Below are 57,671 nucleotides of genomic sequence, written 5' to 3' on the forward strand. Positions count from 1 at the left end.
CCTTCTACGATATCTCATTTCCAGCTAAGTAAATTCCGTATTGGCCTCCAGGCCATTGACCTCATCGCCTTGTCTGGTGAGAATGCGATTAAAAGTTTGAATCAGATCGCAAAATTAGGGCCCTGAGCCCATTGCAACACGGCTGCGAAAGCCATGTTGAATTAACGCCACTTGCCATTATCGAACGGCGAAAGACGCATCGAGATAATAAAATGGCAGGGCATACAGCAAAATCGTTAATGTCGTCACGTTCGTTGAGAAGGCCGTCTTTAGATGCACCTTTTCAATCCCGGTCGGCATTTCTTGTGGTGCAAAAAAATTCAGTAGGCTGCACCCGTTTTAATCATATGAATGGCATGTTGATAATTGGCGTTTCTTATTGATGTCACGGTGATTGCACTAAGCGTCATCTTGCTTTCAAAATAAGATTTCATATAACTGCATGATATTTAACTGAACTCGTCTGAGTGCAGTGCGGTTTCTTTGCGCCAAAAATAGCCCGTAGCAGGTAGTCAGTACACTGGTAGCTGTAAGCCAGGGGCGGTAGCCTGCGCTTTTCGTTAAATGAATGAATAATAAAATTGCACGATTTGGTTAGCGATAATCTTATTTAGCCCACCGTTTTATGAGCGTTTAAAGGCCGGTAATTCCTGCCTGAGGAAACTCCTAAATATATCAAAGTTAATGTTAAGCCGGACGAAAGGGACGTGAAGTTTGGCTTAGCCATGAATCTCACTGAGGTTGATCTGTGAAAGATAAATTAAAAAATTCGATGTGGATGATTGCTGAAAAACTCATCGCGGTGTTTGGTCTGATTTTTGTGACGTCCTATGTCGCGAAATATGTTGGACCGACCACCTTCGGCATTATCTCACTCTCCATGCTGGTGTTTCAGTTTATTCAGTCGATCGCCGTTATGGGCAGCGATGTGATTTTGCTGAAGCGTATTTCGCAAAATCGTCATTCAGGTATTCGCCTGATGATGGCGACTTTTCTGCTGGTGATGCTGATTTACTGCGGTTTAGCGCTCAGCGGCATGGTGATCATGGGAGAGGCGTGGAGCCGTGAAGCGCTGGTATTTATCTGCGCAGCGGCGATTGCCTGTCTGTTCTCGTCGATTGATCTGGTCAATATCTACAACGAGGCCATGCTCAACGCCCGACTCAATGTGATCGCCAATGTGATTGGCCTCGCAATCAGTCTGTCAGTGCGCTTCATTATTTCATATCTGCAGCTGGATCCTCAGTTTCTGGCGATCCCCATTGTGCTGGCCACATTGCTGCCGTTCAGCATCAAGCTGGCGATCTTCTGGCGCTATCATCGCCAGGGGCCGATCCCGGCGCTGCGCCACATCAAAAAGTATTCGCGCTACATGGTGGCATCCGGCATTTCGCTGGTGTTCTCGGTGATCGCCATCGCGATTTATACCCGCGTCAATCAACTCAGCGTTTCGTATTTCCTCGGCGTAAAAGAGGCGGGGATATTTGCTGTCGCCATGACGCTGGCAACCTCATGGGTGTTTTTACCTAATGCCTTGTTGGCCTCATTTTTTCCGGCGTTCTTTGCCGAGCGTGATGATGAGCAGTCAATTATCAAAGCGCAAAAACTGCATCTGCTGGTGCTGGGAGTATCCGCCATCGTGATCATGGCGATATGGCAACTCTCGGGCTGGTTTATCCGTGATTTTTACGGCGAGGCGTATCTCGATGCCATCGCGCCGACGCTGTTGCTCAGTGTGGGTGCGATGTGTGGTGTGCTCAGCAGCTTAATGGACCGTTTTATTATTAAGTACAACGGTTATCGCTTTTTAGTGAAAAAGACCTTTGCGGTATTAATTATCTGCCTGGCATCGTCCATTTTATTGGTGCCACTTTTGGGTTTAACCGGCGCTGCCCTCAGCGTGGTATTAACCGAATTCCTCTCTTTCTCGCTGCTTAATTATTTCTTCACTGCGCAACCGGTGATGCGTATTCATCAGATTTTTTTCAACCCCAGGAAACTATGGCAGTTATTTGTCAATTACAAAACCTCAGACAGTAAAGAGAGTTTATCATGAATGAAAAACCACTTTTCAGTATTATTATTCCCGTCTATAACTCACAAAAAACCATCAAGCGGACATTGCTGAGTGTGCTTAATCAGACATTCAGTAATTATGAAATTGTGGTGGTCAATGATGGTAGCACTGATTCAACCCTAAACGTACTGGAGGAGTTTTCACGTTATTCTCAGGTCACGGTGATCAACCAAAGGAACGCCGGTGTCAGCGCGGCTCGCAATAGCGGGTTGCAGCAGGCCAGTGGGGAATATGTTCTGTTCCTCGATGCAGATGATTGGGTGGATGATGATTTCCTGATGATCTTCAAACAGAATCTGGAGGCATGGCCAACGGAGTCGATAGATCTGATGGTAGGCAACCTCAACGACGGTCGCGTGGGCAAGGTCTCTCGGGCTGGCTTCTTCAGCAATGAGGATATTCCTTATGTGCTCGGTGAGCTGGAGATGAGCGATAACATCGGTTATTTGCATAACAAGTGTTATCGCCGCCAGATACTGAGTGAGCTGAATCTGCGCTTTATTGAGGGGATCTCGATGAGTGAGGACCTGTTATTTAACCTCAAATTCTTCAGCTGTATTAGCAATTTTCTGGTCACTCAGGGAACGCCCTACCATTATGAAGATGTTGCCGGTTCATTATCCAAGCAAAAGGTTCATTACAGCGAGCTTAAAGTCAGGAAACAGTTTCTGACCACGCTGTATGATTCTATCGTTGAGAAATATCAGGGAAGCAATCTCGATTACCTGTTAAAAGGCATTTCAAAACGCGTGCTGGCGTTAGACATGCAAATTGTCACAGCGATGTATCATTCGTCGTTTTCACCTGCGGATATCGCGCAGGAAATTAATGAAATAAAGCGGGGGAAATACTCGAAAGGGATTTTCATTCTGCTAAATAAAAATGAAAAACTGAAGTACATGATTATGAATTTGAATACTATCACAGCGTACTATTTCCTTTATGCACTCTACAGAATGCGCGCATTCTGATTTGAAATTCCCCCGGGATTATTCTCTGTCATTGTCTGCTGCGGATATTTCTCAGAATACCGAGTGGAACGATGGCTTCGCCAGAGAGCAGTTGCCGGGGGAGTTTCACCTTTCTCTACTGCAGTCCCTGTGGCAACGGTTCGCCGTTGCCACATTTTCCCTGCCAGCACGACCCGCCTTTCACTCCTCGCTGTCTCGCACATGATTCTCCTGTTAATACCCTGGGCAGTCGGCCATTCGAGCCCGACAAATCCTTGCACTCCAGCATGCTCTCAGGTCAAATAGCGCCCATGCAAACGTTTGCGTGCGTGAGTCATGCATTTCTGTTGATTTAATGACCTATTCACGCATTTATGACGGCTTTGTGATGCATGTCTTGCGTTCAGGCAACCTTAAGTCGTTAAAAACGCGTAGCATGTGCCCCGTCGCACCAATGGCATGTTTAGCCGCCGTGATTTCGGCTGCATTGTTTAAAAAGCTTTAAATTCTGGAGAGACAGATGGACAACTCACAAACCGTTGCGCAGGGCACGGTTGAGGCCCGTTCAACAGGCTGGCGTAAGAGTGATACCGTGTGGATGCTGGGCCTCTACGGTACAGCGATAGGCGCAGGCGTTTTGTTCCTGCCTATCAATGCAGGTGCAGGTGGTCTAATCCCCCTGATTATTATGACAATCCTCGCGTTCCCCATGACCTACTATGCACACCGTGCTCTGACACGCTTTGTGCTGTCGGGTAAAAATCCCGGTGAAGATATTACTGAAGTGGTGGAAGAGCATTTCGGGGTGGGCGCCGGCAAAATCATCACCTTGCTCTATTTCTTCGCTATTTTCCCGATCCTGCTGATGTACAGCGTGGCGATCACCAACACCGTCGACAGTTTCATCGTGCACCAACTCGGTATGGTGTCGCCGCCGCGCGTGGTGCTGTCATTGGTCCTGATCATTGGCATGATGACCGTGGTGCGCTTTGGCGAGCAGATGATCGTGAAAGCGATGAGCGTGCTGGTGTTCCCGTTTGTTGCGGTGCTGATGTTGCTGGCGGCTTATCTGGTACCACACTGGCACGGCGCAGCTCTGGAAACGCTGTCGTTCAGCCAGGGGTCGGGCGATAGCAGCATCTGGATGACGCTGTGGCTGGCGATTCCGGTGATGGTGTTCTCCTTCAACCACTCGCCGATTATCTCGTCGTTTGCGGTGGCGAAGCGCAATGAATATGGCGCAGGCGCGGAAAAGAAATGCTCACGCATTCTCGCCAGCGCACATCTGATGATGGTGGTGACGGTGATGTTCTTCGTCTTCAGCTGCGTGCTGAGCCTGTCACCCGCGGATTTGCAGGCGGCGAAAGATCAAAACATCACCATTCTTTCCTATCTGGCGAACCACTTTAATGTGCCGATGATTGCCTGGATGGGACCGATTGTGGCGATGGTCGCCATCACCAAATCGTTCCTTGGCCACTATCTGGGCGCGCGTGAAGGCTTCAATGGAATTGTGGTGAAATCGCTGCGCAGCCGGGGGAAAAACGTATCGCCTCAGCGTCTGAACCGCGTGACAACCGGCTTTATGCTGCTGACCACCTGGCTGGTTGCCACCTGGAATCCGAGCATTCTCGGGATGATTGAAACTCTGGGCGGACCGATCATTGCGATGATTCTGTTCCTGATGCCGATGTACGCGATTCAGAAAGTCCCGGCGATGCGTCAGTACAGTGGCAAAATCAGCAATGTGTTTGTGGTCATTGTTGGCCTGTTAGCGATTTCGTCGATTGCGTATTCGCTGATGAATTAATGCAAAAGGGCGGCGCGAGGAATCGCGCCGCTCTGTCTTACACTGCCGCTGTCTTGAAGACGCTCATTGACTGCGCCAGTCGATCGGCCTGCTCCTGCAACGCTTGTGAAGCGGCAGAGGCTTCCTGCACCAACGCGGCATTCTGCTGAGTGACCGCTTCCATCTGGGTAATGGCCAGATTGATCTCACTGATACCGCTGCTTTGTTCGCTGCTGGCAATGGTGATTTCACTCATGATATCCGCCACGCTCTTCACGCTGTTCACCACTTCACCAATGGTGGTTCCCGCATGTGTCACCAGACGGCTGCCTTCATCCACTTTCGAGACTGAATCTTCAATCAGGACTTTAATCTCTTTCGCGGCAGAGGCGGAGCGCTGTGCCAGATTGCGCACTTCTGTCGCCACCACGGCAAATCCACGGCCTTGTTCACCCGCGCGAGCGGCTTCAACCGCAGCGTTGAGTGAGAGAATGTTGGTCTGGAAGGCAATGGAATCGATCACGCTGATGATATCGACGATCTTCTTAGAAGAGAGGGTGATCGCTTCCATCTTCTCGATGACCTGTTCCATCACCACGCCACCCTCTTTGGCGACGGTTGAGGTGGTGGCCACCAGCTGATTAGCTTCACGCGCGTTATCCGCATTGTGCTTCACGGTCGCGGTCATCTGCTCCATGGCGGAGGCGGTCTCTTCCAGCGAGCTGGCCTGCTGCTCGGTACGGGATGAGAGATCGATGTTACCGCTGGAGATCTGATTCGACGCGACGGCAATGGTGTCAGAACCGGCGCGTACGTTCGACACAATCGTCAGCAGGTTATCGTTCATCGCCTGCAGTGCCTGCATCAGCACGGCGGTTTCGTCTTTACCGCTGACTTCAATGTTTGAACTGAGATCGCCCGCCGCGACTTTCTCGGCAATGCCCACCGCTTCATTCAGCGGACGCACAATTGAGCGCGTCAGCATAAAGCCAAGCAGCACGGAGGCGGCAATCGCGATCGCCGAGAAGATCAGCGTGATTTCGATGGCGGTAGAGCCGTCATCAATAATGCCAGAGCCCTCTTTGCGCAGTTGATCTGACTGAGAGTTGGCAAAAGCCACCGCGCTATCAAGGTAGGCGTTCTGGGTGCTGGTGATTTTCTTCAGCACATAAGTGCTGGCTTCCTCGAGCTTGCCTGCACGTACCAGATCCAGCACTTCATTCTTTTGCTGCTCAAACAGTTGACTGGCGGCCAGCAGGCCGGCGATTTTCTTTTTACCGATTTCGGTAACCTGAATGGCTTCAATCTTTTTCATGGCGCTGTTGGTGCGCTCGGTTGCCTCATCCAACTGCTTGTAACGTTGCACGTTAGATTCCGGGCGCAGCGTATCAATCACCATACCGCGCAGGTATTTGATCTGATCGTTCACGCCATCGCGCACGTCAAAACCCAAACGGACTTTGACATAGCGGTCTTCCACAATTGAGGTGATGCCGTTTTTGATGTTGTTAATTTTCATAATCGACGTCACACCGACTACGCCCAGTAGGGCCACGACAAGCGCGAAGGCTATCCCTAAACGGGCGCCCACTTTCATATTCTTTAAGCTCAACATTGGTTCTCCCCGTAATGCTAAATAGTGTTGTTTTCAAGACGGAAAAGCAGGCAGTTGGCCTGCATCAGGCTGATGTTTTATAAGGTAAAGATACTTACCGGGCGTAATTAATCTGGTATGGCAGCACCGGTTCAAGCGCTATCAGTTATCGGTTGTTAATGTTTTAACTTTAATTTTTTAGAGGTGCGTCACAAAATCGTTAACATGATTAATGAGTGGATCGATGTGTGTGGGTGCAGGCAGGGCGTAAAAAAGGCGCGAAAATCGCGCCTGATTGGAAAAGGGAGAAGATAAAAAGGATTAGCGTTTCTTCTGCAGTACGCGATGAATGACGCTGGACAGTTCGTTAATCTCAAATTTCGCCACATAGCCATCGGCGCCGACTTTACGCACATGGTCTTCGTTGGCACTGCCGGAGAGCGAGGAGTGGATCACCACCGGAATCTGGCGTAATGCGTCGTCGCGTTTGATATTGCGCGTGAGCGTAAAGCCATCCATCTCTGGCATTTCGAGATCGGTTAGCACCAGCGCGATTTTGTCGTGGATCGACTCGCCTGCCGCTGCGGCTTCTTTCTGCATCTCGTTAATTTTGATCCAGGCTTCCAGACCGGTGTTATGCATGATGGCTGGAATGCCCATGCTTTTCAGACCCTGCTCCAGTAGCTGGCGCGCGACTTTGGAGTCTTCCGCGACAATCGCCACCTGGCCGGGCTTGAGGTTGAAGTCTTTCGCCGTCTCGGCGCTCGGCTCAACGCCGCGCACGGAAGGGATGATGTCATACAGAATTTGCTCAACGTCCAGCACCATCGCCAGATTGTTACTCTGACCGTCGGTGTCGAGGCAGGCAATACTGGTGATATTGCGGCTACCAATGCCGGCTTCAGCGGTGTGCACCTGATTCCAGTCCAGGCGCACAATATTTTCCACCGACTCCACAGCAAAGGCCTGCGTGCTGCGCGCATATTCGGTGACCAGCAGCAGATTGAGGCCGGTTTCCGGTTTGCAACCGGTCACCGCGGGCAGGTCGATGACCGGGATAAACTGACCGCGAATACTGGCCATACCGAGCAGCGGTGACTGCATACCCGCCGCACGGGTAATGGTCGGCATTGGCACGATTTCACGCAGTTTGAAAACGTTGATGCCGTAGAGCTCAGATTTGCCTTTCAGCTGATCGGAACCCAGGCGGAACAGCAGCAGTTCGAATTTATTGGAAAGCGCAAGGTTAGCGCGTTCATCGATCTCTTTCTGAAAATTATCCATCATGGCCTCAAGCGGAATCTGGGCAGGTAAAGGGGCAATGATTAACTTATCGGCAGCGCGGGAAAAAAATGAAGGGGCGGGCAGAAATTTTAGCGCGAGAGCGGATGCCCTCGCGCAAAAGGGGATTACTTCAGCAGGATGGCGCGGACGCTTTTGCCTTTGATCTTGCCTTCTTTCAGCTTGATCAGCGCTTTCTTCGCCTGTGCCGCATCAATCGCGACATAAGCATGCGTCTGCGTCAGGTCGATCTTGCCGATCTGATCGCCGCTAAATCCGGCTTCACCGGTGAGAGCACCGAGAATATCGCCCGGGCGGATTTTGGCTTTGCGCCCACCATCAATGCACAGCGTCATTTTAGTGGCAGGCAGCGCTTGCGCCGCTTTGCCTTTCAAGGTGGCGGAGGAAACCCAGTTGAGTTTCTGGCTCAGATACTCTTCCAGTGCATTAGCACGCACCATTTCATCGGGCGCGACAAAGCTCACGGCTAACCCTTTCTCACCCGCGCGACCGGTGCGGCCGATGCGGTGGATATGTACCTCAGGATCCCAGGCCAGTTGGAAGTTCACCACTAACGCCAGCGATTTGATATCCAGCCCGCGCGCGGCCACATCGGTGGCAATCAACACGCGGATACTGCCATTGGCGAATCGGATCAGGACGCGCTCACGGTCGCGCTGTTCCAGATCGCCATGCAGCGCCAACGCGCTGATCTGACGATCGTTCAACGCGGCGGCGATATCATCACATTCACGTTTGGTATTACAGAACACCACGCAAGAGGCAGGCTGCTGCTGGCTGAGCAGAGCACTGAGCAGATTGCCACGCTCACTGGCGCTGGCTTCGATAAATTGCTGGTCAATCGCGGGTAATTCGGCTTTATCTTCTGTGGCAACGGCCAGAGCATCGCGCTGGAAACGCTGGCTGAGGCTGGCAATGGTGTCTGGCCAGGTGGCAGAAAACAGCAGTGTCTGACGTGCTTCCGGCGTGAACCCGATGATGGCTTCCATGTCGTCGCGGAACCCCATCTCCAGCATGCGATCGGCTTCATCTAGCACCAGCGTCTGCAGTGCGTTGAGGTCGAGGTTGTCACGCTTGAGATGATCAAGGATACGGCCCGGCGTGCCGACCACAATATGTGGCGCATGCACCAGCGAATCGCGCTGCGCGCTCATCGGCTGGCCGCCACACAACGTCAAAATTTTAATGTTGCGCGTGAAGCGCGCGAGTTGGCGCAGCACGTTACTCACCTGATCCGCCAATTCGCGGGTAGGGCATAACACCAAAGCCTGGGTCTGGAAGCGGCTGATATCGATGCGTTGCAGCAAGCCAATACCAAAGGCTGCCGTTTTACCGCTGCCGGTTTTCGCCTGCGCACGCACATCGCGCCCTTCAAGAATGGCGGGCAATGAAGCCGCCTGAATAGGTGTCATGGCGTCGAAGCCCATCTCGCGCAGGTTGTCGAGTTGGCTGGCAGGGAGTTGCGTCAGGGTAGAAAAAGCGGTCACGGGAATGTCTCAAATAGCGGTCAGGATTGCGGCGGTCAGTCTCGCAGAAAGGGCTGCTATCGGCAATGCAAATCGCGTCATTGATAACATAGTGAAATCGATTAGCGCGGCGATCATTTGGCTAATTATTCACCTTTTATAGATGTGAAATTCTAATCATTTTTGTCAGTATGGCCGGTTGTTTTAAACGGTGTGAAACGTCTTTTTTGAATGAAAAGGTGCAATTAGCGTTGATAAAGGGACTGTATAGCGTCTTTTTGACCTGTTTTTGTCTATGTTACGCTTATGTGTCACTTAAGATGGGTAAAATTCCGATTAAAATAACCTGCCGTTTTGCTTTATATTTGGCGCGCCATTTGGCAAACAATAATATATTCAGAGGTCCACTTTGAGTCTTTACGTCCAGGGACAAAACGAAGACATTCTGAAAATCGTCGGCCGCGCCGTGTTAACCCTGCATCTGCACGGAGAGACCTTATCTTCGGATAAAGTCAGCTCCATGATTGCCTGTTACGCGGAAGAAGAGCCAGTTAGCGACGATGAAAACCAGCGTTTGTATGCGCTGGCGATTCAGATGTTATCGTAAATCCAGCCATCTGCAGTGGGCGCATGCCGCCCCTGCATTTACCGTTCATCAAGCCTCCTCACGGAGGCTTTTTTAATCTCAGGCACTGAACACCGCGGTACCACGCTGAAAGGTGGCACGCAGCGGGGAAATTCGTGCCACCGCTTCGGCGGAGCAGCTCGCCTCAACCAGCATCATGCTGGCATCATCCTGCACTTTCGGCCACTGGCGCTCGCCCTGATTCGACAGCGGCAGGATGCCGCCGGTGGCAATGTGCAGTGCCCGGCTCAAACCAAACTCATCCGAACCGCGATAGAGTTGCGCATACAGGTTGGCTTTCTCCAGCATGCTGCCGGTGCCAAACGGTGACCAGTGATCGATCACGCTGTCGGTGCCGGTCATCACCGTGATGCCCGCGGCCTGCAATTGCGGTAACGGCATGGTGAGTTTGCCGATGGGGATAGTAGACGCCACGCTCATCTGTTGTTCAGCCATGCCTGCAATCATCTTATCGAGCGTTTTGCCTTCCAGCGTGGCCAGCGCAAAGCCATGGCTCAGCGTCACTCTGCCTTTGAGCGGCGGGTTCTTCGCGATGGTGTCCACCATATATTGAATGGCCGCCACGCCAGACGGCGCGGTTTCGTGCAGATGGATATCGACACCACGATCAAAATCCAGCGCAATCTGGAACATGGCATCCAGCGAGGCCTGCATAGCGCCATCCACATTGGTGGGATCCAGTCCACCAACGTACTGCACGCCCATCTGCATCGCTTCGCGCATCAGGCCATCCACTTTTGAATGCAGTAAACCGTGCTGCGGGAAGGCGACAATTTCACAGGGAAATTCGGGGTGGTTCGCCAGCGCCAGCTTCAGATGCTCCAGGCTTTTCAGGCCACTCACCGGATCGATGTTGCAATGGCTGCGTGCTTCTGTGGTGCCTTTACTGTGCAATAAGCCGATCAACGCTTCAGCACGCGCCTGCGATGTGGGGAGCAGCTGCGGGATCAGTACCTGCTCACGGGCAATCATATCCATGATGGTTTTGCCCTGGCGCGGACGCGGGGCTTGCCAGGGGCCGCTGTAAAATGTTTTGTCCAGGTGGATGTGCATGTCACGGGTGCGCGGCAACAGCAGCGAGCCTTGGGCATCCCACTGCGGAATGTCGGCGTTGCGCGCTGTACCGGCGGCTTCGATGGCGGCAAATTTGCCGTCTTTGACGGTGATATCGTAAAGCGCTGTCCGCGTCGCGATGATGTCGTTGCCGTCACGCTCAAAGCCCTCTTCGAGGCGTACGTTGAGCAATTGGTAATGGTCCACGCGCGGTGGCGGCGCAGAGATTGGCGATACGGCGGAAGAGGGCGAGGGAGCGGCGGCGCTCATACCGGCTGCCAGCAGGCTTCCGGCGGCGGTGAGGCGGACGCCCTGGCTAATGAAATCGCGACGGCTAGGTGAAGTGAGGTGCATCAGAGGCTCCAGTCAACAAGGAAAACGTTAATCTGGCAAAACCCGGGGCGCGGCGCTGCGATATTTCCCACTGCTGAGCAGTGGAAAAATCACTGCCACTTCAACTGGCAAAATTCGACTAACGCCTCGGCCAGCGCCTGCTGCAAATCGTCCTGTGGGGAACGGCAAAAGAGTGCCAGTTCGAAGTGGTTGATCGGCGGTAAACCCTGAGTTTCATCCAGCACGCGATGCCCCGGCAAGCGACAGCTGGCAGGCAGCAAGGTCAGGCCTAAACCCGCCGCGCTGGCACTGGCGAGCGCCACCAGACTGGCACTGCTATAACTGATGCGCCAGCTGCGGCCCAGCGCATCCAGCGTCTGACACATCTCCTCGCGATACAGTCCCTGCTGGGGAAATACCACCAGCGGCACTGGCGTCTGCTCAAAGCAGGGGTGTTCGGCGCTGTCCAGCCACAGCAGGGGTTCCGGTCGCGCTGCCAATGGGCGTTCACCGCCGGGTTGCTTGATCAGCATGATATCCAGCTCTTCTCGCTGCCACGCACGATGCAAGTCGACATACATACCGCTCATCACGTCGAGGCGCAACTGAGGATGTTCGCGACTAAACTGTGCCAGCAGTGCTGCGGTGGGGGCTGCAAAATCCTCTGGCACGCCAAGGCGCAGGACGCCATCGCGCCACTTGTCGCTCAGTACATCGTGAGCCTCGCCGTTGAGCGCAATGATCCGGCGGGCATAGCCAAGTAATTTCTCTCCCTCCTCAGTTAACACCACCTGATGCGAGGTGCGTTCCAGCAGCGCTTTACCAATCATCTCTTCCAGGCGGCGAACCTGCTGGCTGACGGTGGATTGCGAGAGGTGCACGCGCTCAGCGGCGCGTGTGAAGCTGGCGGTTTCACATACCGCGACAAAACTGAGTAACTGCTGCGGCGTAAACATCGGCTGACGATTCATTTATCCACTGATCGCTATGGCGTTATTTCATTTCCAAATAGTAACCATTGCTGCGACCCTGACAACCTTTCTACTGCAGGATTGTGTATGAACCGACATTCCAACGGATTGACGCTCGCCGCTTTGGTGCTGGCCGGGCTCAATATGCGTCCGTTACTGACCTCTGTTAGCCCCTTGCTGGGCGAACTTCGCCAGGCCATGAGCCTCTCTTCGATTGCCGCTTCGTTGTTACCCGCCGTGCCGATGGTGATGATGGGCGCGGTGGCGCTACTCAGTGCCTCCCTGATGCAACGTGTTCCGCTGCAACGTTTGTTGATCGCTGGGCTGATCCTGCTGCTGCTGGCGCTGGCCGCACGCGGTGTGATTCACGACGGGCAATGGCTGGTGGTCAGCGCGCTTTTTGCCGGGCTGGGGGTTGGCGTGGTGCAGATGGCGATGCCGGGGTTGATTCGCCAGCGTTTTGCCCAGCGCAGCGCCCCCGTTACCGGGTTGTGGGCGGGGGCGTTAATGGGCGGCGGCGGATTGGGGGCAGCACTCTCGCCGTGGCTCAGCGCGCATTTCGGCTGGTCACTGGCGCTCACCGGTTGGGCACTGCCCGTATTACTGGCGATTGTGTTGTGGTGGATCGTGCGTGTGCCGGTGATGCAAAGCGCAGAGTCGGTCTCTATGCCCTCGCTTTGGCGCAAACCGCGCGCCTGGTCGCTGGCACTCAGTTTTGGCCTGGTCAATGGCGGCTATGCGACCTGCGTCGCCTGGCTTCCGGATGCTTATCACCATCTTGGCTGGTCAGCACAGGCGGGCGGCTCATTGCTGGGCGTGATGATCCTTTGCCAGGTGGCAGGCGCGTTGTTGATGCCCTTGCTGGCGCGCAAGGCGGATCGTCGTCCACAGCTGATCATCAGTCTGGTTTGCCAGCTGGTCGGTATGTGCGGTTTCCTGTTTGCCCCCCTGTTGGCGCCATGGTTGTGGGCGGCGATTGCCGGATTTGGTTTAGGGGCTGCGTTCCCGCTGGCGATGGTGCTGGCGCTCGATCACCTGCCACATCCGCAGGCGGGTGCACGCCTGGTGGCGTTTATGCAGGGCGCAGGTTTCATCATCGCCGGGTGTATGCCGTTTATCGCCGGTCAGTTGCAGGCGCTGACGCACAGTTTTACCAACGTATGGATGATGCAGGGCGCCGTGACGGTGGGATTGATCGTGCTGAATCTTCGCTTTCATCCCCACAGTTATCGTCGGGCCTTTGGTCAGACAGAGTGAGTATTGGTCCTACCAAAACGATTTAAATGTTGCCACATCGTCACATAACACGAAAAATCACCCCAGCGTCGTTGCTTTAGGTTAACAATGCATTAACTATCTGGAGCCAGAAAGCCCCGCACTGCATTTTGGTCCTACCAATTTCAGTGAGCAGAAGGGCAAGACCTGCGGCGCAAACCTGCATTGCCGTTGCGCTGCACTCATCTGGTAACCTCTGGAGATAACGGCATGCCGGTGTGGCAACAAAACTACGATCCTCTCAACAATCTGTGGCTCTCCAGCCTGGTGGCGGTGATTCCGATTGTGTTCTTCTTCTTCGCGCTGCTGAAGCTCAAGCTGAAAGGCTATCAGGCGGGCACCGCCACGGTGGTGATTGCACTGCTGGTGGCGCTGTTCCTGTATGGTATGCCGTTGGGCCAGGCGCTGGCTTCCGTGATATATGGCTTCCTGTACGGCCTGTGGCCAATCGCCTGGATCATCGTCGCGGCGGTATTTGTGTATAAAATCTCGGTGAAAACCGGGCAATTCGACATTATCCGCGCTTCGATCCTCTCGATTACTCCCGATCAGCGCTTGCAGATGCTGATCGTCGGTTTCTCCTTCGGCGCGTTTCTCGAAGGGGCGGCGGGTTTTGGCGCACCGGTGGCGATCACCGCAGCCCTGCTGGTGGGATTAGGCTTTAATCCGCTGTACGCGGCTGGCTTATGCTTGATCGTCAACACCGCGCCAGTGGCCTTTGGTGCGATGGGGATTCCGATTATTGTCGCCGGGCAAGTCACCGGACTCGACAGCTTCCAGATCGGGCAGATGGCCGGGCGTCAATTGCCGTTCCTGACCATCATTGTACTGTTCTGGATCATGGCGATTATGGATGGCTGGCGCGGTATCAAGGAAACATGGCCAGCGGTGATCGTGGCGGGCGGATCGTTCGCCATTGCCCAGTTCCTCAGCTCCAACTTCCTCGGCCCTGAACTGCCGGACATCATTTCCTCGCTGGCCTCACTCATCTGCCTCACGCTGTTCCTGCGCCGCTGGAAGCCGGTGCGTATTTTCCGCTTCGATGAGAAAACCGCTGTCGATCCCACACAAACGAACAAGCGCTATACGTTGGGCCAGATTGTGCGCGCGTGGATGCCATTCCTGTTCCTCACTGCCACCGTCACCCTGTGGAGCATTCCGCCGTTCAAAGCGCTGTTTGCTAAAGGTGGCGTGATGTACGACTGGGTGTTTAGCGTTCCGGTGCCGCTGCTGCATGAGCTGGTGGCACGTATGCCACCGGTGGTGAGTGCGGCAACGCCTTATGCGGCCATCTTCAAGTTTGATGTGCTGTCAGCCACCGGCACAGCGATTATCGTGGCGGCGGTGCTGTCAGTGATTTGGCTGCGTATGAAGCCCGCAGCGGCGATCCAGACCTTCGGTGAGACGCTGAAAGAGTTGGCATTGCCCATCTACTCAATCGGTATGGTGCTGGCCTTCGCCTTTATCTCCAACTACTCCGGATTGTCTGCCACACTGGCCTTAGCGCTGGCGCACACCGGCAATGCCTTTACTTTCTTCTCGCCGTTCCTTGGCTGGCTTGGTGTGTTTCTGACAGGATCCGATACCTCTTCTAATGCGCTGTTCGCGGCGTTGCAGGCCACCACCGCGCAGCAGATTGGTGTGTCGGATGTGCTGCTGGTGGCCGCCAACACCACGGGGGGCGTGACGGGTAAGATGATTTCACCTCAGTCGATAGCCATCGCCTGCGCCGCCGTGGGGCTGGTGGGTAAAGAGTCGGATCTGTTCCGCTTTACCGTTAAACACAGTCTGATCTTCACCTGTATGGTGGGGGTGATCACGACGCTGCAAGCTTATGTCTTAACCTGGATGATTCCATGACAGAAAACACGCCGCGATTAGCGGAAACGCTACGGGCGCGATTGCTCGCCTGGATTGAGAAACATCAGCTGGAGCCGGGTATGCGCTTACCGGCCGAGCGCCAGCTGGCCGCTGAGTTCGGTGTGTCACGCTCATCATTGCGTGAGGCGATTCAGCAGCTGATCAGTAGCGGCGTGTTAATCAGTAAACGCGGCGGCGGTACCTGGCTATGTGAGCCGCAGGAACCCTGGTCGGAACAGCGGATTGTCGAGCCGATTCGCCAACTGCTGGCGGACGACCCGGATTATCGCTGGGATATCCTGGAAGCGCGCCACGCCATCGAAGCCAGTACCGCCTGGCACGCCGCCTTGCGTGCCACGGAAGCGGATAAAGAGAAGCTGCGTCTTGCCTTTGATGCGCTGCTGAAGATGCACGACTGTGACGATCCCGATATCGCGGCGCAGGCCGATCTGCGCTTCCATCTCGCCATTGCTGAGGCCTCGCACAATGTGGTGCTACTGCAAACCATGCGCGGTTTCTTCGATTTGCTGCAGTCTTCGGTACTGCACAGCCGCCAGCGCATGTACACCCAGCCGGTGATTTTTAATCGCCTGAATGAACAGCACCAGGCGATGTTCGATGCGGTGATGGCCGGTGATGCCGAGTCGGCACGCCAGGCGGCGATGGATCACCCCGGCTTTGTGCATACCACCTTGAAATCGCTCCATGAAGATGAAGCCCGGCAGGCGCGGATTACCCGCTTGCCAGGCGAGTCTCTGGATAATCGTAAGGAAAAAAACTGATGATCATCTCTGCAGCCAGTGACTATCGCGCCGCGGCGCAACGCATCCTGCCCCCGTTCCTGTTCCACTACCTTGACGGCGGCGCGTATGCCGAACACACCCTGAAGCGCAATGTGTCCGATCTGTCGGACGTGGCACTGCGTCAGCGTGTGTTGAAGAACATGTCCGATCTCAGTCTGGAAACCAAACTGTTCAACGAAACGCTGTCGATGCCGGTCGCGTTAGCGCCTGTGGGTTTGTGCGGCATGTACGCGCGACGCGGGGAAGTGCAGGCCGCGCGTGCAGCGGCACTAAAAGGCATTCCGTTCACGCTCTCCACCGTATCGCTGTGTCCGATTGAAGAGGTGGCGCCTGCCATTAATCGTCCGATGTGGTTCCAGCTGTATGTGCTGCGCGATCGTGGCTTTATGCGTAACGCACTGGAACGCGCGAAAGCGGCGGGCTGTTCAACGCTGGTCTTCACCGTGGATATGCCGACGCCGGGCGCGCGTTACCGCGACGCGCATTCGGGCATGAGCGGGCCAAACGCGGCGATGCGTCGCTACTGGCAAGCGGTGACGCATCCGCAGTGGGCGTGGGATGTGGGGCTGAATGGCCGTCCGCACGATCTCGGTAATATCTCTGCTTATCTAGGTAAGCCCACCGGACTGGAAGATTACATTGGCTGGCTGGCCAATAACTTCGACCCGTCGATCTCATGGAAAGACCTGGAGTGGATTCGCGAGTTCTGGGATGGCCCTATGGTGATCAAAGGCATTCTGGATCCCGAAGATGCGCGTGATGCGGTGCGCTTTGGCGCGGACGGCATTGTGGTCTCTAACCATGGCGGACGCCAGCTGGATGGCGTGCTGTCATCGGCACGTGCACTGCCCGCGATTGCAGACGCCGTGAAAGGCGATATTGCCATTCTGGCTGACAGTGGTATCCGCAATGGTCTGGATGTGGTGCGCATGATCGCGCTCGGTGCAGACACCGTGCTGCTAGGCCGTGCCTTTATCTATGCGCTGGCGACTCATGGCCAGCGTGGCGTTGAGAATTTGCTGAATTTGATCGAAAAAGAGATGAAAGTGGCGATGACGCTGACCGGGGCAAAAACCATTGCCGAGATCACCCAAGACTCGCTGGTGCAGGCGAATGCGCTGCTGAGCGAAGCGGGTTTACATCCGGCTCGTCCACGTGCCGTGAGCTGAGGCGCGGAAAGCAAAATGAGTGGCGTTGTCTATACTGACTGCTGTCTGACTAACAGGAGGAATGACATGACCATTCATAAGAAAGGATCGGCCCATTGGGAAGGCGACATCAAAGGCAAAGGTACTGTGAGCACCGAAAGCGGCGTGCTGAACAACCAGCCTTACGGTTTTAATACCCGTTTTGAGGGTGAGAAGGGCACCAATCCGGAAGAGCTGATTGGTGCTGCACATGCGGCGTGCTTCTCCATGGCGTTGTCGCTGATGCTGGGTCAGGCTGGCCATCCGCCAAAAAGCATCGACACCACGGCGGATGTGTCACTGGACAAAAAAGGTGAAGGTTTTGCCATTACCAAAATCGCACTGACCAGCACCATTGCGTTGCCAGGCATCGACAGTGCCAAATTTGATGAGATTATTCAGAAAGCCAAAGCGGGCTGCCCGGTCTCTCAGGTGCTGAATGCCGAGATCAGCCTGGACTACACGCTGAATAATTAATCGCCCTTACGGTTTACCAGCGGTAGAATAGCGATGCGCCTTTGGGCGCATCGTTGCTTTCTGCCGTCTGGAGGATGCGTGGGGAAAAAACTGGCTGCAACTAAACACTGGAAAATGATTGTGGTGCTGCTGTGCATTTGCGGCGCGCTGATGCTGATTCGTTGGGCTGCCATGATATGGGGCTGAAAGATTGGATCTGCCGCCATAAGCTCGGCGTGCTAGTGATGGTGATTCTGGTGCTGGAAGGGGTGCACTATCTGCTGACCGCCTCCTGGTTACCGTGGTAACTCGGTTGATTCAGGCGTATTCGCTGTCTGGCTGACGAACGTTACGCACACTGCTGCGCGCAATGCGATAGGCCTTGCGTGGGTCGCCCGCCACAAACTCAAAGGTGGGTGAGTAGTAGAATGGCAACCAGCCTTCAAAGCTGCTCTCCCACTCCCAACGTACCGGGCAGGGCCAGAGAATGCCATCATACAAAATGTAATAAACCCAGCGTCCGTTTGGACGACGGGGGCGATGATTCTTCATGGGATTCACAACGGTAATAGTGTAAAGCAGCTTATATTTTGGACGCTGCGCGCCGATCTTGCAATGCCGTCTGGCTTATTTTTTGTACAATGAATATAAAATGGCACCGAATTAACGGTGCACTTCCCCGCACAGCAGGACCACATTCGGCCGGACTTTATGGATGCGGTCGGCCATTTGCTCACAGGCCACTTTGGTCGGGTAGATACGTTCTGACACGGGTAAGGCGTCACAGGCATCATGTCCACACGCGCTCACTAACAACACAAAACCAATCAGCATGATTGGACTCCTTTAACACGTTCCTGATGATACGGAAGCAGTGGCTATTTGTTCCTTTTTTTAATCCAGTATAGCCAAACGGCACGAGAGTCAATGATCACCCTGAGCGGCCTGGTGGTGCGAACGGTGAGATTATAACCAGCCGGACGCACATCAGCAGTACAATCTGGGCTAAACTGTGCGGCCCTGACAAGAATGATGAGTGAGTGACCAATGTTGAACGAAATTGCCCATCCGGCCAGCAGCCCAAAACAAGCCGCGCTGCAACTGGTGATTGAACTGGTGCGTGCAGGCAAACTCAGCCCAATGCAAGGCGATGCTTCAAACATGATTTCTATCTACGAGCAGTTCAAAGCCCATTTTGAGGCGGACAAACACAAAGACTCGGCCATTTCCTGATGCTTTTATCCTAAAAACAGCGCAAGAGATTGCGCTGTTTTTTTTATGCGTAGAACCAGGCGGGCAGAATCGCGATCAAGTTATTCAACGTATGCAGGAAGATGGGCAGCGCGAGGCTATTGCTGCGCAGACGGGCGTAACACAGCAACAGTGAAAACAGCGTCAGGGCCACTATGGTTTCCCAATGCACGTACTGCGTGTGCATCGCGGCGAACAGCAGTGAGGTGAGCAGCATGCAGGCGAAGCGACTCTTCGGCGCCCACAACAGAAACCCCTGTAACAGAAAACCGCGGAACAACACCTCTTCAAACACTGGCGCCAGCAGCACGGCGGTTAGCAGCAGGATCAACATCGAACTGCGACCCTGTTGGCTCTGGGCAATCAACCAGCCTTCCGGTTGCAGGAATTGCGTTTGCGCCACCATCAGTGCCACCAGCGCACCCACAAACAGTAACGCCTGACCAGGGCGGAGATATCCCAGCGGAATGTCAGTGCGGCGTTGGCAGTAAAAACGATACAGCGGATAAATGACCGCGAATTCGAACAAGCAGAGCACAGGCACCAGTAAACCGTTATTACGCAGCGCCCCGTAGTTGGGAAACAGCGTAATCAGCATGGTCACGACGTAATACACCACAAAGCTCGCGGCATAGAACAGCGTCAGCGTCACTTTGTCGGATTGGGTGTCCATAGTCAGCTCAATGGGCAGAGGAAAACGCATAGTAGCAATGGCGATCATCGCTGTCGAGATGGCCCCACACAGAATCGCACTGCTCAAAAATTCCGCCGCGAGGACTAAATCTGCGGCGGCCTGCGCCGATAACCGAAAAAACCATTACAGGACAGAGGCGTCTTGAACGCGCACCCTGTCTTCTCTTTTGCTGCCTCTGTTTTGCGAGCATATTGCATGAATTCTGAGTATCACCGGCACGCGACCTTGCCTGCCAGGGCTAATATGGAAGCGCACACCGTTCGGGTGACGCGACGCAGTTTGCGCACCTTGACGTCGCTGCTGTTTGGCGTGCTGCTGCTTTCAGTCGTGATGGTGCTGGTGATAGCCCACCGACAAAACAGCGACTCGATCCAGCAGGATGTCAACCTGATGCGCCAGGCCTGGCAGCAGCAGCAGCAAAATATGATTATTGATGTGCGTGATTACGCGAACTGGGGCGAAGGCTGGAAAAACCTGCATCTGACGGTGAATAAAGTCTGGGCGTGGGACGAGGAGAACTTAGGGCCGGGTCTGTACAAGGAGTATCACTACGACGGCGTGTTTGTGATCGATGGTGCAGGCAAAACGCGCTATGCGGTGGTGGATGGCAAATTGTCAGAGGCTTCGCTGGAGAGTTGGTTAGGCGGGCAAAGTGCATTGTTACTGGCCGCCGCACGTCACCAGGCTGAGGAGGGCATCACGCGCAATGCGATGATTAATCAGCAGCCGGCATTGGTGGTGGCTGCGCCGATCACCCCAGGAAAGGTGCCCAATCTCCCCAATATCCCTGGCCCGCCTTCGGTGATGGTTTTCGTGAAAATCATGACACCGGAAAAAATGCAGGCACTTGGCAAGTCGCTTAACGTGATTGCCCCACGAATTGCCAATGGCTTAAACGATGCGTTGTATGAACCGCGGCTGGTTGAGCCGGTGATCCAGGGGGAACCGTTGGTGTTGCGCTGGAAGGCCAAAAATCCCGGTTTTGGCGTGATCTGGCTGATGATGCCGCTTTTGCTGTTTACGGCGCTGGCGGTTGCGCTGGTGACACGCCGGGTGGTGCGCCATGCACTGCATAATGCGGTCATTTCCGATCGTCGCTTTGAAATGCTAGCCATCAGCCAGCGTGAGCTGGCCAACAGTGAAGAGCGTTTTCGCGATCTGGCAGAAGCCGCCTCGGACTGGATTTGGGAAGTCGACGATCAGGGCCGTCTTTGCTATCTCTCCTCGCGCTTTGCGGCAGTCACCGGTCACGATATCAAAAGCTGGATTGGACGCCCGCTGGATCAGCTCCTTAGCCATCCTAGCCATTCGCTGGTGGCCTGGCTGCTGCGTCAGGGCGATGAAATGCAGCATGTGCCGCTGCGCTGTCAGTTTATGGCCGCCAATGGTGAGCGTCGTATCGGTGAGTTGATGGCAAAGACCATTCGCCGCAACGGCTTGCGTACCGGCTTTCGCGGTGCAGTGTCTGATATCACCCATGAAGTGGATGCGGAAGCACGCATCCAGTTCCTGTCACGCCACGATCTGCTCACTGGCCTCGCCAACCGCATGCAACTGCAGGAATTTCTGACCACGCATCTGGAACACGCCACGCAAGCGACACCGCTGTTTGTCATCAGCTTCGATCTGGATCAGTTCAAACCGATCAACGATTCGTGGGGCCACGCGGTGGGCGATGTGGTGCTGAATGAGATCTCTCAGCGGCTGAAAAATCTGATTGGTCCTGATGAGCTGGCGGCACGGTTGGGCGGGGATGAGTTTATTCTGCTGCTGCGCGAAAGCTCGCGTGCCGGTCTGGAGTATCGTTGCCGAGCGCTGCAACGCGCCGTCCATCAGCCCATTATCACCGGCTCGCACCAACTGAGCCTGACCGCCAGCATGGGTATTGTCAGCGCACCGCAGGATGCCAGCCAACCGGAAGCCTTGCTGCGACTGGCGGACATTGCACTCGGTCAGGCACGCACGGCTGGACGCGATCGCTGGGTGTGGTACTCCAACGATATGGCCAACCATATTCAATCGAAACGCGATATGGTGCAGGCGATTGAAGAGGCGCTGCGCAACAACACGTTTTCACTGCACTATCAGCCGCGTTACCAGCTGCAAAGTGGACAGCTGGCTGGCGCGGAAGCGCTGATTCGCTGGCAAGTGGCTGAGGAACAATGGATTACCCCTGACCGCTTTATTCCGCTGGCGGAAGAGAATGGGCTGATCGCTGCCATCAGTGACTGGGTACTCATGCGCGCCTGCCATGATGCCAGCGATTGGGGCGACCAGCGCTACGTATCCGTGAACATCTCTCCGGTGGAATTTCGTAACAGCGATCTGGTGGATCGTGTCGCACACGCGCTGGCGGTTAGCGGTTTACCGGCCACACGGCTGGAACTGGAGATCACTGAAAACGTGACCTTCGAGCATCCCGATCGTGCGCTGGAAATCATGCAGGGGTTGCGTGCGCTGGGTGTGCGGCTGACGGTGGATGATTTTGGTACCGGCTATGCTGCCTTAGGCTATCTCAAAACCTTCCCGTTCAATGGCTTGAAAATCGATCGATCGTGGATGAAAGAGTTCCCGGAATCCAGACAGGCACAATCAGTGGTGGCGGGGATTGTCGGATTGGCGCGGGCATTTGCACTCACCATCACGGCAGAAGGGATTGAAACCGAAGCGCAGCTCAATGAGCTTAAGGCGCTTTCTTGTGAAGAGGGGCAGGGCTATTTTCTCGGCAAGCCAATGCCACTTGCGGCGTTTAAAGTGCGCTTGCAGAATGAAAAAGAAGCCGCTCAATAAGTGCGGCTTCTCGGTTATGGCGGCGGTTTAGCCGCCCATCTCATCAGGGCTTAACGCACCCGCACCGCAACCACGGTCATCAGGATGGCAAAGCCGATAAAAATGGCAAGTTCCATCATCGTCTCCTCAGATAATTCTTAGTTAATTATAGTGACTGAGTGCGTAATTTTTAGACTGGGCGTGCGATTAATCCTGGAAATTGAGAGGAAGATCGCGCGTTAGAGCACAATTATTCGACTCATCCTCTGTCATTGTTTTCACAATAAGGGCTTGCTTTGTTACTCTCGGGAACGGTTCGTTTACTATCCAGGAGGAGAAACTTGTGACCCATTATGGAAAAGCGTTACTGGCTACGGCCTTTTTTGCCTTAACCGCCTGTCAGTCCGCCAGCAAACCGGACAGCACCGCTGCCGTCAGCCACGATCCCGAAACCGATCAGTGTGGCGCATCGCAATATCAGAATTATATCGGCCAGCCACTGAGTAGCCTTGATACCCAACGCTTTGCGATGCCAGTGCGCGCCATTCCGTGGAACGGTGCCGTCACCATGGACTTCAATCTGCGCCGCCTGAACTTTACCGCCGACCAAAGCGGTAAAATTTCGCGGGTTTATTGCGGGTAAATTCAAACGGACATCGCATTGTCATCGGGCTGTCATGGCGCCGGGCGAGAATAGCTGCGCATTACGGAGATTTCCTCGTCACTCTCGAATATGCAATGCTCGTCTTGTTTCTTCCCGCCTCGGCGGGAATTTTTTTATCTATTAATCCGTACTGGATTAATTGAGGAGCGACGATGAGACACACCGGTAAAATCCTGCTAATCACCCTGTTATTAAGCCCACTGGCGCACGCCTCGAGCGAAGCCGCCTGGCAGCAAAACACGCAAAGCCGGCAGCAAGCTTGTCTGAAAGCCAGCGGCCTGAAAGGAGTGAAGGTGGTGGGGAAACCGATTCAGTATGACGATAGCGTCGGTTACGATGCGGTACTGCTGGAAGGGCGTTATCCACAGAAGCACATGAAAAACCAGCTCGGGCATGAGCTGTGTATGTATCAACGTGCGAGCGGTAAGGCTGTGGTCAGCGAAGCCGATCATCTGCGTGTCGTGAAGTAAAACGCGATGAGGCGCGCCTGCAAACGGCGCGCCTGCAAGCCGCTGAACGCTGCAGATGTTTTTAGAGCCCGCCTGCAAGCGGCAGGTCTGGAAGCCGTTGAGCGCTGCAGATGTCTTTAAGATCCACCGCAAACGGTGCGTCTGGAAGTCACTGAACGCTGATGTCTTAGGAGGATCCGCCTGCACACAAGGTGATTTGGCAGGCGGCTGAATGACGGCACATTACGGCTTTTGTTGTCTGTCTTCCAGCAGCTGCGCCAGCAAATTACGGTAGCTTTGTAGCTGCTGCTCATCTCCTTCAAATTCCAGTTTCGCAATCACCCGCGCAATGATCGCTTTGCTGGTCGCGGGCTGACCATCATCCATCAATTCGCGCATGATCGCTGCCAGCAGATCGCTCTCGTGCGGCGCATGCCAGGCAGGACTGTTGAAGTAGTCGGTAATCGCCCGACTGGCGCTGTTAGGATGTGTTCTCATGGCTGACCTCCGCAGAGACAACGATGCCCACCGCCGTTTATTGGCAGCATTGGGAAATATGGGTTAAGCATGGGAACTGTCCAGAATGGGCAGCGCCTCGCCAGCGATGGCCGGTGATTTTTTAAACATAGATGCGGCGTCTAATATTGTCAGTAATAAATAGACATATTTTTTCACGTTTGCTCTCTGTCGCGATGCGCTTATCTTGCTGAGTTGTTTGTTTCAGCACATAAAGACACTACAAATCGTGCCCCTTACACTATTTGCTGTGAGCAGAATCACGCACGGCAGCGGAAAACTGCGTTTTTTACCCGATGCCATGTTTTGCCGTCCAGCGATGTTATGAGGTTGTTAGACTGAACCCTCATTTCATTTTTTCTGATGTACACGCCCATGCTACGCTCCATCGAGTCCTGGAAGGTCAATCTGATATCGGTCTGGTTTGGCTGCTTTTTCACTGGATTAGCCATCAGCCAGATTATTCCCTTCCTGCCGCTTTACGTTGAGGAACTCGGTATCCATGGCGCCAATGCACTGAGCGTCTGGTCGGGTCTCACCTTCAGTATCACCTTCATCGTCTCTGCTGCGGTGGCGCCGCTGTGGGGCAGTCTGGCTGACCGTAAAGGGCGCAAGCTGATGCTGTTACGCGCATCCTTTGGTATGGGCGCGGTGATTCTGCTGCAGGCTTTTGTGACCGAAGCATGGCAGCTGCTGCTGCTGCGTGCGCTCATGGGCCTGACATCCGGTTATATTCCTAATGCGATGGCGCTGGTGGCCGCTCAGGTTCCGCGTGAGCGCAGCGGCTGGGCATTGAGCTGTGTCTCCACCGGGCAAATTGGCGGCGTGATTCTGGGGCCGATGATCGGCGGGCTGCTGGCTGACTGGCTGGGACTGCGCATGGTGTTTATTGTCACAGCGGTGCTGTTGATGGTGAGCTTCCTTGTCACGTTGTTCCTGATCAAAGAGACCGGCTACACGCCTGTGAGCAAGCAGGACAAAATGAGCGGACGTGACGTGTTCCGCAGCCTCGACAATCCTCGTCTGATGATGTGTCTGTTCGTCACCACCATGGTGATCCAGATGTGTAACGGCTCGGTAAACCCGATCCTGACGCTGTTCGTGCGCGAGCTGGCACCCGATGCGCAGAATCTGGCCTTCCTCAGTGGTGTGATTGCTGCACTGCCGGGCGTTTCGGCGCTGATCTCCGCCCCTCGTTTGGGTAAGCTGGGCGATCGCATCGGCACGCAGCGCATTCTGATGGGCACCATGCTGTTTTCTCTGGTGTTGCTGATGGCGATGTCATTCGTTACCAGCGCCACCCAGTTAGGCGTGCTGCGTTTCCTGCTGGGCTTTGCCGATGGCGCGATGATGCCCGCAGTACAAACGCTGCTGGTACGCCACTCGCGCGATAATGTCACCGGACGCATCTTTGGCTACAACCAATCCTTTATGTATCTCGGCAATGTGGCCGGCCCGCTATTGGGTGCGGCGGTGTCTGCTGCGACCGGCTATCGCTGGGTCTTCTTCGCGACCGCTGTGGTGGTGCTGTTGAATGTCCTGCTTCTGCGCCGCTTCTATCGCCGCCCGAAAACCGAGCTGACTCCTCCGCTGAGCCAGCAAGGTGAGGCCGCGAAGAATATTACTGGCGCAGCGTCATCGCGTAGTGCCACTGCTGCTGAGAAAGCAAAAACTCCGGGCTGACGCTGGGGCTCCATGAGTCGTCACCGCCCACGCCCATATGGAAGCCATCAAGGTGCAGCCAACAGCCTTCCTCTTCCCGCAACAGATGGCGATGCGAAGTATCCCGCAACTGCTCCAGGCTGTAGCGGCTGAGCGAGAAAGCAAAATCGCCGCTCGCCTGCCAGCTGCCGGTATCAAGCTGGCGCGTGCCGCAGCGCAATCCGTTCTCACCCGGGAACACATAGGCGGTACTCAGCGCAGCCAGCGGCTGCTGCCAGTGCGAAAACTGCGCCGCCAGTTGACGATCCGGATAGTTTTCGTGCGGACCCAGACCGAGCCAGCACACGTTCTGCGGTGCGTTCCTCAACTGGCAACGTAACCCGATGCGCGCGGGAGCAGGCAATCCCGGCGCCTGTTGCACCTCGACACTGATGCTCAACTCACCGTTGCCACCGATCTGATAACGCTTGTGGCTGGTAAAGATCACCTGCCCATTGGCCTGCCACTGATGGCAGGTTTCAATCAGCACGCTGTGTTTCAGACTATCGACCTGCATATCCAGCAGCACCGCTTCCAGCTGGTTATAGCCCGCGTGTTTCCAGCGCTCCACCCAGGCATTGGGATCGACATTGGCGGCTTCACTGGTGCCGATATCGTTATCAATTGGCGCGCGTACGAAGCACTCCTGCAATGACGTCAGCATCGTCTCTTCATCGTTAACAAACCACTGCACCAATTCCCCACTGCGGCGCGAGAAGTGCCAACGCTGTTGTGGCAATTGCACGGCAACCAGATCGTGATTGGCAATCAGTTCTGGCGCGGTTGGCGTGGCATCAATCACCCGTGGCATTAACGCAGCGGGCAGCGGCCATTGATCCCAGGCCACGCAGGCATCGGCTTCCGACCATGCGGTGGCCGCGATCTGATGCACCGCCAGATTCAGCCATGCATTTCCCTGTAAATGTTCAGCGGCAGGGATATCAATCACCTGGCTGCCCTGTGCGGCAAGATGCAGCGGCAGTTCGCCCCGCGCGAGTGATACGCCTTCCTGTTCGATCGACCAGCGCAGCACTTCATTATCGCTGCTGCGGAACAGATACTCGCTGGAGAGGGTGAAACGCCAGGCGTTATTGGCATCGCGCTGGAACTGGAAGAACTGCTGTGCACGCTGTGCTTCAAACAGAGCAGGATGCGGCGTGCGATCGGCAAACACCAGGCCGTTCATGCAAAACTGGCGGTCGTTAGGCGTATCACCAAAATCGCCGCCGTAGGCTTGCCATGGCTGGCCTTGCTCGTCATAACGCGTCAGGCTTTGATCGACCCAATCCCAGACGAAGCCGCCCTGCAGGCGCGGGAACTGGCGGAAAGCCTGCCAGTATTTGGCGAAGCCTCCGAAACTATTGCCCATGGCATGCGCATACTCGCACAAGATTAACGGACGCGTTTCACCCGGCAGGCCAATCCATTTTTTCAGCGACCATTTCGGCACGGCTGGGAAGGGCTGATCCTGATCGACGCGCGCATACATCGGGCAGACAAGATCGGTGGCGGCGGTATTGGCACCTCCGCCTTCGTATTGCACCGGACGCGTTGGGTCGCTGCTTTTCACCCACTGGTAGAGTGCATCGTGCGTACTGCCGTGGCCGGACTCATTGCCCAGTGACCAGATGATGATGCAGGCGTGGTTGCGATCGCGCTGTACCATGCGCGTCACACGTTCGCTGTAAGCGGCGGACCAGCGTGGATCGGCCGATAAACGGTTCATTGGCTGCATGCCGTGGGTTTCAATATTGGCCTCATCGACGACATATAAGCCATATTCATCGCACAGGCGATACCACAGCGGATGGTTGGGATAATGCGCACAGCGAACGGCGTTGAAGTTGTGGCGCTTCATCAATTCAATATCGCGCCGCATGCTGGCTTCATCCACCACCTGGCCATTTTCCGGATGGTGTTCATGGCGATTGACACCGCGAATCAGCAGCGCTTTACCGTTAACGCACAGCTGGCCGTTTTCAATGCTGACGCGCCGGAAGCCCACATCGTAGGCTTCCGCTTCAATCACCTGACCGTTGTCATCCAGCAGTGTCACCACGGCACGATAAAGGTGGGGCGTTTCCGCGCTCCACAGCAGCGGATTTTTTATCGGCAACACCAGCAACGCGCGCTCTGGGTAATGTCCACGCTCGTCAATGACCGCACTGCCCGGCGCTTGTTCTTCGCTGCCGATGCAGGTTTCGTCTTGCCACAGGCTCACACGCAGACGGCACTGATTTAGCGGCCGTTCACCAGCGTTAATTTTGACACTCACGCGCAGATCGCCACGGATATATTCCGGGCTCAGCGCCGTTTCGATTTGCACGTCAGCCAGTTGAGTTGATGGCTTATGGAGCAGGGTGACGTCGCGGAAAATCCCGCTCATGCGCCACATATCCTGATCTTCTAAATAGCTGCCATCGCTCCAGCGCAACACCATCACTGCCAGTCGGTTCTGGCCTCGCTGCAATGACTGACTCAGATCAAACTCGGCCGGCAGGCGGCTGTCCTGGGAATAGCCTATCCACTGCCCGTTGCACCACAAGAAGAAGGCGGAGTTGACACCATCAAACACAATGCGCGTTTGTCCTTGCGTCAGCCAACTGTCATTAACATTGAATGTGAGCGAGTAACATCCAGTGGGATTCTCTTTAGGTACCCAAGGCGGATTGACGGGGATGGGATATTGCACGTTGGTGTAGATTGGCGCATCGAAGCCATGCAGTTGCCAGTTAGCGGGTACGGGAAGTGCGTGCGCGCCGGGCAGATCCTGCAGTAACCAACTTTGTGGCACCGCTTCGGGTTGAGGGAAATAGCTGAAAGTCCACTGACCGTTTAATAACTGACGCGAAGGCGAGGGGGCGTCATCACGTGCACTGACTTCATCGCGCCAGCTGGAAAACGGCGGATGAGCATCCAGACGATTCAGGCTGGTGATCACCGGATTTTCCCAGTCGCGACGCGCCAGGATATCACTGAGAGAAAGGGTGGGCAGGGTCATGGTAAGATCTCATTGATTGTAATGCGCTCACATTGCGTCATTTCGCGCGGCGTGTAAAGTGATCGACCGCCCGCAATGGTTGAAATTTTCGTCAATATGATGATGCCTCTGTGGTTTTTTCGCGGGTGTAGTGCCAGTAATTTGTTAAGCATGGTGAGCAGAGATGAATAGCGCCGGGTTGCAGAGAATTCTGTATTGTCGCGCCCGTTGCCGCCTCATACACTCAGCCCGATTTCACCATTCTGAGGTAATTATGGTCCGTATTATTAAACTCGCTGCCGTTGTGGCATTGGTGACCGCGTTGAGCGGTTGTATCTTCCCACCGCCGGGTGGCGGAGGCGGTTGGGGTGGTCCTGGCGGCGGTGGCGGTCCGGGTCGTGGCTTTATGGGGCCCCATTAATTAGCGCCAGACGGTAATGCATGACGACGCGCGAAACGTTTCGAAAAAGCCCTATCTATGAAGTGAAACGTTTCGCCGTTACATATTGAAATTCCGTTTCTTTTTTAACGCTGCGCTTATTCTAAATTTTGGGCAAACTGCCACAAACCCCTGTTGTTTTCGCTCCCTCAATGCTAACGTCTGTTTTCCATCTCTTATTGAGCCCGTCGCATGAAAAACCTGATTGCGGAACTCCTGCTAAAACTGGCTGAGAAAGAAGAAGAGTCCAAAGAATTAGTGGTCCAGGTTGAGGCATTAGAAATTGTGCTGACGGCCATGCTGCGTAAGCTGGAACCTGAACAATTCAACGAGATTGCGGCTGGTATCGCCACCGCGATGCCTCCACTTGCCCCTGCGGCAGAAACCCCTGATACCACTCTGCTGCGTAACTACGTTGAAAAGCTGCTGAATCATCCCCGCGTGTAAGCGTCACGTCACGCTGAAGAACCGATTTTGCTGTTAGCGTGCTCGCAGCAAGCTCTGGACGAGAGAATATATTTTTTTCTGCATTGCTTATTTCCTGCCATGATTAAAAGGCAATAATTCTATGGAGATTCCGGCAATGAAATCGTGTCTTTTGGCAATGATAGCAGCAGGCCTGCTGTTGGCGGGCAGTGCGGGGGCAGCAGAGAAAACCGCCCAACAAAATAAAATGACCATGTGTAACCAACACGCTTCCTCGCAGGATTTAAAAGGGGACGCGCGTAAATCCTTCATGAGCGACTGTCTAAAAAAAGACAGCAAGATGGGCAGCATGACGCCACAGCAAATGAAGATGAAAACCTGTAATACCGACGCGGCTGATAAAAAACTCAGCGGCGATGCGCGTAAGACTTTTATGAGTTCCTGCCTGAAAAAAGCCTAATCGAATGACCCCCTGATTTAAGGGTTCATACTTGGTATGAGCCCTTTTTATTGCACCTCTCTTTCTGTTCAGAAGAAAAAGTAATAGCCGGATCGTCATCACATTTTAAGTGCGGCAAAGGTGGCAGGATTTATTAATCCCAAATAAGGACTAATTAAAAAATAACCTATTCTTCCCCTCGAGGCCGGTTCCTTCGTCGGGCAGCTTTGACCTGTGGAGACTCTTATGAATGTGCTAGATTATGCGGTAATGGCGCTTTATGCGTTGATGATAGTGGCCATTACGCTCTGGGCGATGCGTAAAGTAGGCAGCACGCGTGATTTCTTCGCGGCAGGTGGAAAAATGCCCTGGTGGCTATCCGGCGTCTCGCATCATATGTCCGGCTACAGTGCGGCCGTGTTCGTGGCCTATGCCGCAGTGGCTTACAACATGGGCATCACCCTCTATTTCTGGTGGGCGTTTCCCATCTCGATTGCGGTATTAATCGGATCGCGCCTCTTTGCGCCACGCTGGGCCCGGCTGCGGATTCATATGAATATCGAATCGCCGATGGAGTACCTCGCTACGCGCTATAACCTGCCAACGCAGATGGTGCTGGCGTGGAGTGGGGTGCTGCTGAAAACCTTCGACGTCGGCGCTAAATGGGCCGCCATCGCCGTGATCATCAACGTCTTTACCGGATTAGATCCGTTGATAGGCATTTGCATCTCCGGTGCGCTGAGCCTGTTCTATACGGTGATGGGCGGTTTATGGGCCGATGCCTGTAATGACTTCGGCCAGTTTGTGGTGCAGTTTGTCGCCGCGATTGTCATGGTGGTGGCTGTGGCGATGCATCTTGGTGGTTTCGGCGAGCTGTTTACCATCTGGCAGCACTTGCCCGCGACGCACACCGACATCGTTCAGGAGCCTTACACACTCGGCTTTATTCTGGCCTACTTTGTGATTTACACCCTGAGCTACAACGGTGGTACCTGGAATCTGGCACAGCGCTTTATCGCCGCACCGGCGGGCCGCGATGCACGTAAAGCCGCGTTGCTCTCGGCTGCACTCTATCTGATCTGGCCGCTGATTCTGTTCTGGCCGATGTGGGCTGCACCGCTGTTGTTTCCTCATCTCAGCGATCCCTCACGTTCTTACTCTGTGATGGCCATGGAATTGCTGCCGAATGGGTTAATCGGATTAGTGCTGGTGGCGATGTTCACTCACACGCTATCGATGACCTCATCAGATGCCAATGCCATCACGGCAGTGGTCACGCGTGACATTCTTCCCGGCATGCTGCCGCGCCGTTTTCAGCGTGGTAAAAGCTCGCTGTTAATGGCGCGTCTGACAGCTTTTCTCTTCATCATCACCACGTTGATTATCGCCATGAATGCCAGCCGTTTCGGCGGTGTGCTGTCTCTGCTGATTATCTGGTTCGGCGGATTGGTGGGGCCCATTTCGATTCCGATGCTTTTAGGCTTACTGCCCGCATTTCGCCGTAGCGGCAGTGCCGCCGCGCTGGTGAGCTGGGCGGTAGGTGTGGGCACCTTTTTCTGCGTGAAGTTTATCTTCACCGATGTCAGCACCGCCACTCAGGTGGCCGCACCCGTCATGTCATCACTGGTGCTGTTTGTGGTGATGGGATGGCTGCGCCGTGCGTCGGTCCGTCCGGAAGTTGACGCGCTGCTCACAGCACTCAATCAGGATCAGAATACGACTGCCAGTTCGCGCTGGCCGCAGAGTCACAACGCTTCTCAGGAGGGATAGGAATGACGCTTTTACAACAGGGAAAGCGCGACCGCTTATGGGTCAAACGCTTCGCCCATCGTGATGCATTAGGCGCCGCAGCGGCACAGGATTGCATCGCGCATCTGCAACAATTACTGCAACAGCAGGCGGTGGTGCGGATGGTTTTTGCTGCCGCGCCTTCACAACGTGAGTTTCTCGCTGCACTGGTTGCCGCACCCCATCTCGACTGGCAGCGCATCCACGCGTTTCATATGGATGAATACATTGGGCTGGATGAGGGGGCGCCGCAGCGATTCAGTCATTTTCTGCGTGAGCAACTGTTTGACCAGGTTCAACCCGGCGAAGTGCATCTCATCCCTTCGAGTGGCGATCCGGCGGAAATTTGTCGCGCCTACGCGCGCAAACTGGAGGCGGCGGCGATCGATGTGGTCTGTCTGGGCATTGGTGAAAATGGCCATCTGGCCTTTAACGATCCGCCGGTGGCGGATTTCAGCGATCCGCTTAGCGTCAAGACAGTGCAACTGGATCTCGCCTGCCGTCAGCAGCAGGTCAACGACGGCTGTTTCACCACACTCGAGCAGGTGCCGACGCACGCGGTGACCCTGACGATTCCCGCATTGATGCGTGGTACCCGGCTTTTCTGCATGGTGCCGGGCGCGACCAAACGCGCAGCAGTGCAGACCACACTGCAGGATGCGATTTCCACGGCTTGCCCGGCAACGCAATTGCGCCAGCATCCCAATTGCACATTGTATATCGACGCCGATGCCTGCGCGGAGGTGGTCTTTGACTGAAACCCTATTACGCGGTCGCGATTATCGCACGCTGGAGCCGATAGAACTCTATCTGCGTGAAGGCACGTTGGCAGAGGTGCGATCGCTGTCAGAGCCCGACAACGATCTAATTCTGGCGCCGGGTCTGGTGGATCTGCAAGTGAATGGCTATCAGGGGGTAGATTTTAATCACTTTCCTTTTAGCGAACAGGATGTGCTGCATGCCACGCGCGCCCTGTGGCAGCAAGGTGTCACCAGTTTTTTGCCAACGGTGATCACCGCACAAGCAGATGAGATCACGCAAGCGCTGCAGCGATTGGCTAGCGCCAGTGAGCACTATTCAGACGTTGCGCTGGCGGTGCCGGGTTTTCATCTGGAAGGACCGTTTTTGTCACCGGAAGATGGGCCGCGTGGTGCGCATCCACGCGAGGCGATCTGTGCGCCGGATATCGCCTTGTTTGATTGCTGGCAACGAGCCGCTCAGCAGGGCATTCGTTTACTGACGCTCTCGCCGGAATGGCCACAAAGCCGCGAGCTCATTCGGCATTGCGTGGCACAGCAGGTGCGGGTCGCCATAGGGCACACTTCAGCCTCTGCCGCGCAGATTCATGATGCGGTGCTGGCAGGCGCCTCGCTCTCTACCCATCTGGGCAATGGCGCACATCTGCAACTGCCGCGCCATCCCAATTACATCTGGCAGCAGCTCGCAGAAGATGCGCTGGCGGCCACGCTGATTGCCGATGGTGACCATTTACCCGCCGAGGTGTTGAAAGTCTTTTTACGGGCGAAAGGCGAGCAGGCTTTACTGGTCAGTGATGTGACCTGTTTCGCCGGGCAGCCGCCGGGCATCTACGATTCGGCAATCGGCGGACGTGTACAACTGAGTGCAGAAGGGCGGCTAAGCATGGCGGATGCGCCACAATTGCTGGCCGGGTCGGCGCGGGGCCTGCTGGATGGCGTCAATTTTCTGCTGCGGCAAAAATTAGCCTCTTTGCAGCAGGCGATTGAGATGGCATCGATTCGACCGGCGCAGCAGTTAGCTTTGCCTCAGCAGCATGGGTTAGCAATCGGCGCACCAGCGGATCTGCTGGTACTGAAGCCTCAGCCAGATAACAGCGTGGCGTTAGTGGCGTGCATCAAACAGGGCAAAAAGGTGTGGCAAGCCGCTTCAGCCTGAAGCGCAATTTTATTTTCCTCGCTAACGGCGTGATAAATCATAGCTTATTCGCCGTTACGCTTTGTTTCTTCAGCGAAATTCTCCTGCTTTGCCAGGCTTACTGTTTGTAGGGATTTAATGTCGTGAATCCAATAACAACGCAGGAGGCTAATTGTGAGCTATCAATCTGTCGTGGAACTCAAATCACTGGCGCAGCGTAAACCCACCAAATTCACCGTGGGTGATGTCGATATGGTGCTGGTTCGCGATGGCGAACGGGTGCAGGCGTTGCAGGCCAAGTGCCCGCATGCGGGAGCACCGTTAGAGCAGGGCGCCATTTGCGGCGATAAGCTGGTGTGTCCGTGGCACAAGGCGGTATTTCAACTGCGCGATGGCAAAATGTGTGAGCCGCTGGCATTGGCTAATCTCAAACGCTACCCGGTACGTGTTGAACAGGGCAAGGTGCTGGTCAATCCGCAGGCGATGTCGCCTGCCAGTGCGCCTGCGGCTCAGGGCGAATCACCGGTGTGCGTGATTTTAGGTTCCGGAGCCGCAGGCAGTGCGGCGATCTGGACGCTACGCGATGAAGGCTTTAGCGGGCACATTGTTTTGGTAGAGCGCGAATCCGCCGCCCCTTACGATCGCACCGCGCTGAGCAAATTTGTGCCTTCGGGAAAAATGGCGATTGAAGATGTGCCCAAACTCCTCAAGCCGGATGTACTGGGCTCGCTTCAGCGCATTCAGGGCGAGGTCGCGCAGCTCAAAGCGCAGGATCAGACGTTGATGCTTTCTGATGGTCAGAAAGTGAAATTTGATCAGCTATTAATAGCCAGCGGCGGCACTCCTCAGCCTCTCGCTATCCCCGGTAAGGATTTGAAGGGTGTGCATCTGCTACGTTCGCTGAATCAGACCGATGAACTGCTCAAACAGGTGGATGAGACACAGCAGTTGGTGATAATCGGCAATAGTTTTATCGGTATGGAGATGGCGGGTGCACTGCGCAATCGGGATGTGGATGTCACGGTCATTGCCCGTCATCCGCTGCCGTTTGCAAAGCAGTTTGGTGAAGAGATTGGACGCCATTTTTACGAACTGCATCGCAGCAATGGGGTGAAATTTGTTGAGGGTGAGCCGGAAGCGCTGGAAGGGGATGAGCAGGTGCGTTCGGTGCGCCTGAAAGGGGGTAAATCAGTGCCAGCAAGTCAGGTACTGTTTGCTACCGGCGTGAAACCGGCGACGAATTTTATCCACGATTTGCCACTGCAGGACGATGACAGCTTGCTCGCTGATGGGCAGCTACGCGTTGCTGAAAACATCTGGGTCGCGGGCGATATCGCCAGTTATCTTACGCCGCGTGGCCCGCAGCGCATTGAGCACTATCGTGTGGCTCATCAGCAGGGACGTATCGCGGCACTCAATATGTTGGGCAAAGGTGTGATGTATGATCGCGTGCCGTTTTTCTGGACCGCGCATTATGGCACGCGCTACGAATATCTGGGCCATGCCGAAGAGTGGGACGACTACCGTCTGCTGGGATCGCTTCAGGACAAAAAATTTATCGCCTTTTACTGTCGTCAGGGCATCATCGCGGCGGTGTGTTCAGCTGGGATGTACACGCTGACGGCGGCGCTGGTGGAAACAATGCAGCAACCGATGACGCTGGCGCAAGGGCTGGCGTTGTTTGAAGCGTATCAGGGACAGGGCGCTTAAAGAGGTCTGCACAACATTGGGCAGATTCAGGTGCGCGGACATGCGCACCTGATGAAACCAAAATAGGTTACTGTTTACTCAATGCTTCGGACTTGGCCATGCACTGCTGCATCGCGTTGATCACCGCCGCGCGGAAGCCTTTCTCCTCCAGCACTTTCACCGCTTCGATGGTGGTGCCGCCAGGTGAGCACACCATATCTTTTAATTCGCCTGGGTGTTTGCCGGTTTCCAGCACCATCTGCGCCGAGCCTTTGACCGCCTGTGCGGCAAATTGATAAGCCTGCGCACGCGGCATACCGCCCAGCACCGCGGCATCCGCCATCGCTTCAATAAACATAAACACATAAGCGGGTGCTGATCCGCTCACGCCGACCACAGCATGAATCAGATATTCATTCACCACCGCGGCTTTGCCGAAGCTCTCGAAAATGCCGACCACTTCATCGACTTCGTGCGGTTCCACCAGCACGTTAGGCGTGATTGAAGTCATACCTTCGTTCACCAGCGACGGCGTATTCGGCATGACGCGGATGATTTTGCGGTCGTGCCCGAGCACGGCGGCCAGCGAATCGAGAGTAACGCCTGCAGCAATCGACACCACCAGCGCATCTTTCTTCAATTGGCCCGCGAGATCTTTCAGCACCTTGAGAATCACATTCGGTTTCACGGCACCAAACAGGATATCGACTTCACGTGCCAGACTTTCCGGGCTCTCTGCCGCCGTCACGCCATATTGCTCTGCCATCGCCTGATTGGTGGCCGGTTTGCGGTCGCAGACCCAGATGTTGGCCGGGGCGATCAGCCCGCTGTTGACCAGTCCGCTGATAATGGCTTTCGCCATATTGCCGCAGCCGATAAACCCGATTTTCTTCTCCAGCATCGCTCTATCCTTTAAGTGTTCATTTTCTCGTGCGAGTTAGCTTACGACAGCTGTGCTGAATAACAAGCCGCGTAAAAATATTTGCCATTCTGCCGCAAGCGGGCAAGATCGCCTGCAATTCTGTAGGAAAAAGGAAAACACATGTCGATTTGGGTTGATGCCGATGCCTGCCCCAATGTCATCAAAGAAGTGCTGTATCGTGCCGCCGAACGCGCCAAAATCACCGTGACTTTCGTGGCGAATCAGCCGCTGCGCGTACCGCCATCACCGTGGCTGAAAACGCTGCAGGTCGCGGCGGGGTTTGATGTCGCTGACAACGAGATCGTGAAGCGTGTGCAGCCGGGCGAGCTGGTGATCACCGGGGATATTCCTTTAGCGGCAGAAGTGCTGGAGAAGGGCGCTGCGGCGTTGAATCCGCGTGGCGAGCGCTACTCACCGGATACCATTCGTCAGCGTCTGACCATGCGTGACTTTATGGAAACCCTGCGAGCGAGTGGCGTGCAAAGTGGCGGCCCGTCGGCGCTAAACCAACGTGACCGCCAGCTGTTTGCTAACGAATTGGATAAGTGGTTACGCCAGCGCTAATCAGACGAAGCTGTCATCGTCGTCGTAGTCGCCGCCACCAAAGTCGCTGAAATCGTTGTTATCCGCAAAGCTGTTGTTATCCCAGCTGGCGTTGTCGTTCAGGAAGGCATTGTTGCTGTCATTACCGTTAAAGGTATCGAGGCTGTTATCCACCTGTGGCAGCGCCGGTTCGTTGATGATATTCACAATCTCTTCCGGCTGAGAATGATGGAACATGCTGGTGAGCATATCGGCCATCACCACACCCCCGGCCACACCGACGGCTGTCTGTAATGCACCACCGAGGAAACCCGTGCCGCGCGCAGGCGGAGCCGCATATTGCTGTTGAGGCTGCGCATATTGCTGCTGAGGCTGCGCATATTGCTGCTGAGGCTGCTGCGGCGCGCTGCTCCACACTGGCTGTTGCTGCTGCGGTGCAGACTGGCGAGAACCGCCGCCAAACAGACTCGACAGGAAACCGCCGCTGCTCTGCTGCGGTGCTTGCTGTTGTTGCTGAGCCTGTGCCAGGCGATTCTCCAGATCGGCCACCTGAGCGTTGAGTTTTTTCAGCGCTGCTTCCTGAATCAGGATTGCCTGTGACATGTAGTAAGGTGCACCAGGCTGGTTCTGCAAGTGCTGTTTAATCAGCTGTTCGGCACCGGCATCACGCGGACCGCTCTGGGTTTCAGCCTGTTTCAGTCGGCTAAAGAGATTGTCGATTAACTGTTGTTCTTCATTCTGCATGGTGTGAACCTCCAATGATTCGTACCTCCTTATATGTGGTCAACGTGACAGAAAGTAAATCAATGGCCTGGTAAGGAAATGTTGCCCGTGCTTACAAATAGGTTGATGCACGAAATGCGCATCATTTTATCGTTATTAATCATGTTGATAGTGAATTCAGGGTCGTAAATACGCGTAAATCGTGCTTCGCGGGTGGCTGATAAAATAAAATCCAGGTATCATGCGACGCAATATTGACCTGATGACCTTGCCCGTGCGGCATAAATACTGCGGAGGATGAGCCCGGATGTCATTACCCATCTATCTGATCGGCGCACGCGGTTGCGGTAAAACCACTATCGGCCAGGCCCTATCTCAGGCGCTTGGTTATGCCTTTAGCGATACCGATCATCACCTGCAGCTCACGACGCAACGCACCGTGGCGGAAATCGTCGCGGCTGAAGGCTGGGACAGCTTCCGTGCGCGCGAAACCGAGTCGCTGCGGGCAGTCACGGCGCCGGCAACGGTGATTGCCACCGGCGGCGGTATGGTGTTGGCTGAAGTGAATCGTCGCTTTATGCGCGAACATGGGCAGGTGATTTGGTTGAATGCCCCGTCAACGGTACTGGCCGATCGTCTTGAACGTCAGCCCGAAGCCGCACAGCGCCCGACGCTAACCGGTCGTCCGATTGCCGAGGAGATGAGCGATATTCTGCGTGAACGCGTGCATCTTTACCGTCAGACAGCACACCACGAAGTGAATGCCATGCAGGCGCCTGAACAGGTGGTTAATCAAATTCTTCAATCCCTTTCGCTCGCCCGCGCCAGCTAACCTCTTCAGATTTATCTCTCTTTTTTCTCGCGATCCGCCATTGTCTATACTCAGGTTAAGACAGGGGGATCGCCGCTGTCTGTGTGGAAACCAGACATAAGAGGGAAATCTATGCCAACTAAACCACCGTACCCGCGAGAAGCGCGCATCGTTGCCGTTGAGAAAGGCGCGGCAGGTAATATCGTGACATGGTATGAGTTACGCGCTGACCATCCGAAGCCCGACTCACTGATCAGTGAGCATAAAACGGAAGCCGAAGCGCAGGATGCCAAAGCCCGCTACGAAGACGCGGATAAAGAGTAATGCTCGCGGGCAAGGACGCCTGTCAATCATTCATTACCTTCCGTGCTTAACCAGATATTTTCAACTGCCATAAAATGGCCAATATGCCCGCCAGATTAGCCATCCTTTTCTGCTCTTATTCCATCTTGCCTGATAACGTCATTTTATTTTCAGTTTGCGCCGTATTTTATGCTGCGTTAAATCGACGCAAATCTAGCCGGTTCAAAATTTGCGCTTGACCCGATCAGCAGAGCGAATTACTTTCATTGTATTGATATAGGAACTCAGTTCCACATAGTGAAACCAACGCCATGACCACACTCGAAAACGCCGCTGCCGTACTTAAGCTTTTCCAGCGCTTTGGCGTGACGCAGGGCCATCCGGGCCTGACATTCACCGAGGTGGTTGAGGCGTTGGGATTGCCGAAAAGTACCGTTTCTCGCCTGCTGGCGACCATGGAAAGTGAAGGATTGCTTGAGCGTGATCCCGATAGTCGCTGTTTCCAGATTGGTCGTGTGTTGCTGTCGGTGGCCGGGCATTACTTATCTACGCCGTTGGTGGATAGCGCTTCCGCGCCCATGGCGCAGTTGGCGGCCAGCAGTGGTTGTATGGGCTACATCTCAGTACTGGATGGTCAGGACGTTCTGGTGATGCGCATGTATCACGGTCGTTTTTTCACCCAGTTGGTGACGCCGCCTGGTTCGCGCGTTTCTCTTTCCGGTACTTCAACCGGGCGCGTGCTGCTGGCGCAGTTGAGTGATGACGAAGTGCGTGCGCGTTTTGCCGATGACTGGCAAGCCGCATCCGCAAACTCGCCGCTGAACATTGATGCACTCTGTAAAGAATTAGCGGTGATTCGCCAGCAGGGCTGGGCACTGGCACGCAATGAGACGTTGCCAGGCATCAGCTCACTGGCGGTGGCGGTCACCAATAAACATCGCGGCGAAAGTGCCGCACTGTGTCTCTCGTTTCTCTCGCAAGAAGCGGCCCCGGGTTATCCGGACGCGTTGCTCAGCGAACTGCGCGCAACGGCTGCATTGATGGCCGAGAAATACGGCGCATAACCTTATTTTCGATTTAAAGGCGTTTATTCGCGCCACACCAGGGAAATAGCAGGTCTTCGGACCTGCCTATTTCAAAAATCAGGGAACGATTTATTAAAAGCGTTGATGTCCCGCGTGTCGGGCATAAAACGTATTACGCGTTTTCTACAGGGTGAAAATACGGGGATAATATGCGTCAACATAATCCAATAAAAAGTATCGGCGTGGGCTTAATGCTGGTTCTGCTGTCTGTAGCAGGTGCCATCATCGGGGTTCAGCTTATTACCACCATTGGGGTAACACCCAATACCTCTATTATCGGTGCGCTGTTTGCCATGCTGCTGGCGCGCATTCCTCTGCAATGGTTCCGTCGTTATCGCTCGATCGAAGTACAGAACCTTGCGCAAACCGCCATCTCTTCTGCCACCTTTGGTGCGGCGAACAGTCTGCTGATGCCGATTGCCGTGCCGTGGGCGCTGGGTGAACCGCAGCTGGTATTGCCGCTGTTTGTCGGTGTCAGTGCGGCGATGCTGCTGGATGCTTATTTGCTTTACCGCTTGTTTGATACCCGCGTGTTCCCCGCCAGCAATGCCTGGCCGCCGGGCGTGGCAGCAGCGGAAGCGATCAAAGCCGGCGATAAAGGCGGCCGTCAGGCATGGCTGCTGGTGGTCGGTATTGTCGGCGGTATCGCTGGCTCAATGCTGAAAATCCCCATGTCAGCCTTCGGTACGGCTTTTATCGGCAATATCTGGGCGTTGAGCATGCTCGGTATTGGTTTCCTGTTGCGTGCCTATGCGCAACCGGTTGCTGGCATTGATATCAACGCACTTTATATTCCTCACGGCATGATGGTCGGCGCAGGGTTAGTGGCGCTGATTCAGGTGGTCCAAGTGATCGTCAGCCGTCGCAATGAGCAGCTGAATGTCAGCCGCAGCGACAGCGAAGTGAAGCGCTCACTGGGCTTTGGCACCGTGGGATACATCATTATCTCCACGCTGCTGGCACTGGCGGGCGGTTTGTGGAGTCAGATGGGCTTGCCGATGCTGGTGTTGTTCATCGTCTATGCCGCGTTCGCTGCCTTCGTGCATGAATTGATTGTCGGTATCGCCGCGATGCACTCGGGCTGGTTCCCAGCCTTTGCCGTGGCGTTGATTACCCTGATCCTCGGTATTCTGCTCGGCTTCCCGCCGCTGGCGCTCTGCCTGTTATGTGGCTTCACCGCCGCCACAGGACCGGCCTTTGCCGATATGGGTTATGACCTGAAAGCAGGCTTTATTCTGCGCGGTAATGGAGCCGATCTGCAGCAAGAGCTGTGGGGCCGCCGTATCCAGCTGATCGCCGCGATGATCGCCTTCGTGATCTGTATTCCGGTGGTGTGGTACGCACACAACTTGTTCTTCGCAGAGAATCTGCTGCCGCCAGTGGCACGCGTTTACGCCAAAACCATTCAGGCCGGTGCCGAGCCAGGCATTGCCGGAAGCTTGCTGATGTGGGCAATTCCTGGTGCGATTATTCAGTTTATCGGTGGGCCGAAGCGTCAGTTAGGCGTATTGCTGGCGACCGGTTTGTTAATCAACAACGCCGCGGCAGGTTGGGCGGTGATGGTGGGGATCGCGCTGCGTATCCTGATCATTCGTGTGTGGGGCGAGCGTGGACGTTCACCGATGGAGGTGATGGCCGCAGGGTTTATTGCGGGCGACGCGCTGTACAGCTTCTTCCATTCTCTTTTTGCCAGTAGCACCAAGAAATAACCCAGGGAATTCAATATGAGTTTACAGCAGACACTGCAGGTTTTTGAGTTACTCGACAGCGCCTATGTCGATGGGCAGCAGGTAGTGGATCTTTTCGCCCACTATCCAGGTGTGACCGCCAGCTTCAAGCGTGTGACCGGTCCGAAAGGGCGTACCGATTTCGTGCGCATTGATATTCCTGGTGCGCAGGGCAAGAGCAAAGGCGGTACTGCGCCTACGCTGGGTATTGTCGGCCGTTTGGGCGGCATCGGTGCGCGTCCAACGCGTATCGGTATGGTCTCGGATGCGGATGGCGCAGTAGCGGCGGTGAGCAGTGCGCTGAAGCTGGCACAGATGCAGACCAAAGGCGATGTGCTGGCGGGTGACGTGATTATCACTACTCACATCTGCCCGGATGCGCCAACACGTCCGCATGAGCCAGTGGATTTCATGGATTCGCCTTGCGACGACATCACCATGAATGACAACGAAGTGATCGATGGCGTTGATGCCATTCTTTCAATCGATACCACCAAAGGTAACCGTATCCTGAACCATAAAGGCTACGCGATCTCGCCGACGGTGAAAGAGGGTTACATCCTGCGCGTGTCAGAAGATCTGCTGCGCATCATGGAGATGACCAGTGGTCAGCCAGCGGTGACGTTCCCGATCACCACGCAGGACATCACGCCCTACGGCAACGGTGTCTATCACCTTAACAGCATCCTGCAGCCGTCAACCGCCACCGATGTACCTGTGGTCGGTGTGGCAATTTGCGCGGAGTCTGTGGTGCCAGGTTGCGGCACCGGCGCCAGCCATGAAGTCGATATCGCAGCTACCGTGAAGTTTGCGGTGGAAGTGGCGAAAGAGTTTGGCCGTGAAACCTGCCAGTTCTATGACCAGCAAGAGTATGCGTTGCTGCACTCTTTGTATGGTAGTCTCAGCCACCTGCGCACCCGGAAAGCCTAATGATGAAACAGTCCCTGGTTACTTTAACGATTGGTCAATCCCCGCGTAGCGACATTCTGCCGCTGCTGCAGGATCACTTACCGGAAGAGCAGGTGGCTCATGCCGGATTACTCGACGGCCTGACCTTAGCCGAGGTCGAGCAGTTCTATTCACCTGAAGCGGGTGAGAAAGTGCTGGTTTCACGTATGACCAGCGGCGAGCAAGTGCGTTTGTCGGGACCGAAAGTGGAGCAGGGGCTGCAGCGCAAGATCAGTGCGCTGGAAGAGCAGGGCTACGATACGATTTTGCTGCTGTGCACCGGAGAATTTGGCACGCTGAAAACCGAAAAGGCGCTGTTACTGGAGCCCGATCGTATTATCCCACCGCTGGTGAGTGCCATTGTGCAGGAACATAAGGTGGGCATCGTGGTGCCGGTAACGGAGCAGATCGCTGAGCAGGCCAGCAAATGGCGTAATCTGCACAGCGCGCCTTGTTTTGCCGTCGCCAGCCCTTATCTGGCACAGCAGAATGATTTGATCGAGGCGGGCCTGTCGCTGCAAGAGCAGGGCGCGGATGTGGTGGTGCTTGACTGTATTGGCTATCACCAGAAGCACCGGGATTTCCTGCAGAAAATGCTGGGTATTCCGGTACTGTTATCCAACGTGCTGGTGGCGAAGTTAGCGGCAGAATTGATCGTCTGACTGAGGCCGATCACAACTCGTGTTCTAAGCTGCTTTTTCGCGTGACAGATCAGCGAGTTCCCTTGTAATCTGCCAGACACCATAATGTGCTGTGAGGAAGTAACATGCTCAACGTAAGTGAGTATTTCGACGGGAAAGTGAAATCCATTGGTTTCGAAAGCGTAACCATTGGCCGTGCCAGCGTTGGCGTGATGGCCGAAGGTGAATACACCTTCGGTACAGGACAGCCGGAAGAGATGACGGTCGTGAGCGGCGCACTGAAAGTGCTGCTGCCGGGTGAAACCGAGTGGAAATGGTACGAAGCCGGTTCGGTTTTCAACGTGCCAGGCCACAGCGAATTCCATTTGCAGGTGGCTGAGCCAACGTCTTATCTGTGCCGCTACTTGTAAACGCTGACTTTCAGCATGAGTCATCATTAAACCGGGAATGCTTTTAGCATTCCCGGTTTCTTTTTGGTCATAGCATATATACGGGTGTGCGGGCCACAGCACCCCTGAACGGCACCAGACTGCGTTAACCCGTCGCTTAACGGACAAGCACCCCGCTACCGCGGGGTTTGATCAATTAAAGCTTCAGCGCTTGGCTTCGCCGCCTAACGCTTCCACCAGATTGCTGATCAACGCGGCCAGTTCGCCGGTCATCAGCGTGAAATCCGCATCAAAGCGCATGGCGAAATCATCGCGGTCAATGTCGTCATTCTGCTCACGCAGCGTGTCGCTGAACTTCAGACGCTTGATTGATGCATCGTCGGCAATCACCAGTTGAATGCGTTCCTGCCAGTCCAGAGCCAGTTTGGTCACGACTTTACCGGCTTCGATATGGGTGGCGATCTCATCGGAGATCAGATCCTGTTTCTTGCAACGGATCACGCCGCCATCTTCCAGAATCGCTTTCAGCTCTGCTTCATCCATCAACGCGAAACCGGCAGGCAATTCGCCAGAACGAACCCATTCTGTCAGTGTCAGCTCAATCGGCGTTTCCAGCGTGAGTGGCACCACCGGCAGTGAACCGATGCTCTTACGCAGCAGCGCCAGGGTGTCTTCCGCTTTCTTGGCGCTGGCACAATCGACGATGATCAGGTTGTTCACGGTATCGATCCACATAAACGTCTGGCTGAAACGGCTAAACGCGCGTGGCAGCAGGCTATGCAGCACTTCATCTTTCAGCGAGTCTTTCTCGGTCTTTTTCAGCTTGCGGCTCTGTTCCGCTTCCAGCTTGTCGATCTTCGCTTCCAGCGCCTGCTTCACCACGGGTGAAGGCAGGATCTTCTGCTCGGTGCGCGCGCAAATCACGATCTGACCGTTGATTTCATGCGTCAGCGCTTCACCGCGGTTGCCCATCGGTGACACCCAGCCGGTTTTCGCCATATCCTGGCTGCCACAAGGGGAAAACGTGAAGGCGTCGAGCTGTTTTTCCAGATCGTCTGCGGACAGCGGGATGTCACGATTCAGACGATAAACCATCATATTTTTAAACCACAACATCGGGATTCCTTACCGTGGGTGCGATCGGGCGCACAAGTCTCAAAGTCAGCGCGCATGATAGCGAAACATCGGATGGGTTTCATTGCCTTTCCCGATTCAGCCTTCTACTGTATCTGTCACCTGAACGAATAATGAGGAATAAATCGTGCGTATTGGGATTGATTTAGGCGGTACCAAGATTGAAGTGATTGCGCTCTCCGATCAGGGGCAAGAGCTGTTCCGTCACCGCGTCAATACCCCGCGCGATGACTATGCCGCCACAGTCCAGGCGATTGTGGATTTAGTGCTACTGGCAGAGGAGAAAACCGGGGAAAAGGGCACCGTGGGGATCGGCATTCCCGGTACGATTTCGCCGTACACCCAGCGGGTCAAAAACGCCAACTCGACCTGGCTGAATGGACAGCCGTTAGACAAAGATCTGGCCGAGGCGCTGAATCGTGACGTGCGCATTGCCAACGATGCGAATTGTTTGGCGGTGTCTGAAGCGGTGGATGGTGCAGGCGCGGGCAAACCACTCGTGTTCGCGGTGATCATCGGCACCGGTTCGGGTGCGGGCGTGGCGATTGGCGGTGAGTCGCGTATTGGCGGCAATGGTAACGCTGGCGAGTGGGGCCACAATCCGCTGCCGTGGATGGATGAAGATGAACTGCGCCATCGCGAAGAAGTGCCGTGCTATTGCGGCTTGCAGGGCTGTATTGAGACCTTTGTTTCGGGCACGGGTTTTGCCATCGACTATCAACGCTTAAGCGGTAAGACATTGAAGGGCGCGGAAATCATCAAGTTGATTGAGCAGCAGGATCCGGTAGCGGAACTGGCGATGAGCCGTTACGAAATGCGCTTAGCCAAATCGCTGGCGCAAGTGGTGAACTTGCTCGATCCGGATGTGATCGTGCTGGGTGGCGGCATGAGTAACAACGACCGCTTGTATCAGACGGTGCCCACGCTGATGAAGCAGTGGGTGTTTGGCCGCGAATGTGAAACGCCAGTGCTGAAAGCGGTGCACGGCGATTCAAGTGGCGTGCGCGGTGCGGCATGGCTGTGGCCGCTGAAAGGGTAATAAAAAGGTCGCTTTGATAGCGTAAGTTCGTCCATGAAGCACCAGACGATAATGCAGGCTGGCGCCGCTTAGAGGCGCCAGCCTGCTATTTACCTATTGTGTGTGTTGTTGAATAAAAGGACCCTGACAGCGCATTTGTATTTTTGCGCGCGAGGCAATTCCGTGATTATTCTCCCATCAGCATCGCATCCTGCGGTGCGTTCTGACGCTGGGTTTTGGTCGCGAGGAAGTAAATATATCCCACCACCATGATCCCCACGAACAGCCCGCCAATCACCGGGTTGAACCACAGCATGGCAATCAAACACACCAGCGACAGCACCAGCGCGATACCTGGAATAATGGGGTAACCCGGCGCGCGGAAGCTGCGTTCCATGTCGGGTGCGGTGCGGCGCAATTTAAACAGGCTCAGCATGCTCATCAGGTACATCACGATGGCGCCAAATACTGCCATGGTGATCATCGCCGCCGTCAGCGTCATGCCTTGCAGGTTAATCAGACCATCGCTGTAAATCGCCGCGATACCAATCACGCCACCGGCAATAATCGCGCGGTGCGGCGTCTGGAAACGTGACAATTTCGCCAGGCTCTGCGGCAGATAACCGGCACGCGCCAGCGCAAAGAACTGACGTGAATAGCCAAGGATAATGCCGTGGAAACTGGCGACCAGACCAAACAAGCCAATCCACACCAGCATATGCATCCAGTTGGAGTGCTCGCCGACAATCATCTTCATCGCCTGCGGCAACGGATCGTTAATATCCGACAGCTTGCGCCAGTCACCTGCGCCACCCGCCAGCAGCATCACGCCAATCGCCAGCACCACCAGCGTCAAAATGCCGGTAATGTAAGCCTTGGGAATGGTGCGTTTTGGGTCTTTGGCCTCTTCGGCAGCCATGGCGGCGCCCTCTATGGCGAGGAAGAACCAGATGGCAAACGGAATGGCGGCGAAGATGCCGGAAAGGGCAGGCATACCGAAGTGATCGCTTCCCGCCCAACCGTTAGCCGCAAAGTTAGCGATACTGAAGCCCGGTGAGACCACGCCCATAAACACCAGCAGTTCCAGTACCGCCAGCACCGTCACCACCAATTCAAACATCGCGGCCAGCTTCACGCCGAGGATGTTGAGCGTCATGAACACCAGATAAGCGCCGACCGCAGCGGTTTTCGGGTTGAGATCCGGGTACTGCACGTTGAGATAGGCACCGATCGCCATGGCAATCGCCGGTGGGGCAAACACAAACTCAATCAGCGTGGCCAGCCCGGCAATCAAACCACCGGTTTCACCAAAGGCGCGGCGGCTGTAGGCAAACGGCCCCCCGGCGTGTGGAATGGCGGTGGTCAATTCGGTAAAGCTAAAAATAAAGCAGGTGTACATGGTGGCGATCAGTGCGGTGGTGATCAGGAACCCCAACGTGCCCGCCACGCCCCAGCCATAACTCCAGCCAAAATACTCCCCGGAAATTACCAGTCCAACCGCGATACCCCACAAATGCAGAGTGCCCAGCGTGGGTTTGAGCTTACTCGTCATAATCGTCTCCCCGTCGTGATTGTTGTGCGGCGGCTGCACCGCGCTGTTTTGTTCTATGCACTACAGTGAAGTGATAATGCCGCCGCCTGCAGCGGGAAAACTTGACGCAGGCGCAGTGAGTTTTGTCCTCCACGGTCAACTCAGAGGCAAGAAAAGTGCCAGTTGCACGCTGCGGTCAACTTTGGGTTATCTGCGGTCAAGCAGTCAGGACGCCGTCATCCCATGCTGATAACACTTGCTACCCATAAGATTGATGCTGGAGACAGATGAATGAGCGCCAAACAATCCGATTCCCTGACCGATGCTGCCATGAAGATACTTGCACAGCAGGCGCTGGCCTGTTACCCCGCGCCCTTACAGGGCGAGCTGAAGCTCCTGTGCCGCTCTGAAAATGCCACCTTCCTGCTGCTCGCAGGCGGAAAGCGTTATGCGCTGCGTCTGCATCGTCCTGACTATCACAGCAAAGCCGATATCCAGAGTGAGTTGCTGTGGCTGGATGCGTTGCGTGAGATCGGCATTATGGTGCCGCAGGCGATCCCAGCCCTTGATGGCGAAACCGTGTTGACCTTAGGCATGCCAGATGGCGGCGTGCGACATGCGGTACTGTTTCACTGGATCGAAGGGGATATGCCCACCACTGATGTCGATCCCAAAGCCTTCCAGCAGCTCGGGCACATCACCGCGCGCCTGCACCAGCACAGCCGTAGCTGGCAAAAACCGGCAGGCTTCCAGCGCATCATCTGGGATCATCACACCATGGTCAGCGATCACAGCCACTGGGGGCGCTGGCAGGATGCGCCAAATCTCAATCCGGCCGATCATGGCATCGTGGCGGAGGCCGTAACGCGTGTGGGACTGGAGCTGCAAGACTTTGGCAAAGGCACGGATCGTTATGGATTGATCCACGCCGATCTGCGCCTCACCAATTTACTGCTGCATAAAGGTGAAACCCGGGTGATCGATTTTGATGACTGCGGCATGGGCTGGTATCTGCACGATCTGGCGGCGGCGATCAGTTTTGTTGAGCATCATCCGCGTGCCGCCGAATGGGTGGATAACTGGATCCAGGGCTACGAGCGTGTGGCGCACATCAGTGATGAGGAGATGGCGCTGGTGCCGACGCTGTTGATTCAACGCCGTATCCAGATGACCGCATGGATGGGCACACACGCAGACACCGAGATGGCACTGAGCCTTGGGCCGCGTTGGGCCGATCACTCGGTGCGTCTATGCCGTCGCTATCTGGAAACCAATCAGTTGCCGGTTGGCGTTTAGGTTGCACCAGTAGTGAGCAGCACTGCGTCGTAGCGGCGCAGGCTATTGCGTGTTGTGAGATGACTTTCACGCCGTTGCGCCATAAATCGCGCCTCGATGCTGTGTGCTGAGCGTGAGCGGAGAGCAACGGAATGCCTCCGTACCCTTGAGCTGCGCTTAGCCAGATACGCATCACTGCACAGGTTTGGATGTGACACCGGACCTTTAGCCAGATGCGCATCACTGCACAGGCTTAGGTATGACACCGGACCTTTAGCCAGATGCGTATCAATACACAGGCTTAGGTATGACACCGGACCTTTAGCCAGATGCGCATCACTGCACAGGCTTTGGCATGCCACCGGATCATCAGCCAGATGCGCATCAATTCACATATTTCAGCATGCCACCGGACCATCAGCCAGATGTGCATCAATTCACAGGTTTCGGAATGCCACCGGACCATCAGTCAGATGTGTATCAATGCACAGGCTTCGACATGCCATCGGACCTTTAGCAAGGTGCGCATCAACGCGCAGGCTAAGAAATGGTTCCGAATCCTGGCGGATCGTCATTGATGACGACCTCATCAAACGTCATGGTACGAATCTTGCTGGATCTCACTATTAGTTTCACTCGCACGATCCCTGTGAGGTTCCGATGCAATCAATGATGACTCCTTCTGAAGCGTACAGTTCGCTCTCGGCCCAGGCCAACAACCGTGGCGTGCTGGCGGCAGCGGCCACCGGCTTAAGCACCTTTATCACCGACAAAGGCGGCGATGTTGATCGCATTTTTGGTATCAGCGGCATTGATTCCGAACTGCTGGCCAGCCCGACGCTTAGCCTCGGTCTGGTCAACTATTGCCGTGTGATGGAAGAAGCGGCGCGCCACTCTGGTTTTGATAACTTCGGTTTGCATTACGGCAAGCAGTTCAAACCGCAGTCATTAGGGTTGATTGGCTATATCGGATTATGTTCACCCACGCTGGAACAGGCGCTGCACAACGTGGTGAATGCCTTTCCCTGGCATCAGCACGATACGCTGACGCGCCTGGTCGATAAAGGCGACTGCTGGCGGCTGGATTATCAGGTGCGGCACGGGGCGATCCTGTCGCGTCGGCAGGATGCAGAATTGACGCTCGGCATGTTTCTCAATCTGATACGCCACGTGGCGGGCAAAAATTGGGCGCCGCGCGAGGTGCATTTTGAGCATCCCCGGCCGGAGCAATGGCACGAGCACTGCAAAGTGTTTGATGCACCAGTGTGGTTCGATCAACCTTTCAACTCGCTGCTGATCGCCAAACGCGATTTGCTGCGCACCATGCCAGAGCAGGATCCGATGCTGCTGATGGTGATGCAGGATGCCATCCGCCGACTGAACAGCAGCGCTTCACTGCAAAGCGTGGTTGAGCAAGCGCGATCGCAAATCAATCTGTCGTTGATGCAGGGCGAACCGGTGCTGGAAGAGATTGCAGATAAAATGGGGCTGTCGAGCTGGTCGTTGCAACGGCGGCTGCGCGAAGAGGGCATCAGCTTTACCGTGTTGGTGGATAAAGTGCGTTGCGAAATGGCCACGCACTACCTGCAACAGAAGCAGTTGCCCATCTCGGAGATGGCGCTGCTGCTGGGTTATTCAGAAGTTAGCGCGTTTTCACGCGCGTTCCGGCGCTGGTTTGGCATCAGCCCGCGCCAGTGGCGACAGGATGGGCTGGCAAGTTAGGCTGATGCGGCGCGAAGCCGAACCACGCGGGTTAGGAGGTTTGGCATCAGCCCGCGCCAGTGGCGACAGGATGGGCTGGCAAGTTAGCCCGATGCGGCGCGAAGCCGAACCACGCGGGTTGGGTGCGATCCGGCGGCGGTGGTAATCCTTTCGACTGCCCCAGCAACTGCCAGGCGCGCAGGCACAGAGTTTCATCACCTTGCGTCTGCGTAACCGCATAGCGTCCGCTTTTTTGCCACTCCAGCCGCACCATACATTGCTGCCCAGCGTAATGTGCCGCGTCGGAAAATTGCCGGTTGAGCTGGTGCTGCATCTCATTAGCCCATTTGCAGGAAGCGCTGCCCGGTTCGCTCTGTGGCTGGCACAGATTGGCGATCTCATCCTGTTGCTTTACCTGATGATTTTGGCAAGCGCTCAACATCAGTGCAATAATCAGGCTACCCGATAATCGCGCCATTCTATTAATTAAATTCACTTAAGTGCCCGCCTTTTCCCTAAAGTTCCTCACTTTCACTGCCGACAGTCTACAGGCCGATTCAATCAATGCTATGGCATTACTCTGACTGTCGGCAGAAACAGAATTTGCCGCAGCACCGCGGCGTTATCCTCTTTGATTCATGGATTCGAAATGCAGAAAAAATATGCCTTTGCGGCACTCTCCTTGTTAAGTGCGGCGTTGCTCAGCGGCTGCGCCACCGAATCATCACGCGCCATTGAAGCACCACAGGTTCGCGCTGCCAGCCAACCTGCCTATCAGGGCGTGCGCAGCCCGATTGCTGTTGGCCAGTTCGACAACCGTTCTTCTTATATGAACGGCATCTTCTCGGATGGTGTTGATCGTCTCGGCAATCAGTCCAAAACCATTCTGATTACCCATTTACAGCAAACTAATCGTTTCAATGTCTTGGATCGCAGCAACCTGAAGGAATTGCAACAGGAAGCGGACTTCAAGCACAGCCAGCAAAACATCAAAGGTGCCACATACATCATTACCGGTGATATCACCGAGTTTGGTCGTAAAGAAGTGGGCGATCAGCAGCTGTGGGGCATTCTGGGCCGTGGCAAGACGCAGGTCGCTTACGCCAAAGTCAATCTCAACGTGGTTGACGTTAACACATCGGAAGTGGTTTACAGCGCGCAGGGTGCGGGTGAATACCAGTTGTCAGCACGTGAAATTATCGGCTTCGGCGGCACCACCAGCTATGACTCCACGCTGAACGGCAAAGTGATGGATTTGGCGATCCGTGAAGCGGTGGATCACTTAGTGGATGGCATCAACAACGGTGCCTGGCGCCCAGCGAAATAAGGATATTACGCATGAAATTGTTGCAAATGAGTGCGGCGTTGGTCGCCGCCAGCGTGCTGGCGGGCTGTGCGCCTAAAGGCCCAGAGCCGATCTATTACTGGGGCGATTATCAGCAGCAGATCTACAGCTACTACAAAAAAGATACGGATCCGGCTAAGCAGATCGACGCCTTAAATCTCGATATTGAGAAAGCCAAAGCCGTAAACAAACCTGTCGCACCGGGTCTACATGCACAGCTCGGTTTGCTGTATGCCAAAACGGGTGAGACGGATAAGGCCTTCGGTCAGTTTGCCACGGAAAAACAGCTGTTCCCGGAATCCGCGCCTTACATGGACTTTCTGATGAAGAAAAAAGGAGTCGCTCAATGAAAAAGCTGATTGCCGTGGGTGGCGTGCTGGCTGCGCTGTTGCTAACGGGCTGTGTCCCACACAAAAAACCGTATGATTACAGTGCGTTCCGCGCCAGCAAACCTGCTTCAATTCTGGTGTTGCCAGCCGATAACAAAGCGCCAGATGTTAACGCGTCACATAGCTTTACCTCGCAGGTGACACGACCGCTAGCAGAAGCCGGTTATTACGTGTTCCCGGTTGCCGTGGTGGAAGAGACTTTCCAGCAGAACGGTTTGACCAACGGTCATGAAATTCAGGCCGTTAGCACACAGCGTTTGCATGAGATCTTTAACGCTGACAGTGCACTGTACATTTCGGTCACCGATTATGGCACCAGCTATCAGGTGATTCAGAGCGTGACACGCGTGACAGCCACTGCAAGATTAGTGGATCTGCGCAGCGGCAAGGAGATCTGGCAGGGCTTTGCCACGGCGAATGATGCGGAAGATGGCAATAACAACAATGGCGGCATTATTGGGATGTTGGTAACGGCGGCCGTGAAGCAAATTGCCAGTAACGTGAGTGACAAAGCGCATACTATTGCGGATGTCACCAGCGCCCGCCTGCTGGCGCAGAACGAGCAGGGCGGATTGCTGACTGGCCCGCGCTATAAAATTGCTGTGGCACGCTAACCGCAGCCCGCTAAATCGCAGCTGGACGGTAAGGCCATGATTTCGCCGACAGCCACGTAAAACTTGCGCCGTTACAGACAGCCTGTAACGGCGCGATTACTCCAGCAACCAATCACTATTCCCCCGGCAGCTCCAGCTTGCTGTAACCCAGTCCATTCATCTTACGCACTCGGATCTGCACCGGGATGCGCTCTTTCATTGCCTCAACGTGACTGATCACGCCGATGGTTTTACCGCTGGCGTTCAGTGCGTCGAGGGCGTCCAGCGCGGTGTCGAGCGTTTCAGCGTCCAGCGTGCCGAAGCCTTCATCAAGGAACAGCGATTCAATGCGCGTTTTATGGCTGACCAGATCTGACAGCGCCAGTGCCAACGCGAGGCTGACAAGGAAACTTTCGCCGCCTGACAGCGTGCGGGTGTCGCGCGTGGCATCGGCCTGCCAGGTATCGACCACTTCCAATTCCAGCTCATCGGTGACGCGGCGTTGCAGGAGGTAGCGCCCGTGCAAACGGTCGAGCTGCCGGTTCGCCAGCCATACCAGATGATCGAGCGTCAAGCCCTGGGCGAAGCGACGGAATTTATCGCCTTTGGCTGAACCGATTAAATCATTCAGGCGACCCAGTTGTGTCAGCTCTACCTCGTCATTGGCAATCTGCGTCAGTAACGATTGCTGCTGCTGGCGCTGCTGGGCATCGCTGTGCAGCTGCTGCTGCGCTTCACCTTGCTGGCGGGCATTGTCACGCAGTGCCACACGCAGTGATTCCAGCTGTTCAGCGAGACCCGTCGCCACCTCGTCACTTAAGGCTGCAGGGCGCTGTTGCTGATGGGCTGTGACGCGCTGTGCCAGCTGTTGGCGCAGCGCGATCTGCTGCTGACGCTGTTGCTCCAGCGTTTGCAGATGCTGGCGCAGATGCTGCATATCCTGTTCGTCCAGCAATGCACTGCGCAATGCCTGCTCGTCGATGAAATCGCTCTGCTGGAGTGCGCTGTTAAACGCCGTTTCCGCAGCCTGTATGCGCAGCTGCATGGCTTGCAGTTGGCTATCAATCTGCTCACATTGACCATTCAGGCTATGCAGCTGGCTTTGTGCCTGCTGCCACTGCTGCAACTGCTGTGCCAGCGCTTGTTCGCACTGTTGCAGTGTGGCCTGCTGCTGCTGGCGTGCGGCGCTCACCTGGCGATCGCCAAACAGCTGCTGGCGCTGCTGCTGCTGTTCTGCATGTTGCTGTTGCAGGCTGCTAAGCGCGTGCTGCAAGGCCTCCAGCTGCTGCTGCTCGCGCGTCAGATTATTTTGCAGGTTGCTCTGCTCGCTGTCGGCGGTAGCCAGCTGTGGCTGTAGCTCGGCCAGCAAGCGCTCACTCTGCTGCCAGGCTTGCCAGCGCTGCTGCAATGTGGCCAGCCAGCTGGCGCGGGTATCGCGATCGGGCAGCGCGAACTGATGTGCCGTTAACTGTTGTTCCAGCTGCTGCGCTAACTGCTGCCATGAGCTGTGTGCCTGCGTTTCACGCTGGTTCAGCTCATCAAGCGTTTGCTGTAGGTTGTTCAGCTGCTGCTGTGCCAGCAGTTGTGCGCTTTGCCGCTGTTGCCACTGCTGTTGCTGTAACAGATGCGCATCTTTGGCCTGTTGCAGCGCTCGCGCCGCATTTTCGCGCTGCTGCAGTTGCTGCTGCTGCGCCGCTTCCTGCTCATCCTGCTGCTGTTGCCACGCCGTAAAGACATCTTGCTGATCCAGCGTGCAGGTAAGTGCCAGCTCACCGCTGAGGCCTTGCCAATGCTCGCGTGCGACCGCGAGTTGCTGCTCGAATTCGGCGATCTCTTGTTGCAGTACCTGCTGCTGTTGCAATGCGAGCTTTTGCTGCTCACTTTTCGCGGTGCCCGACTCTTTAAGCTTACTGACCAGCGCTTCCTGCGCCGCCAGTCGCTGCTGGTTTTCGCCCGGTTGTAATTGCTGATACTGCTCAATAGCCGGATGCTGGAATGAGCCGCACAGTGGGCAGGGCTGCTCGGGCTGCAGCCGGGCGCGTTCATCAGCCAGCTGTGCGATGGTGCGCTCCAGCTCGCAGATTTTGCGAATATCCAGCAGTGCCTGATGCTCACGCTTGTAGTCCTCGCGCAGCGCCTGCAAGGCTTGTTCATCGCGCTGATGCTGTTGTTGTAACTGTGCCCGTTTTTGTTGCCGCAGTTGCAACTGCGGCTGCAATGACTGCCAGCGTGCCGCCAATAAGCTGAGCTGGTGGCGTGGCGCGCGCTGATGTTGATGCTGGGCCAGCGCGGCACGCAGCGCAGTGCTGTTGAAGGCGGTTTCAAGTGAAGTGAGTGCCTGCTCCGCTTGCTGGCGTTGCTGGCTGGCCTGCGCCTCAGCCAGTTGCAAAGGTTGCAACGCGCGATCACCTTCGGCAATCGCCTGCTGCTGCTGTGTCAGCAGTGCGTTTTGCTGTTGCTGTTGTGCACGAAGTTGCGTTAGCGCCTGTTCGCGTTCATCGAAACGAGCGATATCGGCCTGCCAGCGCGTCAGCTCTGGCCCCCAGAGCGCCACCGCCGCTTCACGGTTGCGAAATGTCTGTTGTTCTGCCAGTTGCTGCTGTAAGCGCTCACGGGTTAGCTGATGCTGATTGAGCGCGTTTTGGCTTTGCTGCACTGTCTGTGACTGCTGCGCATGCAGGCGCTGCTGCTCCGTCAACTGCTGTGCACGACTGGCGATCTGTTGATCGAGCGTAATCACTTGTTCGGTCAGCAAAGTTTCCAACTGCTGCTGATCGGCGAGTGCCTGCTCGCGTGCCTGCTGTGCCGCTTGATAACTTTTTTCACCCTGCTGCAGCGCGGTTTGCGCATTTTGCTGCTGGGTGTGTAACTGCTGCGCCTGCTGAGTGGCGAGCTGTTGATCTTGTTGCAATTGCTCACGCTGCTGAAGTTTTTCTCGCAGCTTCTCAGCCGGTTCCGCACGTGCCAGGCGCTGGCGATCGCTCTCCGCCTGCTGCCATGCCTGCTCGGCATCCTGGTTCGCCTGTTCGGCTTGCTGCTGCTCCTGCGTCAGCTGGTGAGATTGTGTCAGCCACTGTTGCTGTTGTTGCGCCTGCTCAAGCTGATCGCTCAGCATTTTTTCCTGAGCCGTTAACGCTTCAACTTGCTGCATCAGTTCAGTGCGACGCCCCTCATCCAGCAACATCATGCCGCCAGCGCGCGCGCGCAATGTCTCCAGATCGCTGCGTGCGGTACGCCAGCGTTCGTAAATCTGCATCGAAATCTGGCCGTAAATCTCTGTGCCGGTCAGCTCTTCCAGCAGTTCGGCACGCTCGCCCGGTTTGGCGTTAAGGAAGGCAGCGAATTGACCCTGCGACAGCATCATTGAACGGGTAAAACGGTCAAAATCGAGGCCGGAAAGAGTTTCGATGAGCTTGAGTTTGTCACCGACCTTATCGGCCACAATCTGGTTATCCGCCACGCGCGCCAGCTCGACGCGCGGTGCCTGCAATTTGCCATCGGCCTGGCCACGCGCGCGGTTCTGGCTCCAGAAGGCGCGCCAGGCTTCGCCTTTAATCTCAAATTCCACTTCCGCCAGGCATTCGGCAGTGTCACGCGTAATCAGTTCGTTTTGTGTCTGCGACAGCACGCCAAGGCGCGGCGTCTGGTGGTAGAGCGCCAGGCAAATGGCATCCAGCAAGGTGGTTTTACCCGCGCCGGTCGCGCCGGTAATGGCAAATAAGCCGTTGCTGGCGAAGGGTTCACGACGAAAATCGATAAACCATTCACCGCGCAGCGCGTTGAGGTTCTTGAAGCGTAACGTCAGGATTTTCATGCAGACGGATTCTCCAGCGCGGCGAGAGTCGTGCGGAACAGTTGCGTGAGCTGCTCGGCTTGTTCGGCATCCAGCTGTTCTTCCTGCGCCAGACGGCGAGCAAACACCTCTTCAACTTTCAATTCGCTCAGGGTTTCGTTATCCATACGCGCCAGGCTGCGCTGGCGCTGTTCGCGGCTGCGGCGCACCAGCAGGACTTCCACCGGCAGGGCTTCGGTCAACTGTTCCACGCGGCGCTGCAAATCACTCAAATATTCCTGAGTGGTAATTTCAATATCCAGCCACACCGGCTGTCCGGCATCGCTATCGCTAAACTGCGCCAGCTGCTGCTCAATCTCAGCCATTGAGCCCTTTAACATCTGCATGGGCTGGAACAGCGGGATCGGGAGGGGGGTGACGCGATTGAGCTGATCGCTGAACTCCACCAGGAATACGCTTTTTTCACGTCCCAGTTCGTCAAAACTGAGCGGAATGGGTGAGCCGCTGTAGCGAATATGCTCGCTATCGGCAATACGCTGAGCCCGGTGAATGTGGCCGAGCGCGATATAATCAGCGGGAGGAAACGCCTGCGCCGGAAAGGCGTCGAGCGTGCCGATGTAAATATCGCGTACCGAGTCGCTTTTCGTTACCCCAACGGTGGTGAGATGCCCGGTGGCAATGATGGGGAGTGCGCGATCGGCACGTTCAGTCAGCGCCGCGGCATAACATTGCTGATAATGCTGCTCAATCGCTTCCAGCAGTGAGATCTGCTTCTCGCGCCCGGATTGTCCTGCCTGGCTGCGCAGAATGTCGCGCGGGCGTAAATAGGGAATGGCGCACAGCAGCGCGCCCGGCGTGCCATCGCGCTGATGCAGCGTCAGCACCTGTTGTTCGCCCTGCGGCGTGGCGCTGGTGATCACTCGGGTATTTAGACAGGCAAGCAACTCGCGCGATTCATTGAGTGTGGCAACGGAATCATGGTTGCCTGCCAGCACAATCAGCTGGCACTGCGTTGGTTGCAGCGCTACCACAAAGCGGTTATACATCTCGCGCGCATAGCTTGGCGGCGAACCGGTATCAAACAGGTCGCCGGCGATGATTAAGGCATCCACCTGATGCAGGGCAATCTGGGCCAGCAACCAGTCGAGAAAGGCCTGATGCTCAGCCGCCCGGCTTTTGCTGTAAAAGAACTGACCGAGATGCCAATCCGCGGTGTGAATGATGCGCATGAATACTCCCTGCTTCGTTAAGCGAACGCGAATTATAACCTCTTCAGATCGCAAAGAAAAAAAAGCGATAATCGTTGTCTCATTTCTGTTTTTTAACTATTTATCATAGGT

53 protein-coding genes are annotated in these 57,671 nt (G+C 55.3%); 36 read left to right on the forward strand and 17 right to left on the reverse strand.

The window, feature by feature from the left end:
• Positions 1–748 precede the first annotated feature (748 nt).
• The 3 genes from VI01_RS01310 (at position 749) to VI01_RS01320 (ending at position 4,837) form a co-directional block, all read left to right on the forward strand.
• Positions 749–2,056 carry an oligosaccharide flippase family protein gene (locus tag VI01_RS01310; protein ID WP_045813731.1) on the forward strand — a complete coding sequence of 436 codons (1,308 nt, stop codon included), beginning with the start codon at positions 749–751 and terminating at the stop codon, positions 2,054–2,056.
• The gene (locus VI01_RS01315) at positions 2,053–3,048 is read left to right on the forward strand and encodes a glycosyltransferase family A protein (RefSeq protein WP_038648733.1); all 996 of its coding nucleotides are present in this window, start codon (positions 2,053–2,055) and stop codon (positions 3,046–3,048) included. The genes VI01_RS01310 and VI01_RS01315 overlap by 4 nt, the downstream gene beginning before the upstream one ends.
• A 499-nt stretch (positions 3,049–3,547) precedes the next feature.
• A complete protein-coding gene (locus VI01_RS01320) occupies positions 3,548–4,837 on the forward strand; it encodes an HAAAP family serine/threonine permease (RefSeq protein WP_045813732.1) in 1,290 nt (429 codons plus the stop codon).
• A 37-nt stretch (positions 4,838–4,874) separates the two neighbouring features.
• On the opposite strand, the gene VI01_RS01325 is transcribed toward VI01_RS01320, so the two are convergent.
• The 3 genes from VI01_RS01325 to dbpA form a co-directional block, all read right to left on the reverse strand.
• Positions 4,875–6,431, reverse strand: coding sequence for a methyl-accepting chemotaxis protein (locus VI01_RS01325; RefSeq protein WP_045813733.1), 1,557 nt, complete (start codon positions 6,429–6,431; stop codon positions 4,875–4,877).
• Between the two features lie 300 nt (positions 6,432–6,731).
• Complete coding sequence (locus tag VI01_RS01330; RefSeq protein ID WP_045813734.1) at positions 6,732–7,694, reverse strand: chemotaxis protein; 963 nt, start codon at positions 7,692–7,694, stop codon at positions 6,732–6,734.
• A gap of 125 nt (positions 7,695–7,819) precedes the next feature.
• Positions 7,820–9,199, reverse strand: a complete 1,380-nt coding sequence (dbpA, locus tag VI01_RS01335; protein WP_045813735.1) for an ATP-dependent RNA helicase DbpA — start codon at positions 9,197–9,199, stop codon at positions 7,820–7,822.
• A 388-nt stretch (positions 9,200–9,587) separates the two neighbouring features.
• Between dbpA and VI01_RS01340 the strand changes: the two genes are divergently transcribed.
• Positions 9,588–9,785, forward strand: a complete 198-nt coding sequence (locus tag VI01_RS01340; RefSeq protein WP_038648725.1) for a hypothetical protein — start codon at positions 9,588–9,590, stop codon at positions 9,783–9,785.
• A 78-nt stretch (positions 9,786–9,863) separates the two neighbouring features.
• Here the strand turns inward: VI01_RS01340 and VI01_RS01345 are convergent, their stop codons facing one another.
• Both VI01_RS01345 and VI01_RS01350 read right to left on the reverse strand, forming a co-directional pair.
• Complete coding sequence (locus VI01_RS01345) at positions 9,864–11,231, reverse strand: amidohydrolase family protein (protein WP_045813736.1); 1,368 nt, start codon at positions 11,229–11,231, stop codon at positions 9,864–9,866.
• An 89-nt stretch (positions 11,232–11,320) separates the two neighbouring features.
• A complete protein-coding gene (locus VI01_RS01350) occupies positions 11,321–12,181 on the reverse strand; it encodes a LysR substrate-binding domain-containing protein (protein WP_045813737.1) in 861 nt (286 codons plus the stop codon).
• Between the two features lie 87 nt (positions 12,182–12,268).
• Between VI01_RS01350 and VI01_RS01355 the strand changes: the two genes are divergently transcribed.
• The 6 genes from VI01_RS01355 (at position 12,269) to yniD (ending at position 17,969) form a co-directional block, all read left to right on the forward strand.
• On the forward strand, positions 12,269–13,438 hold the full coding sequence (locus tag VI01_RS01355; protein ID WP_045813738.1) for a cyanate transporter: 1,170 nt from the start codon (positions 12,269–12,271) through the stop codon (positions 13,436–13,438).
• Positions 13,439–13,666: 228 nt separating this feature from the next.
• Entirely contained in the window at positions 13,667–15,316 is a 1,650-nt protein-coding gene (gene lldP, locus VI01_RS01360; protein WP_045813739.1) for an L-lactate permease, read from the forward strand.
• Positions 15,313–16,098: a transcriptional regulator LldR gene (gene lldR / locus VI01_RS01365; protein ID WP_045813740.1), complete on the forward strand. Its 786-nt coding sequence runs from the start codon at positions 15,313–15,315 to the stop codon at positions 16,096–16,098. The genes lldP and lldR overlap by 4 nt, the downstream gene beginning before the upstream one ends.
• The gene (gene lldD, locus VI01_RS01370) at positions 16,098–17,288 is read left to right on the forward strand and encodes an FMN-dependent L-lactate dehydrogenase LldD (RefSeq protein ID WP_038648716.1); all 1,191 of its coding nucleotides are present in this window, start codon (positions 16,098–16,100) and stop codon (positions 17,286–17,288) included. Before lldR ends, lldD begins: the two co-directional genes overlap by 1 nt.
• Before the next feature lie 66 nt (positions 17,289–17,354).
• The gene (locus VI01_RS01375) at positions 17,355–17,783 is read left to right on the forward strand and encodes an OsmC family protein (protein ID WP_038648715.1); all 429 of its coding nucleotides are present in this window, start codon (positions 17,355–17,357) and stop codon (positions 17,781–17,783) included.
• A 78-nt stretch (positions 17,784–17,861) separates the two neighbouring features.
• Positions 17,862–17,969, forward strand: coding sequence for a small membrane protein YniD (gene yniD / locus VI01_RS25655; protein ID WP_097117533.1), 108 nt, complete (start codon positions 17,862–17,864; stop codon positions 17,967–17,969).
• A gap of 111 nt (positions 17,970–18,080) precedes the next feature.
• Here yniD and VI01_RS01380 read toward each other — a convergent pair whose 3' ends face one another.
• Positions 18,081–18,314, reverse strand: coding sequence for a hypothetical protein (locus VI01_RS01380; RefSeq protein ID WP_038648712.1), 234 nt, complete (start codon positions 18,312–18,314; stop codon positions 18,081–18,083).
• Between the two features lie 111 nt (positions 18,315–18,425).
• Positions 18,426–18,596, reverse strand: coding sequence for a hypothetical protein (locus VI01_RS25535; RefSeq protein ID WP_007887091.1), 171 nt, complete (start codon positions 18,594–18,596; stop codon positions 18,426–18,428).
• Between the two features lie 213 nt (positions 18,597–18,809).
• On the opposite strand from VI01_RS25535, the gene VI01_RS01385 reads away from it, so the two are divergent.
• On the forward strand, positions 18,810–18,995 hold the full coding sequence (locus VI01_RS01385; protein ID WP_034830477.1) for a hypothetical protein: 186 nt from the start codon (positions 18,810–18,812) through the stop codon (positions 18,993–18,995).
• Positions 18,996–19,038: 43 nt separating this feature from the next.
• Here the strand turns inward: VI01_RS01385 and VI01_RS01390 are convergent, their stop codons facing one another.
• The gene (locus VI01_RS01390) at positions 19,039–19,686 is read right to left on the reverse strand and encodes a CPBP family intramembrane glutamic endopeptidase (RefSeq protein ID WP_034830547.1); all 648 of its coding nucleotides are present in this window, start codon (positions 19,684–19,686) and stop codon (positions 19,039–19,041) included.
• A 216-nt stretch (positions 19,687–19,902) separates the two neighbouring features.
• Here VI01_RS01390 and VI01_RS01395 point away from each other — a divergent pair, with 216 nt between their 5' ends.
• The 3 genes from VI01_RS01395 (at position 19,903) to VI01_RS01405 (ending at position 23,610) form a co-directional block, all read left to right on the forward strand.
• The gene (locus tag VI01_RS01395; protein ID WP_045813741.1) at positions 19,903–22,497 is read left to right on the forward strand and encodes an EAL domain-containing protein; all 2,595 of its coding nucleotides are present in this window, start codon (positions 19,903–19,905) and stop codon (positions 22,495–22,497) included.
• A gap of 322 nt (positions 22,498–22,819) precedes the next feature.
• Positions 22,820–23,119 carry an I78 family peptidase inhibitor gene (locus VI01_RS01400; protein ID WP_045813742.1) on the forward strand — a complete coding sequence of 100 codons (300 nt, stop codon included), beginning with the start codon at positions 22,820–22,822 and terminating at the stop codon, positions 23,117–23,119.
• A 173-nt stretch (positions 23,120–23,292) separates the two neighbouring features.
• On the forward strand, positions 23,293–23,610 hold the full coding sequence (locus tag VI01_RS01405) for a hypothetical protein (protein ID WP_038648704.1): 318 nt from the start codon (positions 23,293–23,295) through the stop codon (positions 23,608–23,610).
• Positions 23,611–23,832: 222 nt separating this feature from the next.
• On the opposite strand, the gene VI01_RS01410 is transcribed toward VI01_RS01405, so the two are convergent.
• Positions 23,833–24,087 (reverse strand): biofilm development regulator YmgB/AriR family protein, encoded by a 255-nt coding sequence (locus tag VI01_RS01410; protein ID WP_038648702.1) that lies wholly within the window; start codon positions 24,085–24,087, stop codon positions 23,833–23,835.
• 393 nt (positions 24,088–24,480) lie between these two features.
• On the opposite strand from VI01_RS01410, the gene VI01_RS01415 reads away from it, so the two are divergent.
• Complete coding sequence (locus tag VI01_RS01415; RefSeq protein WP_045813743.1) at positions 24,481–25,788, forward strand: multidrug efflux MFS transporter; 1,308 nt, start codon at positions 24,481–24,483, stop codon at positions 25,786–25,788.
• On the opposite strand, the gene VI01_RS01420 is transcribed toward VI01_RS01415, so the two are convergent.
• Positions 25,727–28,807, reverse strand: coding sequence for a beta-galactosidase (locus VI01_RS01420; protein WP_045813744.1), 3,081 nt, complete (start codon positions 28,805–28,807; stop codon positions 25,727–25,729). The genes VI01_RS01415 and VI01_RS01420 overlap by 62 nt on opposite strands.
• A 253-nt stretch (positions 28,808–29,060) precedes the next feature.
• On the opposite strand from VI01_RS01420, the gene VI01_RS25540 reads away from it, so the two are divergent.
• The 7 genes from VI01_RS25540 (at position 29,061) to VI01_RS01450 (ending at position 35,481) form a co-directional block, all read left to right on the forward strand.
• Entirely contained in the window at positions 29,061–29,207 is a 147-nt protein-coding gene (locus tag VI01_RS25540) for a hypothetical protein (protein ID WP_166933682.1), read from the forward strand.
• A gap of 210 nt (positions 29,208–29,417) precedes the next feature.
• A complete protein-coding gene (iraP, locus tag VI01_RS01425; RefSeq protein WP_038648694.1) occupies positions 29,418–29,672 on the forward strand; it encodes an anti-adapter protein IraP in 255 nt (84 codons plus the stop codon).
• A gap of 136 nt (positions 29,673–29,808) precedes the next feature.
• Positions 29,809–30,111 (forward strand): PsiF family protein, encoded by a 303-nt coding sequence (locus VI01_RS01430; RefSeq protein WP_038650257.1) that lies wholly within the window; start codon positions 29,809–29,811, stop codon positions 30,109–30,111.
• A gap of 225 nt (positions 30,112–30,336) precedes the next feature.
• Positions 30,337–31,860 (forward strand): sodium:solute symporter family protein, encoded by a 1,524-nt coding sequence (locus VI01_RS01435; RefSeq protein WP_045813745.1) that lies wholly within the window; start codon positions 30,337–30,339, stop codon positions 31,858–31,860.
• A gap of 2 nt (positions 31,861–31,862) precedes the next feature.
• Complete coding sequence (locus VI01_RS01440; RefSeq protein WP_045813746.1) at positions 31,863–32,636, forward strand: glucosamine-6-phosphate deaminase; 774 nt, start codon at positions 31,863–31,865, stop codon at positions 32,634–32,636.
• The gene (locus VI01_RS01445; protein ID WP_052696958.1) at positions 32,629–33,792 is read left to right on the forward strand and encodes an N-acetylglucosamine-6-phosphate deacetylase; all 1,164 of its coding nucleotides are present in this window, start codon (positions 32,629–32,631) and stop codon (positions 33,790–33,792) included. Before VI01_RS01440 ends, VI01_RS01445 begins: the two co-directional genes overlap by 8 nt.
• 153 nt (positions 33,793–33,945) lie before the next feature.
• On the forward strand, positions 33,946–35,481 hold the full coding sequence (locus VI01_RS01450; protein ID WP_045813747.1) for an FAD-dependent oxidoreductase: 1,536 nt from the start codon (positions 33,946–33,948) through the stop codon (positions 35,479–35,481).
• Between the two features lie 67 nt (positions 35,482–35,548).
• Here VI01_RS01450 and proC read toward each other — a convergent pair whose 3' ends face one another.
• Complete coding sequence (proC, locus tag VI01_RS01455; RefSeq protein ID WP_045813748.1) at positions 35,549–36,361, reverse strand: pyrroline-5-carboxylate reductase; 813 nt, start codon at positions 36,359–36,361, stop codon at positions 35,549–35,551.
• Between the two features lie 141 nt (positions 36,362–36,502).
• Between proC and VI01_RS01460 the strand changes: the two genes are divergently transcribed.
• Positions 36,503–36,946 (forward strand): YaiI/YqxD family protein, encoded by a 444-nt coding sequence (locus VI01_RS01460; protein ID WP_038648672.1) that lies wholly within the window; start codon positions 36,503–36,505, stop codon positions 36,944–36,946.
• Here the strand turns inward: VI01_RS01460 and VI01_RS01465 are convergent, their stop codons facing one another.
• Positions 36,947–37,669: a DUF2076 domain-containing protein gene (locus VI01_RS01465; protein ID WP_045813749.1), complete on the reverse strand. Its 723-nt coding sequence runs from the start codon at positions 37,667–37,669 to the stop codon at positions 36,947–36,949.
• Between the two features lie 286 nt (positions 37,670–37,955).
• On the opposite strand from VI01_RS01465, the gene aroL reads away from it, so the two are divergent.
• From aroL to ppnP, 7 genes are all read left to right on the forward strand, one after another.
• Positions 37,956–38,480: a shikimate kinase AroL gene (aroL, locus tag VI01_RS01470; RefSeq protein ID WP_045813750.1), complete on the forward strand. Its 525-nt coding sequence runs from the start codon at positions 37,956–37,958 to the stop codon at positions 38,478–38,480.
• Between the two features lie 111 nt (positions 38,481–38,591).
• Complete coding sequence (locus VI01_RS01475; protein ID WP_045813751.1) at positions 38,592–38,783, forward strand: YaiA family protein; 192 nt, start codon at positions 38,592–38,594, stop codon at positions 38,781–38,783.
• 290 nt (positions 38,784–39,073) lie between these two features.
• Positions 39,074–39,826, forward strand: a complete 753-nt coding sequence (locus VI01_RS01480; RefSeq protein ID WP_038648664.1) for an IclR family transcriptional regulator — start codon at positions 39,074–39,076, stop codon at positions 39,824–39,826.
• A 170-nt stretch (positions 39,827–39,996) separates the two neighbouring features.
• Positions 39,997–41,556, forward strand: coding sequence for an OPT/YSL family transporter (locus VI01_RS01485; protein ID WP_038648662.1), 1,560 nt, complete (start codon positions 39,997–39,999; stop codon positions 41,554–41,556).
• Between the two features lie 15 nt (positions 41,557–41,571).
• The gene (locus VI01_RS01490; protein ID WP_045813752.1) at positions 41,572–42,504 is read left to right on the forward strand and encodes a DUF1177 domain-containing protein; all 933 of its coding nucleotides are present in this window, start codon (positions 41,572–41,574) and stop codon (positions 42,502–42,504) included.
• Positions 42,505–42,506: 2 nt separating this feature from the next.
• Positions 42,507–43,184: an AroM family protein gene (locus tag VI01_RS01495; RefSeq protein ID WP_038650255.1), complete on the forward strand. Its 678-nt coding sequence runs from the start codon at positions 42,507–42,509 to the stop codon at positions 43,182–43,184.
• A 104-nt stretch (positions 43,185–43,288) separates the two neighbouring features.
• Entirely contained in the window at positions 43,289–43,573 is a 285-nt protein-coding gene (ppnP, locus tag VI01_RS01500; RefSeq protein ID WP_045813753.1) for a pyrimidine/purine nucleoside phosphorylase, read from the forward strand.
• A 183-nt stretch (positions 43,574–43,756) separates the two neighbouring features.
• On the opposite strand, the gene rdgC is transcribed toward ppnP, so the two are convergent.
• On the reverse strand, positions 43,757–44,668 hold the full coding sequence (gene rdgC / locus VI01_RS01505; RefSeq protein ID WP_045813754.1) for a recombination-associated protein RdgC: 912 nt from the start codon (positions 44,666–44,668) through the stop codon (positions 43,757–43,759).
• Positions 44,669–44,813: 145 nt separating this feature from the next.
• On the opposite strand from rdgC, the gene mak reads away from it, so the two are divergent.
• On the forward strand, positions 44,814–45,725 hold the full coding sequence (gene mak, locus VI01_RS01510; protein WP_038648652.1) for a fructokinase: 912 nt from the start codon (positions 44,814–44,816) through the stop codon (positions 45,723–45,725).
• A 166-nt stretch (positions 45,726–45,891) separates the two neighbouring features.
• Here mak and eat read toward each other — a convergent pair whose 3' ends face one another.
• Complete coding sequence (gene eat, locus VI01_RS01515) at positions 45,892–47,256, reverse strand: ethanolamine permease (protein ID WP_045813755.1); 1,365 nt, start codon at positions 47,254–47,256, stop codon at positions 45,892–45,894.
• A gap of 270 nt (positions 47,257–47,526) precedes the next feature.
• Here eat and VI01_RS01520 point away from each other — a divergent pair, with 270 nt between their 5' ends.
• On the forward strand, positions 47,527–48,531 hold the full coding sequence (locus tag VI01_RS01520) for a phosphotransferase enzyme family protein (protein ID WP_045813756.1): 1,005 nt from the start codon (positions 47,527–47,529) through the stop codon (positions 48,529–48,531).
• Between the two features lie 639 nt (positions 48,532–49,170).
• A complete protein-coding gene (locus VI01_RS01525) occupies positions 49,171–50,232 on the forward strand; it encodes an AraC family transcriptional regulator (RefSeq protein WP_045813757.1) in 1,062 nt (353 codons plus the stop codon).
• Positions 50,233–50,278: 46 nt separating this feature from the next.
• On the opposite strand, the gene VI01_RS01530 is transcribed toward VI01_RS01525, so the two are convergent.
• Positions 50,279–50,707, reverse strand: coding sequence for a cell envelope integrity TolA C-terminal domain-containing protein (locus tag VI01_RS01530; protein ID WP_045813758.1), 429 nt, complete (start codon positions 50,705–50,707; stop codon positions 50,279–50,281).
• Between the two features lie 153 nt (positions 50,708–50,860).
• On the opposite strand from VI01_RS01530, the gene VI01_RS01535 reads away from it, so the two are divergent.
• The 3 genes from VI01_RS01535 to VI01_RS01545 are packed head-to-tail and all read left to right on the forward strand — an operon-like array spanning position 50,861 to position 52,559.
• On the forward strand, positions 50,861–51,538 hold the full coding sequence (locus VI01_RS01535; protein ID WP_045813759.1) for a CsgG/HfaB family protein: 678 nt from the start codon (positions 50,861–50,863) through the stop codon (positions 51,536–51,538).
• 11 nt (positions 51,539–51,549) lie between these two features.
• Positions 51,550–51,906, forward strand: coding sequence for a DUF4810 domain-containing protein (locus tag VI01_RS01540; protein ID WP_045813760.1), 357 nt, complete (start codon positions 51,550–51,552; stop codon positions 51,904–51,906).
• Positions 51,903–52,559 carry a DUF799 domain-containing protein gene (locus VI01_RS01545; protein ID WP_045813761.1) on the forward strand — a complete coding sequence of 219 codons (657 nt, stop codon included), beginning with the start codon at positions 51,903–51,905 and terminating at the stop codon, positions 52,557–52,559. The genes VI01_RS01540 and VI01_RS01545 overlap by 4 nt, the downstream gene beginning before the upstream one ends.
• Before the next feature lie 115 nt (positions 52,560–52,674).
• Here the strand turns inward: VI01_RS01545 and VI01_RS01550 are convergent, their stop codons facing one another.
• Together VI01_RS01550 and sbcD are read right to left on the reverse strand one after the other, a co-directional pair.
• Positions 52,675–56,352 (reverse strand): AAA family ATPase, encoded by a 3,678-nt coding sequence (locus VI01_RS01550; RefSeq protein ID WP_045813762.1) that lies wholly within the window; start codon positions 56,350–56,352, stop codon positions 52,675–52,677.
• Positions 56,349–57,560, reverse strand: coding sequence for an exonuclease subunit SbcD (gene sbcD, locus VI01_RS01555; RefSeq protein ID WP_045813763.1), 1,212 nt, complete (start codon positions 57,558–57,560; stop codon positions 56,349–56,351). The genes VI01_RS01550 and sbcD overlap by 4 nt, the downstream gene beginning before the upstream one ends.
• Between the last annotated feature and the right edge of the window lie 111 nt (positions 57,561–57,671).

Source organism: Pantoea sp. SM3, from assembly GCF_000963995.1.
In the GTDB taxonomy this organism is placed as follows: Bacteria; Pseudomonadota; Gammaproteobacteria; order Enterobacterales; family Enterobacteriaceae; genus Pantoea; species Pantoea rwandensis_B.

Coding starts and splice junctions, on each gene's coding strand:
- VI01_RS01315 (WP_038648733.1), top strand. CDS start 2,053: ATGAATGAAAAACCACTTTTCAGTATTATTATTCCCGTCTATAACTCA.
- VI01_RS01320 (WP_045813732.1), top strand. CDS start 3,548: ATGGACAACTCACAAACCGTTGCGCAGGGCACGGTTGAGGCCCGTTCA.
- VI01_RS01325 (WP_045813733.1), bottom strand. CDS start 6,431: ATGTTGAGCTTAAAGAATATGAAAGTGGGCGCCCGTTTAGGGATAGCC.
- VI01_RS01330 (WP_045813734.1), bottom strand. CDS start 7,694: ATGGATAATTTTCAGAAAGAGATCGATGAACGCGCTAACCTTGCGCTT.
- VI01_RS01345 (WP_045813736.1), bottom strand. CDS start 11,231: ATGCACCTCACTTCACCTAGCCGTCGCGATTTCATTAGCCAGGGCGTC.
- VI01_RS01350 (WP_045813737.1), bottom strand. CDS start 12,181: ATGAATCGTCAGCCGATGTTTACGCCGCAGCAGTTACTCAGTTTTGTC.
- VI01_RS01355 (WP_045813738.1), top strand. CDS start 12,269: ATGAACCGACATTCCAACGGATTGACGCTCGCCGCTTTGGTGCTGGCC.
- lldP (WP_045813739.1), top strand. CDS start 13,667: ATGCCGGTGTGGCAACAAAACTACGATCCTCTCAACAATCTGTGGCTC.
- lldR (WP_045813740.1), top strand. CDS start 15,313: ATGACAGAAAACACGCCGCGATTAGCGGAAACGCTACGGGCGCGATTG.
- lldD (WP_038648716.1), top strand. CDS start 16,098: ATGATCATCTCTGCAGCCAGTGACTATCGCGCCGCGGCGCAACGCATC.
- VI01_RS01375 (WP_038648715.1), top strand. CDS start 17,355: ATGACCATTCATAAGAAAGGATCGGCCCATTGGGAAGGCGACATCAAA.
- VI01_RS01380 (WP_038648712.1), bottom strand. CDS start 18,314: ATGAAGAATCATCGCCCCCGTCGTCCAAACGGACGCTGGGTTTATTAC.
- VI01_RS25535 (WP_007887091.1), bottom strand. CDS start 18,596: ATGCTGATTGGTTTTGTGTTGTTAGTGAGCGCGTGTGGACATGATGCC.
- VI01_RS01385 (WP_034830477.1), top strand. CDS start 18,810: ATGTTGAACGAAATTGCCCATCCGGCCAGCAGCCCAAAACAAGCCGCG.
- VI01_RS01390 (WP_034830547.1), bottom strand. CDS start 19,686: ATGGACACCCAATCCGACAAAGTGACGCTGACGCTGTTCTATGCCGCG.
- VI01_RS01395 (WP_045813741.1), top strand. CDS start 19,903: ATGAATTCTGAGTATCACCGGCACGCGACCTTGCCTGCCAGGGCTAAT.
- VI01_RS01405 (WP_038648704.1), top strand. CDS start 23,293: ATGAGACACACCGGTAAAATCCTGCTAATCACCCTGTTATTAAGCCCA.
- VI01_RS01410 (WP_038648702.1), bottom strand. CDS start 24,087: ATGAGAACACATCCTAACAGCGCCAGTCGGGCGATTACCGACTACTTC.
- VI01_RS01415 (WP_045813743.1), top strand. CDS start 24,481: ATGCTACGCTCCATCGAGTCCTGGAAGGTCAATCTGATATCGGTCTGG.
- VI01_RS01420 (WP_045813744.1), bottom strand. CDS start 28,807: ATGACCCTGCCCACCCTTTCTCTCAGTGATATCCTGGCGCGTCGCGAC.
- VI01_RS25540 (WP_166933682.1), top strand. CDS start 29,061: ATGGTCCGTATTATTAAACTCGCTGCCGTTGTGGCATTGGTGACCGCG.
- iraP (WP_038648694.1), top strand. CDS start 29,418: ATGAAAAACCTGATTGCGGAACTCCTGCTAAAACTGGCTGAGAAAGAA.
- VI01_RS01430 (WP_038650257.1), top strand. CDS start 29,809: ATGAAATCGTGTCTTTTGGCAATGATAGCAGCAGGCCTGCTGTTGGCG.
- VI01_RS01435 (WP_045813745.1), top strand. CDS start 30,337: ATGAATGTGCTAGATTATGCGGTAATGGCGCTTTATGCGTTGATGATA.
- VI01_RS01440 (WP_045813746.1), top strand. CDS start 31,863: ATGACGCTTTTACAACAGGGAAAGCGCGACCGCTTATGGGTCAAACGC.
- proC (WP_045813748.1), bottom strand. CDS start 36,361: ATGCTGGAGAAGAAAATCGGGTTTATCGGCTGCGGCAATATGGCGAAA.
- VI01_RS01460 (WP_038648672.1), top strand. CDS start 36,503: ATGTCGATTTGGGTTGATGCCGATGCCTGCCCCAATGTCATCAAAGAA.
- VI01_RS01465 (WP_045813749.1), bottom strand. CDS start 37,669: ATGCAGAATGAAGAACAACAGTTAATCGACAATCTCTTTAGCCGACTG.
- aroL (WP_045813750.1), top strand. CDS start 37,956: ATGTCATTACCCATCTATCTGATCGGCGCACGCGGTTGCGGTAAAACC.
- VI01_RS01475 (WP_045813751.1), top strand. CDS start 38,592: ATGCCAACTAAACCACCGTACCCGCGAGAAGCGCGCATCGTTGCCGTT.
- VI01_RS01480 (WP_038648664.1), top strand. CDS start 39,074: ATGACCACACTCGAAAACGCCGCTGCCGTACTTAAGCTTTTCCAGCGC.
- VI01_RS01485 (WP_038648662.1), top strand. CDS start 39,997: ATGCGTCAACATAATCCAATAAAAAGTATCGGCGTGGGCTTAATGCTG.
- VI01_RS01490 (WP_045813752.1), top strand. CDS start 41,572: ATGAGTTTACAGCAGACACTGCAGGTTTTTGAGTTACTCGACAGCGCC.
- VI01_RS01495 (WP_038650255.1), top strand. CDS start 42,507: ATGAAACAGTCCCTGGTTACTTTAACGATTGGTCAATCCCCGCGTAGC.
- ppnP (WP_045813753.1), top strand. CDS start 43,289: ATGCTCAACGTAAGTGAGTATTTCGACGGGAAAGTGAAATCCATTGGT.
- rdgC (WP_045813754.1), bottom strand. CDS start 44,668: ATGTTGTGGTTTAAAAATATGATGGTTTATCGTCTGAATCGTGACATC.
- eat (WP_045813755.1), bottom strand. CDS start 47,256: ATGACGAGTAAGCTCAAACCCACGCTGGGCACTCTGCATTTGTGGGGT.
- VI01_RS01520 (WP_045813756.1), top strand. CDS start 47,527: ATGAGCGCCAAACAATCCGATTCCCTGACCGATGCTGCCATGAAGATA.
- VI01_RS01525 (WP_045813757.1), top strand. CDS start 49,171: ATGCAATCAATGATGACTCCTTCTGAAGCGTACAGTTCGCTCTCGGCC.
- VI01_RS01535 (WP_045813759.1), top strand. CDS start 50,861: ATGCAGAAAAAATATGCCTTTGCGGCACTCTCCTTGTTAAGTGCGGCG.
- VI01_RS01540 (WP_045813760.1), top strand. CDS start 51,550: ATGAAATTGTTGCAAATGAGTGCGGCGTTGGTCGCCGCCAGCGTGCTG.
- VI01_RS01545 (WP_045813761.1), top strand. CDS start 51,903: ATGAAAAAGCTGATTGCCGTGGGTGGCGTGCTGGCTGCGCTGTTGCTA.
- VI01_RS01550 (WP_045813762.1), bottom strand. CDS start 56,352: ATGAAAATCCTGACGTTACGCTTCAAGAACCTCAACGCGCTGCGCGGT.
- sbcD (WP_045813763.1), bottom strand. CDS start 57,560: ATGCGCATCATTCACACCGCGGATTGGCATCTCGGTCAGTTCTTTTAC.